This window comes from Bosea sp. BIWAKO-01, assembly GCF_001748145.1.
In the GTDB taxonomy this organism is placed as follows: Bacteria; Pseudomonadota; Alphaproteobacteria; order Rhizobiales; family Beijerinckiaceae; genus Allobosea.
Genome location: NZ_BCQA01000001.1, coordinates 3,456,315 through 3,513,985, shown reverse-complemented (window position 1 = coordinate 3,513,985; position 57,671 = coordinate 3,456,315). Strand labels below are relative to the sequence as shown.

Here is a 57,671-nt window from a genome sequence, read left to right as displayed (position 1 = left end):
GTCATGCCTCGGCGAGCCTCGCCAGCATCGTCACGGTCAACGCCGGCGGCACGCTCGGCGGCGTCGGCACGATCGGCGGGCTCACTGCCGCATCCGGCGGCACGGTCGCGCCGGGCAATTCGATCGGCACCCTGAAGGTTTCGGGCAATGTCGCGATCGGGGCGGGTTCGTTCTACCAGGTTGAGATCAATCCGACCGGCGAGAGTGACCGGGTCGCGGCGAGCGGCACGGCGGTGCTGACAGGCGGCACGGTCGTCGTCGAGAAGGCGCCGGGTTCCTATGCGCCCGGCACGCGCTACACCATCCTGACCGCGGCAGGCGGGGTGTCCGGCGCCTTCGCCGGCCTGGCCCAGAACCTGCCCTTCCTCGATCTCGGCCTGAGCTACGATCCAGGCAGCGTCTATCTCGACATCGCCCGCAACGAGGTCTCGTTCGCGTCCGTCGGCCTGACGCGCAACCAAGTCGCGACGGGCGCCGCGATCGAGACGCTGGGGCAGGGCAACACGCTCCACGACACCGTGGTCCAGCAGGCGAGCGCGGGCGCGGCGCGCCAGGCCTTCGACGCGCTCTCGGGCGAGATCCACGCCTCCGCGAGCGGGGTGATGATCGAGCGCAGCCGGGATCTCCGCCAAGCCGTGAACGACCGGCTGCGCCAGCCGGCGGCGCAGGGCGCCGGCGGGAACGCCGCGCTGGCGCCCGTCGCCGCGCAGGTGCTGAGCTATGCCGCCCTTAACCTGCCGGCAGAGAAGGGCCCATTCACCGCCGGAGCGCGGTCGGCCTTCGTCGAGCCCCCTATGCGCTCTGGGGCCAGGCCTTCGGCTCCTGGGGCCGTTTCGGCGGCAATGGCAACGCAGCCGGCATCACGAGCACGACTGGCGGCTTCCTGATCGGGGCCGACGCAAGTGTCGGCCAGATCTGGCGCCTCGGCCTGGCCGGCGGCTACGGCCGCACGACGTTCGACGGCAAGGCGCGGCTGTCGTCGGGGACGATCGACAGCTACCATGCCGCGCTCTATGGCGGCGGCCAGTTCGGTGCGCTGGCCCTGCGTTTCGGCGGTGCATACACCTGGAACGAGATCGAGACGAAGCGTGCGATCAGCATCCACGGCTTCTCCGACCAGACGATTGCGAGCGACCAGGCACGCAGCGCACAGGTCTTCGGCGAGGCCGGTTACGGCATGCGTTTCGGCGATCTGGCCCTTGAGCCGTTCGCGAACGTCGCCCTTGTCCATCTCGACAGCGACGGCTTCATCGAGCGGGGCGGGGCGGCGACCTTGCGCGGCCGCGGCGGCAGCGAGAGCGTCGCCTTCACGACACTCGGCCTGCATCTGGGCACCAGTATCGACCTCGGCGCGGGGACGGCGCTGACCCTGCGCGGCACGCTCGGCTGGCGGCACGCCTTCGGGGACGTGGCACCAGTGGCGCTGTTGGCCTTCGCCAGCGGCGGCTCGCCGTTCACCGTCACCGGCACGCCGATCGCACGCGATGCGTTCGTGGCCGATGCCGGCATCGAGCTGGCCCTGACCCGCGCGGCCAGCCTCAGCCTGAGCTATTCAGGCCAGTTCGGAAACAAGGCGCAGGAAAACGCTGTGAAAGGAAACTTCGTCTGGCGGTTTTGACGTCTGCTCCCGCGAACGGTTTCGGATGCTCGGCGAGGCATCGGCTCTTGGGCTGCCTGGCAATGTCTGGAAGCCACCGAGGCCGTGTGGAAACGTCTTTCAGGGTCGTGCTCTGACGATGCGACAGGGTCTGAGGGTCAGGCTCTCATGGCCTTCATCAACGTCGCCGCGCCGAGGATGGCGATGGCCCGCTTGAGATTGTAGGCCAGCACATGGAGGCTCATCTCGGTTCCGACATTGGGGAGGTGGCGGGTCAGGAAGTGACTTCGGCCCATCCAGTCCTTGATCGTGCCGAAGACGTGCTCGACCGTGCGCCTTCGGATCCGCATGGCGTCGGGCATGCGATCGAGCCGGCGCTGCATGGCCTCGATCACCACCTCGTGCTCCCAGCGCTTGATGCGGCGCTGCTTGCCGGTGGTGCATTGGTCTTTGACCAGGCAGGCTCCGCAGCCGTCGGCCCAGTAGGTATGGAGTGTCAGATCCTTCTCGACCGATGAGAAGCGCCATGTGAGCGTCTCGCCGGCGGGACAGCGATAGGTGTCGCTCGGAGCATCGTAGGTGAAGTCCTGCTTGCCCCAGCGCCCGTCGGCTTTGGCCCCTGATGTCAGGGGCTTGGGGACGATGGCGGAGATGCCGATCTCGTCGCAGGCCAGGACCTCCTCGCCTGAGAAGTAGCCGCGATCGGCCAGCACAGTCAGCGCACCGGCTCCTGTCGCATCCTTTGCCTGACGCCCCATGCTGGCGGAGCTGGCTGCGGTCGTGGCCGATGTTGGTGACCTCATGAGCCACGATCAGATGATGTTTGGCGTCGACCGCCGCCTGAACGTTGTAGCCGACGAGGCCAGTGCCCTTGCCGTTGGTGGCCATGGCGCGGGCGTCGGGATCGGTCAGCGAGACCTGACGGTCTGGCGCCACCGCGACGACGTGGTCCATCGCCTGGAGGTCACGCATCTGCTGACGCAGGCGATCAAGCCGGTCCTTGAGGCGGATGCTGCGCATCTGCGCGACGTCATCCTCCTGCCGGTCGGCCGTATCGAGCAGCGACAGATAGCGTGCGATGCTTGCCTCCACCTGCTCCATCCGGCGACGGATCGCGCCGGGCGTGAAGTTCTTGTCGCGCGTGTTGACGGCCTTGAACCGGCTGCCGTCCACGGCCACGGTGCCGCCTGCCAGAAGGCCGAGTTGGCGGCACAGCACGACGAACTGCGCGCAGGCAGCCCGGATCGCAGCCCCATTGTCACGGCGAAAGTCGGCGATGGTCTTGAAGTCGGGCGCAAGCTTGCCCGTCAGCCACATCACCTCGACGTTGCGGCCGGCCTCGCGCTCCAGCCGGCGGCTCGACTGAACCTGGTTGAGGTAGCCGTAGAGGTACAGCTTGAGAAGGGTAGCGGGGTGGTATCCAGGCCGCCCCGTCGAGGCCGGGCCGGCAAAGCCCATCGTTCCCAGATCGAGTTCGTCGATGAAGACATCCACCACCCGGACCGGATTATCTTCGCTGACGTAGTCCTCAAGACAGTCGGGCAGGAGCAGTCTCTGCAGCCGGGTCTCGCCTTCGATGTAGCGCGCCATGCAAGCCCTCGGATCGCTCCAGAAAGCCTACCAGATCAGCCCGTTTCCACACAGCCTCCACCCGTCTGCGACCTTCGGAACGTCTGCTCAGGGGCGAGATCCCGGCGACCTACCAGGAGCCGGTAGATGCCGGGCGAGGCGGGCACGCGTCACCGAAATTCTCGGTCGCTCCGAGGAGGCGGAAACCTTTTCGAGTCAGATACTTACCGAGGCTTGGGTGGTCTTTGCTACCTAATGCCGCACATCTGCCTCACCCAAGCCCAGTGCCGAAACTTCTTCAGACACGCCGGATATGGATCCGATTAAACGTCCGATGCTCTAATGTAGATCGCGCCGACGCCGGGCAACGGTTCGGCTTATGGGAGGGGCGTCACGTCGAACCAGCCAAGCTTTTTGCGTAGCGATAGAGACCGCCAGTCAGCCGGTAGTACCACGGTAAGGGTGAGCGGGAAGTAATACGTTATCGGCAGGTAAAACAGGCTGGCCTCGCAGCCGGCGTGACTCGCCGGCACCAGGATTCCAGCGAAGTTCTGGGTCGCTCGGTAGAGTGCCGGGAAAACGGCAGTGGAGCCGATCTGCATGGTCAGCTTAGTGTCGAGTGGCTGCCATACATTGGGACGATGATCGTAAAACAAGAGAAGGCTGACCTTGGAAGAAGGGCATGATGGACCGCCAAGCGTCAGCAGTATGCGCCGGCCGCCTGCTCGGACGTCATTTTGGACGCCAACTTCGGCGATACGGTTGGTCATGGAATCTGGTGTGCCAGCGACCATCGCGACCTCTTCGGGCGGGACGGGTACGCGTAGCTGCACCGCCCCGTCGTTCTGGATGATGCGCGTCAGGGGCACGCTTTGGCGTGGCAAAGTGAGGAGGTCCGAGAAGCCGGAAGTCAACCAGCGTTGTTGCAGCTGGGCGAGGCCGATGTAGGCGCATGCCAGCGTGCCAAATGTGACAACTACACAACAGACGAAGCGGGGCAGCACAGGCAGTAGGCGCCGCCATTCCCAGACGGCACATGGAATGGATAGAAGGCCGATCACCCAGACGAACTCTAGGTAGAAGATGTGCCGAACTGAGAACTGGATCGCTGGATAGCTGAGCAGCGCCAGCAGCAGCACGGCCAGGGCCCCTGCCTCCCGCCCGTTGCGTGCCGCCACCCGCAAGATCCACGCCAGCCCTCCCACAAACCCGATGAGCGGCATCCAAGGCTGGCCGAACAAGGCGTAGACCGGTTCCGGCCAGCGCACGAACGGTACATCGAGCCGCAGCGTAGAACCTGGGTCGGGATTGCCACGCGACACGGCGACGAGGGCCGGATAGCCTAGAATCCATCCCGCCCCCTTCAGGGCTTGCGCCATAAAGTCGGCAGCGAACTGTGGCGCCCACTCGGCCAGGTTCTCTGAGGACAGTGTGATCGATTGACTGATGCCATAGATCGGGGCTGGCTCGCCCGCATCCCAGCTAGGGCGTCGTGATCGCTCCGCCGCGGCGATCCCGCTGAGTGTCAGCTCATCCGAGTAAGCGTGGCCAAGTGCGTAGGGCGCCGGACGAAGGGCTAAGAAAGCGCGAAAAGGCTCTGTGGCTCCCTGCATGATCAGCGACCCAACATTGGAACTGTTTCCCAGAGCCAGGATCGGAGAAGCTAGTAGCAGGAAACTGGCAGCATATGTGCCGACCAGGCCGGCCCGGGCGATCATGCGCCGTTGTGGCGCGAAAGCCAGGAATCCAACCCCGAGAGGTAACAGGATCGCGACGTCGGACCTGAATCCATAGCCGATACCGGCGACAATGCCCGCCAGCACCGTCACCAGCAGAGCCCGCCTTGGCGCACCTATGCGCGCCGCCAATACGATAAGGGAGATCGTCCAAAGTAGGAATGGTCCCTTGGAAAAGTCGCGAAGCGAGAAAATCTGCCCCAGTGCTACGGGGGACACCGCGAGCGCGAGCGCGGCGAGAGCGGCCAGAACCCTTGGTAGGAACGATCGCGCCAGTATGAAGCTACCGGTAGCGTAACCCGCCCCCAGAAACGCGGCCAAAGGAGCGATTGCCACCTGTGTAGGACCCAAAAATCTCCAAAGTCCAGCCGCGATCCAGCTGAAGTAAAGTTGCAATTGAAAGAAGAAACCGGGAGGGCCTGTTGCCAGATCCGGATCAATTGTTGCGCAGTCAAAGGCAGGAACACTGCGATGGAGGAGGAAATTAGCCATTTCGGGAGAGAGAACGAGGGGATGGCGGAAACCATGCCCACAGGCCCACATCAGAGCCTCGGGCGTGAACATCTGGTAAAAAAACACCGACCCGAGCTGGTGTACCAGAACCCAGGCGATTGTTCCGCCCAGGATCGCGAAACCCGCGATTATGATGCCATCCGGCCATCGCCATGCGGTGGAGCCTAGCGGTGTCATCGCCGCTCCTCTCGGAGCTGTCCTGCTGGCTTCACTTGGGCTGATCAGATGGTGTGTCAAACCTTAACGGCCACGCAGAGGCAACTGGTGCCAAACCAGACCGATCGACCGGCGTCAAGCCGGCGGAATTCCCAGGCGAGCAGGCGATCCATGACTCGTGCAGCGAAGCCGCCCGGATCGTGTTCCGCCTCGTCACACTGGGCTTCCGTGCTTCGTCGCAGGCCAAGCAGGCTCGGCAGCGTACGCTGGAGGAAGATGGGCGGCGGCAGAGGCGCGAACATGTACGAGGCGAACTCAATGCGGAAGCCGGAACCGAGCAGTACGCGCGACAGGCTTGCAATCGTATAGCGGCGGAAATGTCCCGCCATATCGTCGGCAGTGGAGAAAAGGAACTGGTAAGCCGGGACGGTCAGGAACAGCCGGCCGCCCGGGCGCAGCAGGGCATGAACCTGCCGCAACGCGGCGACTTCATCCTCGATGTGTTCCAACACATCGAACATGCCGCCCGCGTCGATACTCATAGGCGGCAGGCCGGATTCCTCCAGCCGCGCGCAGATCACAGGGTCGATCCCGCGGGCATAGGCCGCCAGTGCACCATCGATACCAGGCTCAACCAAACCGCAGGCGACCCCGGCGTCAGTCAGGCCCTTGGCAACAAAGCCGTTACCGCCACCGATATCAAGAAATACGCCTTCGGGTGAAAAGCGGCGAACCAGGCTAACGACGCAGCGGTTGCGGTGCCGGAACCAGAATGATCGATCCTCAACCGCAAGGCAAGCCGCGTTGCCATGCGCGGGGTAAGAGACCGCACCCTGATTGCTCGCAAACCAAATGCCAGGATCGCGCAGCTCAAGACCCGGCGCCACGGTCGCAAGGTCCAGCAATGTTGTGTCCTTCGAAACAACCGGGGAAAGGATCGTCACTTACTGTCCTTATCGCGATAGAAGCTGAGCACGCAATTCGCGACTTCGGTCACCTCATGGTCCCTGAGGTCGAAATACATTGGCAGCCGTAACAGCCGGCTGCTCATGTCGTCTGTGACCTGCAGACTGGACTGTGGCAGCTCCATCTGTCGGGCGAACGGTGACGAGTGGAGCGGCACATAATGAAAAACCGCGAGGATGCCGGCCTGGCGCAGATGCCCGATCAACGCCGTGCGCTCGTCGATGTCGGCCGCGAGCAAATGGAACATGTGATAGTTGGTGGTGCAGTGCTGCGGAACACTCGGAATTTGAATCGTGCGTGCCTCGTCCAGAGGTGCCAACATCCTGGCGTATTGAGCGTAAATCTCGCCACGGCGCGCAGTGATTTTCTCCATGTTTTCGAGCTGGCCAAGCAGGAAGGCTGCCAGCATGTCTGATGGAACGTACGAGGAACCGACGTCCATCCACGTGTACTTGTCTACATCGCCGCGAAGGAACTGGCTGCGGTTCGTGCCCTTCTCGCGCAGAATTTCAGCGCGCTTCTCGAGCTGTGGGTCGTTGATCACCAGCGCTCCGCCTTCGCCGCAGCCGAAGTTCTTGGTTTCATGGAAGCTGTAGCAACCCAGATGCCCTATGGTGCCCAGATACCGGTCATTGTACTTTGCGAAAACACCCTGTGCCGCGTCCTCGACGACCAGCAGGTCGTGACGCCTGGCGATTGCCATGATCTCGTCCATCTCGCAGGCGACCCCAGCGTAGTGGACCGGAAAGATCGCCCGCGTGCGCGGGGTGATCGCTGCCTCAATCAGACGCTCGTCGATGTTCAGTGTATCGACTCGGATGTCCACGAACACGGGCTTGGCCCCCCGCAGCGCGACGGCGTTCGCCGTGGAGACAAAGGTATATGACGGCATAATGACCTCGTCCCCGGGCCCCAGATCGCACAACAGTGCTGCCATCTCCAGAGCCGACGTGCAGGAGGTGGTAAGCAGGACGCGCTTCGCATCGAACCGGTCCTCCATCAACTTCTGGGCACGCTTGGTGAACGGACCGTCGCCGCTGGCATGGCCGCCGGCAACAGCCTGGCCTACATAGATCAGTTCGGAGCCGACGATGCATGGTTTGTTGAAGGGGATATGGGCTCTCATGGCGCTAGCCTTGCATGGGATGGACAGTGGGCGGGTGCTGCGGGAAACACCCAGTACTTTTGAATAACGAACAGCATGATCGGCAGGCCCACGGTCATGCCACCCTGAACGATTTCATGGGCAATGCCTGCCTTTTCCACCAGCAACCAAAGGCCCGCAAAATTGATGATGTAGCCGAATCCGTAGCTTGCAACGTAGCGCCGTAGCGCCCCGGCGTTGTTGCCACAGTAGCGAAAGGTGATCTTGCGGTTGAGGAGGAAGCCGATCAGCACGCCGGATGAATACGTAAAGGTCATCGCAAGTCGGCTAGGCATGAATGTATGGGTGAGCAAAAGATAGACGCAGTATAATAATGCATTGAGCAACAAGCCTATTGCTGCATAGCGTATGAATTGCTTACGAATCATCGTTTATGCCGCTTGATCGGTCCGAGCGGGCACCACTGCAATGTGATGGTTGGTGCCGGAAAGCGGAAACCTAGAGAGGCGTAGAGGTTGTGTACTGCAGTGTTGTGAGAGGAAATGCTTGTATGAACCTCGTCGATTCCTTGGCCGTGGTGAAAAGCGAGCATCGCTTCCCAGACGCGCCGACCAAGCCCCTGCCCCGCCAGGCCGGGAGCAAGGCCGACCAAGGACCAGAAGCGACTCGTGGACGTCGGAGCCTCCATTACCATGAAGGCAATGATCCGACCATCCATCACGCACTTCATGACATGTTGCGACGGATTGCGGAAGGCGTTGGCAGCCCACGCGGCGTAACGGCGATTGCCAATCTCTGGACCGACCTGCGGATCAATGTGAAGCCGGCCGGCTTCGAAAATTGTGGCGGCGATCCCGCAAATTTCAGGCTCGTCTGATGCAACTGCAGGGCAGATCGCGATCTTGCCATCACTGGAAAACCCAGCCAGCCCTCTCAGGAACGGCCGATAGTTCAACTCGATGAACCGAAAACCGTTCGCTTCTAGGAAGGCGCATTCGGCCAGCTGATCCTGCGCCAGTCGGCAGCTGACCAAAAGTACCTGGTTGCGCGTGCACCAGTCGCGAAACTCGTCGAAGGCGATATCGGTGTCGACCGCTTTTCGCAAGCTCATCGAGGCGATGGCGGCGGTGTTGCCCTGGAAGATCGGTTGGTCCCAGGGCGCCAAATGAAATGTCAAATCGAGTGCGGGTCCTTGCACTCGTTTTTCGGTATAACTAAACAAGGTTGTCAGTCCGCATCAGTTGCGAAGCGAATGAGCAAACAGCGTGTTCCGTGTTCGATATGGCGACCGTCTCCCCAACAATGTAAGTGGGACGATCCATGCTGCGGAAATGCATGCGTGCGAGGTATTCGCCAAAAATACCGAGAGCAAAGAGCTGTGCTCCCGAGAAAATCGCGATCATGGAGGCCAAAAAGGCGAACCCCGCCACTTGGCTGCCTCGGAGCACGTAGTTGGTGAGCACTACTCCGAGGATCGACAAACCAAACAGAACAAAGACAAAGCCGATGATACTGGCGATCTGGAGCGGTAACGTGCTGAAGCCTGTCATCAGGTTGATCGCGTGATGGATAAGCTTGCCCACGGAATATCCCGAGGCGCCAGCGCTTCTTGGTGAGTGCCTCACCTTAATGGCGGTGAAGCGGGAGGTGGCCCACGTCAAAAGCACGTCGATCGACACGGACGGACTACGGTATGTTTGGAAGCCTTCGCGCAAATGAGTCCGAAACACCCGGAACGCACTTACGCTCCGAGCGGTGTCTGCGCCCATTGCATCGGCGAGTGCGATCTTCGTCAGTCGGGAGGCGATGTTGCGCAGGAAGCCGTGCTGCTCCGTCTGCGGGGCGCCATAGACGACGTCGTACTCCGGACGTAGTGCTGCGAGCATCGGAGCGATCTCGCTGACCGGGTGTTGAAGATCGTCGTCCATTGTTAGGATTATGTCGTAGCGGGCTGCCCGAATGCCGCAGAGCAATGCGTTGTGTTGACCGTAATTTCGGCTCATCCGAATGCCACGCACCCGGTTGTCCGTTTGCGCCAGGCTGACGATGATCGGCCATGCGCCATCGCCGCCTCCATCCTCGACGAAAATGATCTCAAAAAGGGGCGTGATTTCTGACATCGCAGCGGAAAGCTGACGATGCAAGTCAGGTAGGATCTGTTCCGACCGATACACTGGAATGATGACGGAGACTTTCGGCTCGTCGGAATCGCGGCGCCGGCACTGCTCCGGATGTACCCCCTCGCTAGGACTGGCGGGAGCAGTCGCATTTTTCATGAATCTACCTATTTAGGGGCGGCTTGCCGCTTCAGGGCGGGCTTGCTATCATTCCAGCCCTAAGTTTGCAAATCGAACCGTTTGCATAACGCGTTAACCTTAATGACGGTAGCCTCGAAGCGGGAATTTCAGTTCGGCAGTCATGTCTCGGCTCCGGCAGTATTTGGCGCTGAGCCGCTCCAATGTGGACTTGTTCGGAGTCAATCGAAAATACGCGCTCATGATGTCGCGCTCTGGCCTCACAAGTCATGGGCATATACGTTAGCCAATGGAATTATTGAGGCAATATTCATTTTTCGCTCTGGAAGCTGCTGATCTCCGTCTTTGATTTTGCCTATGCCACCTGATCCGCCACCAAAGGAAGAGCCGAGCCGGGTTGGCTGCGTCGCGCGTGGCGTGATCAGTGCATGGTTCGATATTTCAACATATTGGATATTGGGCGTTGCGTTCGCGCCGTTGGAGGCCGTACCCATACGCAGTGATACATTTCGTATGAGGCAGGTCGCATGTTGGGCGCTGAATGTCGCCAACATGACCGCCGATTCTAAAGCACACTGGAGCACTGAGACGTGGCACTGACGCCTGCAAGCACAACGCAGTCGGGCACGCCTGCTGCACCGCTATATGCAAATACGATCGCAACCATCGTTTCGATTCTCGGTACGAGTCTTGCTTGCCTCGGCTTGTTATGGCTCAGTCTCGTTGTGGTGCATCCGTCCGCTGCAGCTGCCACCCGGTTCATCGGCTATGTCCTGGTGTTCAACTTGCTTCCCGGGATCGTCGTCGCGCGGATCCTTCTGCCGCAGGTAGACTCGCCAGTTGTGCTCGTGATCAACGCGTTGGCACTTGGTATCTCCGTCAATTTGCTAGTCCTCATACCTCTCTGGGCGATGAACCAAACGGCCCTCATCTCTCTCCTGCCATTCGTCGCAGGAGCGGTGCTTGTTGTCGGATTTCGACGTCTCGGGCTCGTCCGCCTATGGGCGGAATGGCGCGTAGGTCTCAGCGAGGCGCGGTGGTTGGCAGGCACCATCTTTCTCGTTTTAACGGCGCTGTTAGGCATCGCGAATGTGCTGAGCGGCGATCCAGGAGATGCTTTTTCGTTTCACTTCGCATTCCAGGGCGTCATTGTCCGGGGGCTCGAGCGCGGCTGGCCGCCGCCCAATCTTCTGATCCCTGACGTGCCATGGTCGTACAACTATGCCGCCCATCTCTGGATACTCGGCGCCAACCACGTGGCCGGAGTGCCATTGGACGTTCTGGTGGCCCGCTACGGGCCGGTATTCCTGGGTGGCAGCGCTGCAGCGGTTATGATGGCGTTCGGCCGATGCCTTTTGGGACTTAAGTGGTGGATCGCGGCGCTCGCGGTAATATCTGTATTTTGGATCGTGGGCGTGCCGCCGATCGCGGCGGGCGTCTTCGGGACGTTTATGCCGTTCGGAGCAACACTCCTCCTATCGCCCTTCCTTGCAATTATCGTCTTCTTCCTGGTACTGAGCTTTGTGCTGGCGGGAGCGCCTTCACGAGGGATGGGCCGCAGTCTGATCCTTGTGATGCTGACATTCTTGGCTACCGGCGCTCGCGGTGCCTGCCCGCCCATTCTGATGTGTGCACTTGCACTGAGGCTATGCCTAGCTTGGCGCGCGGACCGGAGATGGCCACGATTTCAGTCGTGGGATCTAGTTGCGGTCACGGTTGGGTTTGGTGCTGGACTTTGGTTCTTCTTCACACTCGGCTCAGGTTTCAGCGGTACGGGCTTTGTCCGCATCACCGGTCAACCCTTCGATTTCCTCTCCGCCCCTGCCCAGTATCTGCTGATTGTGCCTCACTTGCTGATGGATGCTGGACTTGGGAAGCTGCTCGCCGGAGCCCTCGCATTTGCCCTTATTGCCTTCTTCCAGGCGGGTTTCCTTACACCCGCGCTGCCAGTTTGCTTTGCTGCTCTGCGGCGGCAGGCGGATAGTGCAGCTATCCTGCTGCTGGGCTCTGCAATTGCCGGCATCGCCGCCGTGTTCGCAACCGAAGCACCAGGATATAGCCACTTTTCCTTTCTCTATTTCGCCAACGTCTCCCTCGCGCTACTCGGTGCGCGAGGGCTCCAGTTGCTAATCGAGGGAAGATGTTGGCATGGAAGAAGGCGCGCGGCCGTCCTGACCTGCTTCGGAGCTGTCGCGTTGCTCGCGTGCCTTCACCTGGCGCAACTTCCATCTCTTGTTCTCACCCGGTTTGTTGCGCGCTGGGCCGCTACCTCGACTGCTCTCATGACGGGAAAGTCCGAACTTGCCCCGCCGATCGCCGATTGTCGTCGCGACGCGGACGTCGATCTGTTCAGCAAAGCCTCCCTTGGTGGGCCAGACCCGATCGTAGTAGTGCTTCCGAAAGTCAGATCGGGGCAGCTCTACTGCGAGACGTTCTGGCTTGTCGTGCAAACACCCCTCCAGGTAGTGAGCGACTATGCCTTGGCATACATCCCGGGAAGTGCGACCCAGCCGCTCGCTCGGATCCTGACAACGCGCGTGCAACACATGAATGCGGCAATCGGACTTGCGTCGGGTGGAGTTCTGTCGGTGTCCGATATCGTAGCCATAGCAGCCACAATGGACCGGCGGCGCCCCGTCTATCTGCTCGCCGACAATACCCTGTCCCCGAGTGTCGACGGCGGTTTAGAATGGGTCGCTTCGAATGACCGATTTGCGCTCTGGCGGGTCGTTCTCCCGTAAGTCCGCATATGTCCGCCTGGCCTGCCCCCTGAAAAGTGGCCCTCCCTGAAGTAGGCTTTTTGAGCCTTTGGAGGATGCCCGCGATGCCGCAGAAGAAGCACAAGCCTGAGGAGATCGTCGCGAAGCTGCGGCAGGTCGACGTGCTGTTATCGCAGGGGCGCCCGGTCGCGGAGGCGATCCGGGCCATCAGCGTGACGGCGTTCACGTATTATCGCTGGCGCAAGGAGTTTGGCGGGCTGAAGTCCGACCAGGTGAAGCGCCTGAAGGATCTGGAGAAGGAGAACGAGCGGTTGCGCAAAGCCGTCTCGGATCTGACGTTGGAGAAGCTGATCCTCAAAGAGGCCGCCTCGGGAAACTACTAAGCCCCGCCCGTCGTCGCCGCTGCATCGACCACGCCATGATGAAGTTCGGTCGGAGCGGTTGGCGTGCCGGGTTCTGGGGCAACATCGATCTACGCATCGCAAGGTTCCGAAGGGCCGCACTGACGATGCGGCGCTGACCGCCGACATTGTCGAGCTCGCCACCCAGTATGGCCGTTACGGCTACCGCCGGATCGCGGCCATGCTGGAGACAGCCGGTTGGGCGGTGAACGTCAAACGTGTCGAGCGGATCTGGCGGCGGGAGGGACTGAAGGTGCCGGCCAGTCAACCTAAGAAAGGCCGTCTCTGGCTGAATGACGGATCATGCATCCGGCTTCGGCCGGAATATCCCGACCATGTCTGGTCCTACGACTTCGTCGAGGATCGCACCCACAACGGTCGGAAGTTCCGCATGCTGAACGTCATTGATGAGTTCACCCGGGAATGCATTGCGATCCGAATCGACCGGAAGCTCAAATCCACCGACGTCATCGACGTGCTATCCGATCTCTTCATCCTACGCGGAGTGCCCGGGCATGTTCGTTCGGACAACGGTCCCGAGTTCGTCGCCAGGGCGGTGCGGGAGTGGATCGCGGCGGTCGGCGCGAAAACAGCGTTTATCGAGCCTGGCAGTCCTTGGGAGAACGGCTACTGCGAGAGCTTTAACTCCAAGCTTCGTGACGAGCTTCTGAACGGCGAGCTGTTCTACAGCCTCGCCGAGGCCCGGATCGTCATCGAGGGCTGGCGTCAGCACTACAATACCCGGCGCCCACACTCCTCGCTCGGCTATCGGCCGCCAGCGCCGACCGCCGTGGTCTGGCCGGCCGCGCAAACCCAACCCGCTTCGCCGGCCATCTCAACCGTGGCCGCCAAGCCCACCATGCATTAGATTAGAACTGGGCCACCAAATGGGGGCAAGCCACGTCGTCAGATGATTTGAGACTATCTTGGGATCTCAGGAGCGGAGGCTCTGGCTCATCAGGGTTTGAGGTTATGCGGCCTGCAGCTGATGCTGCAAGCGTCTCTGCTGGATGGTCTGGCGCTTGTGCGGCGTCGGGGAAACGCGCCAGCAGAAGCTCGGTCGAGTTGCCGGGACCGCAACCGATATCGACCGCGTTTGCCACGGCGTCCGTCGGGACCTGGGCAAGCAGATCGCGAACCGGGCGGGTCCGCTCATCCTCGAATTTCGTGTACTGCCGCGCCGACCAGGTCATAACGATCTCCATATCCTCATGAGCCGGAAGGCCCGCAATCAAAGCAGTTTCGCCAGATACTGCCCATAGCTCGACTTGCCCGTCAGCTTCGCCAGTTCGGCCAGCTGATCGCGATTGATGAACCCCTTGCGGAAGGCGATTTCCTCCGGGCAGGAGATCTTCATGCCCTGGCGCCGTTCCAGGATCTCGATGAACTGGCCGGCTTCCATCAGGCTCTCATGCGTGCCTGTGTCGAGCCAGGCGAAGCCGCGCCCCATGATCTGCACATGAAGCGCGCCACGCGCCATGTAGGCGCGGTTGATGTCGGTGATCTCGATCTCGCCGCGCGCCGACGGCTTGATGCCGGCAGCGATGTCGAGCACATCATTGTCGTAGAAATAGAGGCCGGTCACCGCGAGATTGGATTTCGGTTCGGCGGGCTTTTCTTCGATCGAGATGCCCTTGCCGGCCGCGTCGAGTTCGACCACGCCGTAACGCTGCGGGTCGGAGACGACATAGCCGAAGACGGTCGCCCCCTTTGGCCGCGCGACTGCCTCCGCCATCAACTCGGGCAAGCCGTGGCCGTAGAAAATGTTGTCGCCAAGGACCAGCGCGACGCGATCGGCCCCGACGAAATCGCGCCCGACGATGAAGGCGTCGGCAAGCCCACGCGGCTCGGCCTGCACGGCGTAGCTGAGCTTCAGGCCAAACTGGGTCCCGTCCCCCAGCAAGCGGATGAACAGCGCCTGATCATGCGGGGTGGTGATGATCAGGATCTCGCGGATGCCGGCAAGCATCAGCGTCGAGAGCGGGTAGTAGATCATCGGCTTGTCGTAGACGGGCAGCAACTGCTTCGAGACCACCGAGGTCACCGGGTGCAGCCGCGTGCCGGTGCCACCCGCGAGAATGATGCCCTTCATGATACCCTCTGCGCCATCAACGAGGCTACGACCTCGCGCATGCGTTCCTGCCACGGCTTTGCGCGATAGCCAAAGGTCGCGGCGAACCGGGTGGACTCAAGCACCGAATTGGCCGGTCGGCGCGCCGGCGTCGGGAATTCCGCAGTCGTGATCGCGTCTACGATCGGGCTCCGCCCAGTGAAGCGGGCCTGCTCTGCAATGATGGCGCTGGCGAAGCCATGCCAGGTCGTCTCGCCCTGCCCGGCAACATGGTAGGTGCCCCAGGGCTCGGCTCCGGCCATCAGCACAGCGCGGACGGCGAGGATCGCCTCGGCAAGATCGCGTGTCGCGGTCGGAGAACCGCATTGGTCGGCAACGACGCGCAGGACATCGCGTTCGGCCGCAAGGCGCAGCATGGTCTTCAGGAAGTTTGCGCCATGGACACCGTAGACCCAGGCGGTGCGCAGGATGACATGGTGCGGCTGCAGGGCCCGGATGCAGACCTCTCCTTCGCTCTTGCTCGCACCATAGGCCCCGAGCGGCCCGACGGGGTCGCTCTCGACATAAGGCCCGGGTTTGCTGCCGTCGAAGACATAATCTGTCGAAACATGGAGGAGCGGAATGCCTGCTTCGGCCGTCGCCTCGGCAAGAATGGCGGGCCCTTCCGCATTTGCGGCGAAGGCAGCGACCGTCTCGCTCTCGGCCCGGTCCACGCCCGTAAAGGCCGCAGCATTGACCACCAGGCCGGGGCAATGGGCCTTCAAGGCCCTTACCACAGCTGCACGGTCCGTGATGTCGCCGTCAGCCCGCGCCAGCCCGACGAGCGGAACGCCACGCTCATGCGCCAGCTCCGTCAACTCGCGGCCAAGCTGACCGCCGGCACCAAAAAGCAGGATCGGCGCTTCGTTCACGAGAGGCCGAGCCGCTCGCCGCGATAAAGCCCGTTCCGGATGCGGCCCCACCAGTCCGGATTGGCGAGGTACCATCGAACGGTCTTCTCCAGCCCGCTCTCAAAGCTCTCCTGCGGGCTCCAGCCGAGCTCGCGGGCGATCTTTGAAGCATCGATCGCATAGCGACGGTCATGGCCGGGCCGGTCGGCGACAAACCGGATCAGGGTGTCGCGCGGGCCGATGGCGGCATCGGGGGCGACCTCGTCGACCAGGCTGCAGATCGCGCGCACGACGTCGAGGTTCGTCCGCTCGGCTTGGCCGCCGACATTGTAGCTCTCGCCGGGGCGTCCGGTTTCCGCAATCAGGCAAAGGGCGCGTGCATGATCCTCGACATGGAGCCAGTCGCGCACCTGACCGCCATCGCCGTATACCGGCAATCCCTTGCCCTCAAGCGCGTTCAGGATGACGAGCGGGATCAGCTTCTCAGGGAAGTGATAGGGCCCGTAATTGTTCGAGCAGTTGGAGAGCAGGACAGGCAGCACATAGGTGTGGTGCCAGGCACGCACGAGATGGTCGGACGCGGCCTTCGACGCAGAATAGGGCGAGGTCGGCTGATAGGGTGTCGTCTCGCTGAACAGGCCTTCCGCGCCAAGCGAGCCGAAGACCTCGTCGGTCGAGACATGGTGGAAACGAAAGCTGGCCTTCGCGTCCTGCGGCAGGCCTCGCCAATGGTCGAGCGCCGCCTGGAGCAACACGAAGGTTCCGACGACATTGGTCTGGATGAAGGCGCCCGGCCCATCGATCGAACGGTCGACATGGCTCTCCGCCGCAAGGTGCATCACGATATCGGGCCGGAATGACGCAAAGGCCTCGCGCATCGCGGCGAGATCCCCGATATCCGCCTGCAGGAAGGCGTAACGCGGATCGGTCTCAACCGGCTTCAGATTGTCGAGGTTGCCCGCATAGGTCAGCTTGTCGACAACCAGCACCTGATGCGGCGTCTCGGCGACCAGATGCCGGACCACGGCTGAGCCGATAAAGCCGGCACCGCCAGTGACGAGAAACCGCGTCATTCAGGCGCCCTCATAAACGAAAGGGCTGGCAAAGCCGGTAAAACCGGGCAGCTTCGCGTCCCTCTCGGAAAGTGTCGCAGCCCCGGCCACCACCGGCCAGTCGATGGCAAGTGCCGGATCAGCCCAGAACAAGCCGCCTTCGCTCTGCGGCGCGTAGGGCGCGTCGAAGATCGCGCCTTTGAGCACGCGCACGAGCTTGGCCTGGGCGGCGGGCGCGGTCTGATAGTGCATACCGCGCACCGTGCCGGCCTGCACCGAAAGCGACTGGTTGTCCTGAACGAAATCCGGCGCGATCCCGGCTGCCGCGAAAGGCTCGCGGCTATAGGTTTCCATGAAGTAGCCGCGGTCATCGCCGAAGCGTCGCGAGCGGACGAGCACGGGCCCGGGAATGGCGAGAGGCGCGAAGGTAAAATTGGACATGGGGTCTCCTGCCTGGCCGCAGGTAGTCCTGCCGCCGCCCCCCTGTCAACGACGCGACTCCACCACTTCGGTGGCATCATTCGGCGAGCGCGGGGGAGCGCACTGCGCCGCCAGTTGCTCGACGAGAGCCGGCCTGTGCTGCCCGTAGCTGAGGGAGCAATTCAGATGCCCGGACGTGAGCTGTTGAATTCGATCACCAAGCTCATCACAGAGTATCTCCGCAGCCCCTCGCTGCGGCATCTGCGTGATCCATATTCGATCGCGCCCTCGCCGCCAGCATTGTCACGGAAATCGAGCGCCAAGGGCCTATTTGGCAGAAATGGGAGGGGGAGTGCGAGCGTATGCTTCGTGCATCTCGTTGTGCTGGATCCCAATAGAGGATCTGGCAGCCTCCTGAATAGCCATCCTGGGCCGCAGTTAACGATCACGGATGCTGTCCAAAACCTTCGGGCGATCCATGAGGAGAGACAGCTCTTAGTCAGTTGAATTGGCCCGCGGCACAGAACTGCCTGCAATTGTTGGCTCTCTGAAGCAATTTGTCGAAGGCGAGAGAGAGGCGTCGCGTTGGCCTGCTGCCGGTTCTCTCAGTTAAGCTAATCCCACCTTCTTTTCGAACTCGGCCGGGCTGATGTAGCCGATGGTCGAGTGCCATTTCAGCGGCAGCAGTCCGATTCTCGATTCGCGCACGACGGTTGGACGACGGCTGCAGCCTCACCTAATCCCGGTGCGGCCGGGCATCGATACAGCGCATGCCAGCGCGATTAGCGGCTTCCATACCTTCAGGAGAGTCCTCGAAGACGAGGCAATCAGCCGCGGCAATGCCGAGACGCCGCGCTGCCTCCAGGAACAAGTCGGGATCGGGCTTGGGACGCTCGACGTCATTGATCGTAACAATCGTGTCGAACAGGGGCGTCAGGCCCGTCGCCTCCAGCGTGGCGGTGACGATCTGCCTCGATCCGCCTGATGCAACAGCCATCGGCAGGCGCCCGTGGTTGTGGCGGGCGACAGCAGTAATCGCCTGCACCTCACCGACAGACGCGACATTCTGCAGAAAATGCTCGCGCATGACCTTGATCACGGCGTCGCGGTCAAGCCTCACGTCCTGCTCGGCCTCGAAAAGGTCCATGAGCGCATGTTCTGAGTGACCGGCACGACCGAAGTACCAGTCGCGCATCATGTCCCTGCCCGACGTGCGAAAACCCTGCATCCAGGCATCAGCATAAACCGGCAGCGTATTCACGAGCGTTCCATCGCAATCGAAGATGAACGCGCGGATATCGGCGGGTAGATTCTCTACATCTAGCATGCCCCCCTGTAGCAGAGGGTTACGGTTCGTCCAACCGCAGCCGAGTTCCGCGAGAAGCGAGCCTACCGTCTGATCCGGTGCGGTTATCCGGCGGAGTATCGCGTGGCGAACATGAATTAGCGAAATTATTGCTAATTCATCGAGAACAACTCGCACTTGCCGTCCCTTTCCGAGACGAAGCGGCTGCTTCGCCGTCGCTGATTGAAGCTCCATCTCCTTGTAGCCGCGCGCCCACCATGCCAGACACTCGAAGCTGAACTTGATTGGTTTCGCCCAGGGGAGCGAAATGAGTCGCTCTGCTGCTATCACCTAGGACAATCTGGAGGCCCATCCTGTGACGATCAAGGCCTCACCACAGCGGATTCTGCTGACGGGCGCAGCGGGCTTCATTGGCTTTCATGTCACGGAGGCTTTTCTGGCGCACGGCGTTCAGGTCCTCGGCATCGACAATTTCACTCCGTATTACGATCCTGCACTCAAGCAGGCGCGGCTCGACCGTTTGGCTCCGCGCAACGGCTTTTCATTCGAGCAGCTGGACATTACCGACTATGAGGGGCTTCAAAGCGCGTTTGTTCGCTTTCGCCCCGACGCCGTGATTCATCTCGCGGCGCAAGCAGGCGTGCGCTATTCACTTGAGAACCCGCGCGCCTATGTAAGCGCCAATCTCGACGGCTTCCTCTCAGTACTGGAAGCCTGCCGGCGCCATCCGATCCAGCACCTGGTCTACGCCTCATCGAGCTCGGTCTATGGCGCCAACTCCAAGGTGCCGTTCAGTGAACATGACGGCGCCAATCATCCAGTCTCGCTCTATGCGGCAACCAAACGCGCCAATGAACTGATGGCGCATTCCTATGCGCATCTCTACAGCATACCGGTCACGGGCCTACGCTTCTTTACGGTCTACGGTCCTTGGGGCCGCCCGGACATGGCCTATTTCAGCTTCACCAAGGCGATTCTCGAAGGTAGGCCGATCGACGTCTACGCCGAAAGCGAGATGAGCCGGGATTTCACCTATGTTGACGATGTCAGCGAGGCGATCGTTCGGCTGGTCGGGGAACCGCCCGCCCCTTCGCCCAATTTCAACTTCGGCTGGCCGGATCCCGCCACATCCGCCGCGCCCTACCGTGTTTATAATATCGGCAATCACACGCCAGTCCGGCTCGACCGCTTCATCGCGGTAATCGAGGCAGCCTGCGGCAAAGAGGCCATCAAGCGCCATATGCCGTTGCAGCCGGGGGACGTACCGGCGACCTATGCCGATGTGAGTGCTCTCGCAGCGCGCGTCGGTTTCAGCCCCTCCACCACGATCGAGGACGGCATTCGGCGCTTCGTCGACTGGTACCGCGCCTTTTACGGCTGACAGCCCGAAGGTCGTGCGCCCTTGCCCATCGTCTTGCCCCAGTCCAGGTGTGAGCTCTCAATTGGTTATTTATCCAGTCCCGAGCGAGGAAGCTGAGATTGCGAAGCTTCAGAGCCCTCTGAGGAACCGGATGAACAACCACAAGGATGCCCGGCTGACGTGGCTTGGTTGAGAGCGGATCGCGCGCATGCCGGCGATAGGCACAGGATCTGCCGGGATAGCCGGGGCTGCCGGCGTCAGCCTCAAGACCGTCCATAAATCGAATGCACGCTTCGCCGCCGAGGGCATGCGAAACGCCTGCCGGAGATTGCAGCATGACCCAACACATGCATCAAGCCGCATGCGCGAGGTTGATATTCGATCAGCTCCTGCGCGATTCGCGGCGACTTTTTTGCCGACATTGACCGTGCCATCAGGCTGAGCTATGCGCTCGGCCTGCTCGGGCGAGTTCGATTGCCCCGGCCTATCAGGATGCAGCACGTAGTACGCAGTATATGAAGCGCCTAGCGATCGTCACAACTGCTGCGCCGCCCTCCGCCAGCGGTCAGGCCCGGGTGCTAGGCTCCCTATTGGCGCAAGAGCGCGGCAAATTGCGTCACCTTTTTCTATCCGATCAACTTCAGGCACTTGATCCTGGCGAGGCTGGATTTGGCGTTTACGTCGCCTTGTCGTCACCGCGGTTCCAGATAATGCGGTCTTTCAGAAATGAACATGTCCAGCGCATCAACAGTTACGCCGGATTAGTGCGGGACGTTGTCGCTCGCGCGGACGAGATCGCGACCGCGGTCAAGGCGCATCGGGTGCAGGTGGTAGTAGGGTGCAGCGGCAATCCCTTCGATCTACCGGCCGCGGCCATCGCCGCCAGGCGCCTGAAGCTGCCCTTCGTCGCCTATCTGTTCGATGATCCCGTTTATCAATGGGAGGCGGGTCCCTACCGCAGGCTGGCCCGGTTCTGGGAGAAACGGTGGGCGGCGCGCGCCGCGAAAGTAATCGTCCCCAATGAGGTGCTGGCCGAGGACGTGCGCGTCCGCGTCCCCCGCGCCTCCCTCGCCATCGTCCGCAATCCCGTCGATCTCGGGCAGATTGAGCCGGGTGGGTTCGGGTCAGTCCCGGTGCCGCAGGCCGGGCCGCCGCCAACGGCGCAAGCTCCCTGGACGGTGCTATACACGGGTTCGGTTTATAACGCACAGGCTAGCGCCTTCAGGAATCTAATTGCCGCGATGGAGCGAACCGGGGGACGCTTCCAACTCCATCTCCACACCGCGCAGGGCGAGGCGCAGGTCCGAGACAACGGTCTTGTCGGCCCCTTCGTCCGCCGGCACGATCACCTGCCGCAGGCGCAGGCGCTGGCCCGCCAGCGCGAGGCCGACATTCTATTCCTACCTCTGGCTTTCGAGTCTCCGATCCCTGAAGTCGTGCGCTCATCGGCACCCGCCAAGGTCGCGGAATACTTGGCCTCCGGACGACCTGTTGTCGTTCACGCTCCGCGTGGATCGTTCGTGTCATCGTATTTCGCGGCGCGGGGGGCGGGCTTGGTGGTCGACCAACCGGATGTCGAAGCGCTCGCCCAGGCGCTGAATCGGCTGAGCGAAGATGCGGCGCTGCGGGCCAATCTGATCAAGAACGCGCGGGCTGCCGCGCAGGAATTCGGCGTCGAACAAGCTCGTGCCGCCTTCTCGGCTGCGCTCGGGGAGATTGGGTAGGATGTCCCCCCTGTCGAATGGCGAGCGTCCCCGCATCCTGTTCGTAGCGATGCATCATTCCGTGCATACGGCGCGCTGGATCGAAGCCGTGGTCAACGCGGGTTTTGACCTGCATCTGTTTCCGAACGACCCCTCGCCCCCGCACGCCTACATCCGCGGATTGACGTTGCATGTGCCGACGGTGACGCCGTCGGCCACAGCAGACGGCCCCCCCGCCCTCGCCGTGCCCTGGCTTTCGACCGGCCGGCGGGCGGCGAGCTTTGTTATGCGCGCGTTCAGGAATCCGTTTGGCGCCGCCCGTCTGCTACGGGACAAGCTCGGGCGTCGCAAGGCATCGCCGCCTGCGCTGGAGCTGGCGTCGCGCGATGGGGACTTCGTGAGAACCCGTGCGGTGCCGTTCGACGGCGATCCGCAGGCGCGGGTACGGCTCGGCCGGCCCGACGAAAGCGAGGAAACCATCATGGCGCTTCACGGCCCGCGCATGCTGGCCGAGGTCATAGCCAACGTACGGCCGAACCTCATCCACTCGCTGGAATTCCAGCACAACGCCTATCTTGTGCTGGCGGCGCGCGATCTTATGCTTGCGGAAGACCCATCATGCCGCTTCCCTCGCTGGCTGGCGACGAACTGGGGCAGTGACATCTATTACTTCGGCCGCCAGGAGCCTCACGCGCGCCAAATCCGTCGGGTATGCGAAGCGATCGACCTCTATTCGTGCGAGTGTCGGCGCGATCTCGCGCTTGGACGCAGCTTCGGCTACCGCGGCCCGGAGTTGCCGGTTCTGGCCAACTCTGGAGGCATCGATGTCGACGCCGCCCAACGCCTGCGCAGTGAAGCCCCGCCGTCGCGGCGCAAGCTCATCATGGTCAAAGGCTACGATCATTTCGCCGGCCGCGCCATGGTTTCTCTGGCCGTGCTCGAGCGTTTCGCCGACCGCCTGAAGGACTATGAGATCGTCATGTTCTCTGTCGGGGCCCGCCCGCGCGCACGCGCGCTTGAGTTGAAGGCGGCCGGGGTCCTCAACATCCGCGTCATCGATCTAGGCACCCATGACGAGATTCTCGAATACTTCGGACGCGCACGAGTGTATCTAGCCGTCAGCATTTCCGACGGAATCTCGACCTCAGTGCTCGAGGCGATGTTGATGGGGGCCTTTCCAGTTCAGACCAACACGTCATGCTGCGAGGAATGGTTCGTGCAGGGAGAGACCGGGTTCGCGGTCTCTCCAGACGATTTCGAGGAAGTTTGCTCGCGTTTCGAGCGCGCACTGACAGATGATGCCTTGGTAGACGCCGCGGCGGGGCGCAATCTCGAGATTATCCGCTCCCGCCTCGATCTGTCGGTTATGAAACCGTCGATCCGCAACTTTTATCTTCAAGCCCTCGGGATGCCGATTCTTCGCGAGGGGAGTGAATGACCCTGAAAGTTCTCCAGATCAACACAAGCGACGTCGTTGGCAGTCGTTTCAACAATTTCGACATTCGCCATCTGCTTGCAGCGGAGGGCGTCGAATCTGCGCATCTCGTGTGGAACAAGCTAAGCAACAGCCCCGACTCCCGGCGCTTCTTCGACCTTCCTGGCGCGCGCCTGGCCAACAAGGTGATCGGGCGGCTCGAATCCATGCTGTCGATCCATTCGCGCCTGCAATGGCAGGCTTACGCCCTGGCCCTGTCGAATGCCTATCGCACGGCCGACATAGTCCATTTCCATATAATTCATGACGGCTATTTCAGTTTGGACGCACTGCGTTTTCTGACGCGTGGCAAGCCGAGCGTATGGACATGGCACGATCCCTGGCCGATGACCGGGCATTGCATTTATTCCCTGGAGTGCGAGCGCTGGCAGAAGGGGTGCGGGCAGTGCCCGTCGCTGGATCTGCCCTTTGCGATGAGGAAGGACCGCACGGCTGAGCAGTTCGCGTGGAAGAAGCGCGTCGTTGCCGAGAGTCGCGCGCAGATCGTCGTAGCCTCCAGCCACATGCGCGATATGGCCGCGCGCTCTCCCATCGCTGCCGGACAGTCAATTGAGGTCATTCCCTTTGGCATCGATCTGAAGCGCTTTCATCCCGTCGATCCGCAGCCGGCGCAGGCCCGGCTGGGAGTTCTGCCAGGCCGGCTGGTGATCGGCGTGCGCGCCTTTGCCGATAGCCCGTACAAGGGGTTCGAGTATGTCGTGGAGGCGCTGCGCAGGTTGCCCAATATGGGCGTCCCACTGACGATCCTGACGACCCACGGCAAGGGCCATCTCAATGAGTTCATCGGTCGTCATCAGGTCATAGATCTCGGTTGGGTGAACGACGACGCGACGATGATGGACTCCTTCGCCGCAACAGATATTTTTCTGATGCCCTCGACGGCTGAAGCCTTCGGTATGATGGCAATCGAGGCCCTCGCCTTTGCGAAGCCGATTATCGTCTTTGAAGGCACCGCACTGCCTGAAGTCGCGGGGGCCCCGGACGTAGCGATCGCTACACCGATGCGTGATGCCGCCTCCCTTGCTGAAGCGATCGAACGTCTCGTCCGCTCTCCCGACGAGCGTCAGCGGCGGGGGGCGGCAGGCCGACGTTGGGCAGAGACGCATTACAGTGACGGCGATTTCGCGCGCAAGATGGCGGCTCTTTATCGAAAGGTGGCGCAGCGATGACGGGCCAAACTCCCCGGAAGCGCATCCTTCTCCTGACTGATATTCCACCATGCAGCAATCTGACCGCGGGGATCGTGACGGCACAGATGTGCCGGTTCGTCCCCAAGAGCGAACTTGCCGTCTTTTGCGTGACCAATCCGCATCTTCAGCCCAAGCTTTATGACGATCTCGCGGACGTCGAAATGAAGATGATCCCCAAGCCGATCGAACAGCAACGCCGAGTCCTGCGTGGCATCAGGATCGGGAGGGTTGGCGCGGCCGCCGTCGAGGCGGTCAAGCGTGTGACCCTACCTCGCGGCCTCATCCGCCAGGCAGTGGCCTATGGCCGCGCGATCGGCGCGACTGACCTATGGGCGATTTTGCAGGGACAGACTATGGTGCGGATCGCCGCGCCGGTGGCGCGTGAGCTCGGTGTGCCGTTGCGCGTTCATGTCTGGGATCCCCTGCGCTGGTGGCTCGACGCTCACGGGGTTGATCCGGTCAATCGCCGGCTTGACCTCGCCCAATTTGATCGCACGCTGCGGCAGGCTACGAGCTGCGCGGCGGCTTCGGGTCCGATGGCGCGGCACTATCAGGAGATTTACGGCGTCCCTTCGACAGCGGTGATCGCCTCGATCGATCCCACGCTCGCACAAACGCCGCCGACTGCGCTTGGCAGCACAGACAGTGTCGTCGTCGGCATGGTCGGTCAATTCTACGCGAGCGAGGAATGGAGGCAGTTGGTGACCGCCCTCAACTTCGCCAAGTGGAGGGTGGGCGAACGCAAAGTCGTTCTGATGACTTTCGGCCACGAGCCGCCGCCGAGCGACATTCCCGACGGCCATCTGAAATTTATGGGCTGGAAGGATCAGCCGGAGGTGATCCGGACAATAGCTCGGAATTGCGACGTCGCCTATTGCCCCTATCCTTTCGCAGCGAACATGGAGGAGGTTTCGCGCTTGAGCTTCCCCTCCAAGGTGCCGACCTACCTGGCGGCCGGGCGGCCGATCCTGTTCCACGGCCCGTCTTACTCGGCACCTTACATCTATCTGAAAGAGCGGGGCGCGGCTTATCTCTGCCGCGACGCTTACGCCACGTCCGTCTATAATGGTCTGGTTCATCTGGTCGAAGATGCGGTGTTGTATGAGGCGACAGCCCTTGCTGCGCAGCGCGCATTTCTTGCCGACTTTACGCTGCCCCGCATGGAGCGTGCAGTGCGTCAGTTTCTTGGTTATGACGTCAGCGAGCGGTCAACTGGACGGATGGAACACGGCGGCACTTGACGATGGGGTGTGCTACAGACCAAGGTTTGTCGCCAACATCTTGCAGAAATTGATTGGCGCGGGCGGCATGAATACTGCGGGGCATGGTCGCCCTCAATGCCACTCACATCAAAGTGCACCGGTCGACTGTAGGCGCAAAGGGGAGCTTTCACACAAGCGATAGGCACCTCGTGGCCGACCGGACCAGCACGTTCCACGGACTGTTAGATGTCGACGTCGTCCGCGGGTTCAGCTGACCTCACCGGCAACATCAACGATATGACCATGGCGAGCGCCCTTATCGGCGCCGCCGCTGGCCTCTTCGAACGGCTGATCGCCGAGCGTCGCTATGAAACGAACGCCATCCAGGCCGGCATGACCAGTCAAGGCCCCGAGGTCGTCATCCGCACCAGGACCAGCCGGCGCAATGCCTTCCCATACTTCACAAGAGCCCGTAATCTCGTCGAGCGCCTCTGGTGCAGGTTCAAATATTGGTGGAGCATCGCCCCCCGATAAGACAAGCTTGCAGCCGACGCTCTCATCGCCGCAAGCATCGTGCAATTGAGACTTGTGCCTAGACGGGAACACGCCACCACACCGCGGCGCCGTCCACGGGGTGCATCGGCGCCTCGATGCCCTGCTGCTCGCGAAAATCGTGAATCGCCCGGGCACAAGGCTCGAGAACATAATCGTCAACGATGACGAACCCGCCCGGCGACACCTTGTGATAGAGCGCGTGGAGTGCATCCATCGTGCTCTCATACATGTCCCCGTCGAGCCGCAGCACGGCCAGCCGGTCGATTGGCGCGACGGGAAGAGTGTCCTTGAACCAACCCTCAAGGAAGACCACCTGTTCGTCGAGAAGCCCGTAACGGCGAAAATTTCCGGCGACGACCTCACGCGAGACGGCGAGTTGGGCGTAGGTGTGATGCGTGTCCCCCGTGTCGGCCGGATTGCGCGATGCGTCGGGTTCGGGCAGACCACGAAAACTGTCGGCTACGAAGACCTTGCGGTCTTTCGCGCCATAGGCCTTGAAGATTCCCTTGGCGTAGATGCAGGCGCCGCCGCGCCAGACGCCAGTCTCGATGAAGTCGCCGGGAACGCCCTCTTCCAAAGCCTGCGTCGTCAGCATGCGCAAATTGCGCATACGGGCAGTGCCGATCATCGTGATCGCCTGTTCGGGCCAGTCGCGGCCAATGGCGCGCAACGACGGGTCGAACTTGCGTTCCGTCCAGGGCGCTTGCGAGCCGTCCTCGATCAGCAGGCCGGTCAGAGACGCCTCCAGCAGGTCAAGATAGAGGTCTGCGGCGCTTCCGTCGCCTCCCGGGGCAGCGCGGTCACCGCCCAATTGGCGTCCGAGGCGGGCGACAGCCTCCTCCTGACGTGCGCCCACCCCGAGGGTTTGGGCCGAGACATTATCCAGCTTCACCAGAAGATGGTTGAACTGGTCTTCGAACGCCGCTTTAGCAGCTAAGCGTTCGGTCAAAGCGCCGCGCTCCTCGCGCAACGCGTTTCGCTCGGCGACGAGCCTGGATGCTTCCTCGCGCAGCAGGCTTTCGCGCGTGTTAGCTTCGATCTGGTGTTTCTCCAGGGCCCGCAGAGCGCCGATGCGCTCGGAATCGAGCTGGGTGAGGGTGGCGTAATAGCGTCGCAAACCCGGGAGACGATTCAAGAAACGGGTCTTGGGGGACAATTGCGTCACTGGACGTTCCATCACTTTGCGCTCGACTCATCACAAAGGCCGAGCACTCATATCATTCGCTCGACGGGAAGGCGTGAGCCCCATCGCCATCCATGAAATACAGAATGTTGTCAATTCCGCGCCGCCGTCGCTTGGTCGATAAGCCGCGCGGGCATGATCGAGATCACAAACCGAGAGAACACTAGCCTAGAATGTCGCCGCGGTTCGTTCGCCCGTCCGTATACGTCGCCAGACAGGATTCGGCCCTGCGGGTTCCACCGAAGGGCCGCCAACTTTATCCTGCTAGCAGGCGCGAAGCGTCCGTAATCGGAGACGCGCATCGGCGTCAGGCATCGGTCGGTTCTTGCGGAAGGTGCGAATCGATTGCATCGATCTGAATGCGATCCATATCGATCGCCACCAGGACCCCGTTTCGGAAAGGCGAATGGACGTCGAACATCAGCGCGTCATGCATCCATTGATGCTGCACATGATTTTCCAGCGTTCCGGAGGCACAAGCTGCTGTCACCGAATAGCGTCCAGATGCGAGCGCGGGCAACCGGAATGCGAAACTCGTCTCAAGTATCTGGCCCGCCCGGGCCGTGATCGGACGGGCGAGGGTCGCCAGGAAGGTGTTGTCGCCCAGGATCGGCTGGCCGAGGCGGTCCTTGATATGGAAACCCACGATCGGCGCATCGAGATCGGCAAGGACGGCTACCTCGATGAGAAGCCGTACGTCCTCCCCACCCTCTATCCAGTGAAGCGGTGCCCCGTCGGCGTGAGTGAAATTGACGCGTTGGATGCGCGCCTTGCCACTCCCGAAATCGGCGCTATCTGCCATGTTCTCGAAGATTACCGGCCGATCCGGCTTGGGTGGGTCGGGGCGCGTCACGGGTTTGGCCTTGGCCTCGGGCGCCGCCCGCTCACCCGTCGTTGCCGACGCGTCGGCGGCGAGAGCATTTGCCTTGGCGCGTGGCCGCAGAATCGGTTGATTCGACAGTCCTTGCGTCTGGCTCATGATGGATGCCGAATAGGCTTCGCAAACATCCTTGGCTGAGCCCTGCATCACAAGATCGCCCTTGTCGATCCAAATCGCGCTGTTGCACAGGCTCATCACCGCGCCGGTGTCGTGGCCGCAGAACAATACAGTCCCACTTTCGCGGAACTGCCGCAGCCAGCGCAGGCACTTCTGCTGGAAATAGGCGTCACCTACCGCCAGCGCCTCGTCGATGATAAGCACGTCCGCATTGACATGGGCGATCACTGCGAACGCCAGACGCATCGCCATCCCCGTCGAATAGGTCTTCACCGGTCGTTCGATGAATTCGCCGATGTCGGCGAAGGCGAGGATTTCGTCGAAACGCGCCTGTGTTTCCTCGCTAGACATGCCGAGGATCGATGCGTTGAGATAAATGTTCTCGCGACCAGTAAACTCGGGATTGAAGCCCGACCCCAGCTCAAGCAGCGCGGCGACGCGCCCTTTGACGCGCGCCTCGCCATCGGTGGGAGCCAAGGTACCGCAGACGAGTTGCAGCAGCGTGGATTTGCCCGACCCGTTGCGGCCAATGATCGCCATGCTATCGCCGCGCGGCACCTCGAAGCTAATGGAATTCAGTGCCCAATGATCAACGTAATAGTTCTTTTCGGGCCAATCGACTCCTACCGCACGCAAGGCCGGCGCTGCCGCCCGTCTCAGGCGCGGCATTATGGCCTGCGCTAGCCTGTCGGACGGGCGCCGGTATATCTGGTAGGCCTTCGAGAGCTTCTTAGCCTTGATCGCGATCTCAGAGCACATCGGCGAACCCCGCGCGCAAGCGATTGAAGACCCAGATCGCCGCAGGTAGCGCGACCAACGCTCCCATCCACAAAAATGCCAAAGCCTGCCAGTTCGGAGCTTGGCCGAACAGCAACACGCTGCGCGTCTCCTCGACCACGATGGTCAGAGGATTGAGCTGCATTAACGTCCGGAAACTGGGTGGAACCGAAGAGATCGGGTAGAAGATCGGCGTCAGGAACATCGAGGCGGTGACGACAAAACTCACGATCTGTCCGATGTCGCGGAGATAAACGCCCAAGGCCGATAGCACATAGGCCGATGCCAGCAGCAGGAGCAGATAGGGAATAATGATGAGGATAAAGAGCGGCGCGGTTGCCTCGACGCGGCCGCTATATAGTGCATGGCCCAAGATGACGATCAGCAGGCCAAAGGCCGCGGTGATCAGGGCTCCCAGCACGACGACGACGGGCAGTGTGCCGAGCGGGAAGACGACCTTCTTCACATAGCTGCTGTGGGCCAGGATCAATCCCGCAGCTCGGTTCAAAGTCTCCGCGAGCATGGAGTGCAATAGGACGCCGACGAGCAGTATCAACGTGAAGTTGGCGTCGACTCCGTCCCGTCCAGTTCCCCACCGCGCCTGAAATACCGAGGAGAATACAAAGGTGAAGATCAAAGCGGTTAGGAGTGGCGTCAAAAACGCCCATCCGACGCCGAGTATGCTACCACGATAGCGCGCCTCGAAATCGCGCATAGTCAAACGCAAAGTCAGTTCCGTCGTCCGGCGCAGATGATCGCCCCAACTCGTCAACGCTTCAATCCTTGAACTCGCGCCGGACCTGATCGTCCGCCAAGGCGCCCCCTGTAACACCTCGCATCCTCGTCTCGCAAACGCGTTCTGCTGCGGCGGATCGGGCGGCTCGACAAGTGCAGGTCGGTTGAGTAAATCGTTCGCGCTTAGCGAACTTGGCCGAGGCGTCAGTGATGACGGAAAGACGCCGTTCTACCAAATTGATCGGAGATGCCGTTGATCAAAATCCTCATCCTGGGCGCCGGGGGCATGCTCGGCAACGCCGCCTATCGGCTCTTTGCCGCTTCGCCAGGCTTCGAGGTTGTGGGTACGATCCGAGGTGGCCCGCCAGCGGCGCTTTCGCAGAGCGCGACCGCTCGCCTGCTCGGCGACGTCAACGTGACCGATCGGGACCGCCTCGTCCGGGTGATCGGCGAAGCGCAGCCTGACGTGGTGATCAACTGCGTTGGTGTTGTCAAACAGCTCACCGCCGCCAAGGACCCGCTCGTATCTATCACTTTGAATTCGCTGCTGCCGCACCGGCTCGCCGAACTCTGCGGAGTGGCGGGCGCGCGCCTCGTGCACGTCTCGACCGACTGCGTTTTCGACGGCCGCAAGGGTGATTACAACGAGAAGGACCCGTCGAACGCCGAAGATCTCTATGGCAAGAGCAAGTTTCTGGGCGAGGTCGACTATTCTAATGCCGTCACGCTGCGCACCTCGATCATCGGCCATGAGCTTAACTCCGCCCACTCGCTGATCGACTGGTTCCTATGCCAGCCCGGCCCCACCGTGAGGGGATATCGCAGGGCGATCTACACAGGTCTGCCGACCGTCGAGTTGGCGCGTGTTATCCGCGACGTCGTTGTTCCGCGTCCGGAGCTGCGCGGCGTCTGGCATGTCGCTGCCGACAAGATCAACAAATTCGAGCTTTTGAAGCTGGTGGCGCTGGAGTACGGCAAGTCAATTGATATCGTCCCCGACGACGCGGTGACGATCGACCGTTCGATGGACGGCTCGCGCTTCCGCGCGGCGACGGGATATGTCGCTCCGCCTTGGCCAGAGCTAATTGCCCGCATGCGCTCCGCACGTTGAGCGCGCGCCAAAAGAAAGTAATCTATCCCATGGACATCAAGGGCAAGACCCTGCTCATCACGGGCGGAACCGGATCCTTCGGCAATGTTGTTCTCCGCCGCTTCCTGAGCGAGGGAATCGGCGAGGTCCGCGTCTTCAGCCGCGACGAGAAGAAGCAGGAGGACATGCGCCTCGAGCTAAAGAACGATCGCGTCAAATTCTACATCGGCGACGTGCGTGAGCCTAGCAGCTTGCGCGCCCCGATGCGCGGCGTCGACTTTATCTTTCACGCTGCCGCACTAAAACAAGTGCCCTCTTGCGAGTTCTACCCGATGGAGGCGGTGCGCACGAACGTCCTCGGCGCGAGCAACGTGCTTGAGGCCGCCATTGACGCTGGCGCCCGGCGCGTCGTTGTGCTCTCTACGGACAAGGCGGTCTACCCGATCAACGCCATGGGTATCAGCAAGGCGATGATGGAGAAGATCACGGTCGCACGCGCCCGCTTGCTTTCACAGAGTGACACCACATTGTGTGCCACACGCTACGGCAACGTGATGGCGTCGCGTGGCTCGGTGATTCCACTCTTCGTCTCGCAGGTGAAGGCTGGCCAGTCGATCACCATCACCGATCCAAACATGACGCGCTTTCTGATGTCGCTCGAAGAATCTGTGGATTTGGTCATCTATGCGTATCGCAACGCTGAGCAAGGCGACATTTTCGTCAAGAAGGCCCCCGCCTCGACGATCGGCCACCTTGCAGAGGCGGTGATGCAGATCTTCGAAAAGCGCGTTCCGATCAAAGTGATTGGCACCCGCCATGGCGAGAAGCGTTACGAGTCACTTGTCTCACGCGAGGAGATGGCGCGCGCAGCCGATCACGGTGGCTATTACCGTGTCCCCCAGGACAACCGCGATCTCAACTACGCCAAATATTTCGTCGAGGGCGAAAGTGCGATCTCGATGGCGGAGGACTACACTTCCGACAACACCGAGATTCTTGACGTTGAGGGGGTGAAGAAGTTGCTTCTCGGCCTCGACTACATCCAGGCCGAATTGCGGAACTAGACATGCGCAAGGTGATGTCGATTGTGGGCACTCGGCCCGAGCTGATCAAGATGTGTCGCGTCTTCGCCCAACTCGACGAGCAGACCCATCACGTCCTAGTCCACACCGGTCAGAATTACGATTATGGCCTCAATCAGGTGTTTTTTGAGGATTTGGACATCCGCAAGCCGGACCATTTTCTCGAGGCCGCCGGTGGCTCGGCAATCGACACTATCGCTGAGGTGCTCAGGCGCTCCGACGCGGTGATGGAGCTAGAGAAGCCTGATGCAGTGCTCATCTACGGTGACACCAATTCGGGCCTGGCGGTGATCTCAGCCAAGCGGCGCAAAATCCCAGTCTTCCACATGGAGGCCGGCAATCGCTGCTTCGATCAGCGTGTCCCCGAAGAACTCAACCGCAAGGTCATTGATCATCTCTCCGACGTCAACATGACTCTGACCGAGCACGCCCGGCGCTATTTGCTCGCTGAGGGCCTGCCGCCCGAGCTGACCTTCAACGTAGGCTCGCACATGCATGAGGTGCTCGAGCATTTCCGTCCCCGCTACGAGACTTCCGACGTCGTCACCCGCCTCGGCCTGACCAAACGCCAATTTTTCGTCGTCTCGAGTCATCGCGAGGAAAATGTCGACAGCGAGCGCAACCTTGCCGATCTGCTTGACTCGCTCAATGGGCTAGCCGAGGCCCACAGCTGGCCCGTGATCGTGTCAACCCATCCGCGCACCCGCAAACGGCTGGAGGCTCTCGGCGAGAAACAGCTCGATTCGCGCGTTCAGTTCCTGCCGCCGTTCGGTTTCCACGACTATATCAAGCTGCAAATGACGGCGGCCTGCGTCGTCTCCGACAGCGGCACAATCACGGAGGAAAGCTCGCTGCTGGGCTTCCCTGCTGTGACCATTCGCCAGGCACATGAGCGCCCCGAGGGCATGGACGAGGGGACGCTCGTGATGTCCGGGCTCACGCGTGCGTCGGTGCTTGACTCGGTCCGCTTCGTCATGCGCGCCCAGGCTACCGGGCTGACGCCGCGGCGAGTCAGCGACTATGTCGCCGGCCCTGTTTCGCGCAAGGTAGTCGCCATCGTTCTGAGCTACATCGACTACGTCAATCGGACGGTGTGGCGTAAGCAGTGAGGTCTTAGTGAGCGCTGCATGGCTGGGCTAAAGATCCTGCACATTGCTCCTCATCTGCGCCAGGGCGGCGCGGAGCGGCTGCTGTTCGAACTCGCGACGCGGGCCCCGGGCGGAGTCGCCCATCATGTAGCGCTAATGCAGGAGGAGGTGTTTTTCGACCGCGCGGATTTAATGGTCGAGGATCTCGGCTTTGACCTGACGCGCCGATTAGGGGGAGTTACCCATCTGCCGGCATCGCGTCGACGTCTACGCGCTCTGGTTGAGCGATTGAGACCCGACATAGTGCAGGGTTGGCTCTATTATGGCGCCTTCCTTAGCCTCGCCGTTGGTGGTCGGGTGCCTCTGGTGTGGTCGATCCACAACACTACGTTTCCGCGGTTTCTTGCTAATCCACCGTTGCATCTGATCGATCGCACGCTCGCCGCGCGCTCGCGCTCGATGCCCGACGCGATCGTCTATTGCGCGGCCTCAGCTCGGGCTTTTCATGAGGCGCGGGGCTATGCGCCACGACGCGGCCTCGTCATCGATAACGGCGTCGATCTTGCCCTCTTCCGTCCAGACGCGGAGCGGCGTGCAGTGCGCCGCGCCGCGTTCGGCCTCGCCGACGACGCCTTCGCCGTACTTTTAAGCGCTCGCAACGATCCGCAGAAGGACTTGCCCAATTGTCTCGACGCTTTCTCGCTATTCCGACGCGATACGCCGAAGGCACGACTGCTGCTTGCGGGACGCGGCATGAACGGCTCAGACGCGAGATTGCGCGGCCTGATCACTGCGCGCGGGCTAGGCGCTGCCGTCGTAATGCTCGGTGAGGTTTCCGATATGCCGGGCCTGCTTGACGCGTCCGACGCTGTTCTACTCGGTTCGCGCTATGGCGAGGCCATGCCCATGGCTTTGCTTGAGGCACTGGCTATGGACAAGCCGATTGCCGCAACCCGCGTCGGCGACGTAGAGCGACTGCCCTGTCCACGCGAAGCGCTGGCGCCTCCCGCCGAACCGCAATCGCTTGCCGCCGCCCTCACCTTCGCGCGGGCCGGCGATCCGCGGTGGGCGGCATCCTTTGCCGAAACCCGCGCGCGTCACGGGCTCGACGCGATGACGCGCGCCTATGAGTCCCTCTATCGCCGCCTTGCCGCACAGGAGCCGCTGTCATGACGCAGGACCCCTCGCTCGCCGTGGTTACGCCGGTATTCAACGGAGCCGACTATATTGTTGAGACCGCGTCCTCCGTCGCCGCACAGTTGCGTCCAGGGGACCGTTATGTCGTCGTTGACGATGGTTCGACCGACGACACGCGGGCTCGGCTCACGGCCGCCGATCTACCGATTGAGCTGATCAGGCAGGCCAACGCCGGTGAGGCAGATGCCGTCAACGCGGGCGTCGCGCGCGCAGACCGTGAGATCATCGGAATCGTCAATGCCGACGATCCGGTCCTGCCGGGCCTCCTCGATGCCGTGCGCGCGGCCTTCCGCGACGATGCCACCCTAGATGCGGTCTATCCGGATTGGCTCAAGATCGATGCGAACGGGCGGCAGTTAGCGAAGGTTGCGACGCGTGACTATGACTATGAGGTGCTGTTCTGCCAGCATTTCTGCCTCCCCGGACCGGGAGCCTTCTTTCGGGTCGGCGCTCTCGCCGGCGAGCCCGTGCGCGACGCCCGCGCCTCGCTGATCTCTGATTACGATTTCTGGCTGCGATACGGCCTACGCGGCGCAAAAGTAAAGCGGCTGCCGCAGGTGCTGGCGACTTGGCGGCTGCACGCTGGCGGTATAACCCGCCGTGGACAGGGGCCGCGTCTGGCGCGCCAGAAGATTGAGATGATCAAACGGCTACTGGCGCGCCCCGACCTTCCCGAACATATCCGCAAGCTGGGGCCTCAGGCACTAAGCGCCGCTTATTATCATGCCGCACTCGTCGGCCTTCGCGCGCCGGACACACCGGCCCTGCGCTACGCCCTGCAATCCTATGCGCTGAAACCGCGCTGGGCCGAACCGGTCGACGCCACGCAACGTCGCGCGGCTGGCCATCTCGCCTACGCCGCAGCGCAGCCACTGTCCGGTTGGCTACACGCGCTCGCGTCGCCCCTGCTGCCTGCTCGCTTCCACAGGCAGGCAGTTCTCGACCAGACCTTCCGCCTCGATCCCGCCGCTATTAAAGAGGAGCCATGACGACGGCATCAGCCCCACATGTCAGCGTCGTGATCCCGATGTTCAACCGCGCTGCCTGCATCCGGCGCGCGGTCGAAAGCGCCTTGGCGCAGAGCTTCGGAGATATTGAAGTGATAGTCGTCGATGACGCCTCCAGCGACGATTCCGCCGCAATCGTTACGGCAATCAACGATCCGCGCCTGCGGCTGCTGCGTCGCGAGCGCAACGGTGGTGCATCAGCAGCGCGCAACACCGGCGTCACGGCGTCGCGCGGATCGCTCGTTGCCTTTCTTGATTCGGACGACGAATGGTTTCCCCGCAAGCTCGAAATCCAAATTTCAGCGCTTGAACACGCGCCCGCCAACGTTGGGGTCTCTTGCACCGGGGTCGAGATGCATCTCCTCGACCACGCCGTTACGCGGCTGCAACCGCTTGAGGACAGTCCCGACTGGGCGCGTCGGCTGGCGATGGATTGCGACCTGAATCCCGGAACGACTCAGCTCACACGCCGCGCCGTTTTCGACACCGTCGGTCCGTTCGATGAGACGCTGCCTCGCTTCGAGGATTGGGACTGGCTGATCCGCTACACTCGCGGGGGATCGATCGTCGCGGTGCGCGAGCCGCTGGCACGCGTCTATAATCGCCGCGCGCGGCTCGGGGAGGTTGTGGAGCGGTCGGCCGTACTACTACTCACAAAGCACCGCGACGTCTTCGCCGCCCTCGCGCCGGCCGACCGTCGCAAAGCGACAGCTGACATCTGGTTGCAGGCGGCAGGCACCTACGCCTTCGAGGGTAAGTTCGGTTCTCTTGTCCGCCCGGCCGTGGCGGCCTTCGCGCAACGGCCCCTGCATACGCTCAGCCGCCTCGCCGCCGGCGCCGCGGCGGTGGCCCGCGGGCGGCTGACACGTGCCTCGAAAGAACCAGCCTGATGATCCTCTACTGCGCTCCCGCCTCTCCCTTCTCCCGTAAGGTGCGTATGCTGACGCGCCATCTCGGGTTTGAAGGCATCGTTGATGAGCGCTTCGTCGATACGGCGACGCCCGACGCCGCCTTCCTTGCCGCGAATCCGCTCTCCAAGATTCCGACGCTGATCACGCTGCAGGGCGACGCGTTATTCGATTCGGCTGTGATTGCCGCCTATCTCGACGCACAGAGCGGACATGCTCTGTCTCAGCGGGGCGACGCCTACTTTGTCGGACAGGCCTACGAAGCCCTGGCTGACGGCGTGATGGAGGCGATCGTTCTTATTATTTACGAACGGCGCTGGCGCCAGGAGGCAAAGCGCGAACCGCGCTGGACGGCGCACCAGGAGGCAAAGATTACGCGCGGCTTGGCACGCGCGAGCCAAATTGTCGTCCGCCCTGGCCATCGGCTGCAAATCGGCGACTTTTCCTTAGCTGCGGCGCTTGGATACCTCGATCTTCGTTTCGAGGGGGCTTGGCGTGCGACCTTTCCCGTCCTGGCGGGCTGGCTCTACGACTTCGCCGCGCAGGTTCCCGCCTTTGAAGCGACGCGCCATCGCGATTCCCCCTCAGTCGCGCGCTAGTTGTCGTTTCCAAGAAGGTTGTTCAACCTTGTCCATGGCCGCTTTCCGCCGAGGGCTGAGTGAGGTCGGCTGCAGTTGTAGTCGTTCGCCCATGGCTCGATGGCGGCGTGGCGCTCGTCTGATGAGGCATAGGGCCTGGCGTATGCGTAGGCTGGTCTGGATGGAGCGCTCGGCCTTGCCGTTGGTTCGCGGGGTGTATGGCCGAGTGCAGATCTGGCGGACGCCGGCCTTGGCGAGGGCTGCGGCGAAGCGCTTCGAACGATAGGCGGAGCCGTTGTCGTTTATCACGCGCTCGACCGTGACGCCGAGACGGTCGAACCAGGCGAGCGTGCGCTCGAGAAAGGCGGTCGCGTCACCCTGACTGAGGCTTGGCAGCACTTCGACATAGGCCAGCCGCGAGGCGTCGTCGATCGCGACATGCAGATGGTCCCAGCCGATGCCGCGATTGCGGCTTTGGCCGCTGCGCTTGCCGGTGATGCGATGACCGATCCCGTCGATCCGGCCCAGGCTCTTGATGTCGAGATGGATCAATTCGCCTAGCGCGGCACGCTCGTAGCGCACGATCTCGGGTTTCGGCTCGAGCGCCGACAGTCGGTTCAGTCCCAGACGGCGCAGAATGGCGCCCACGGTCGAGCGCAGCATGCCAAGCACAGCCGCGATCTGCGGGCCGCTCAACCGCTGACGCCGCAGCGCCGCGATCGCGGCGAGCCGCCGTGCACGCTTCGCGTGCCGACAGCGCCGAGGAGCCGAGCTGCGGTCGTGGTGCCTGCGCTCGCCGCCCTGCCGATACCGGCGCAGCCAGGTATGCGGGGTCCGTGTAGACACGCCCGCCGCCAGCGCCGCCGCCTTGACGGGCCACCCTCCCTCGACGCGTGCGGCCAACAGGGCTCGACCGGATGGCGTCAGGCGGGCATTGTTGTGCACGTCCATCCGGGGATCTGCGGTCCAGGAGTTGGAGCTTCACAACCCCAGCCTCTCAGCACCGCCCCGGATGAACAATCTTCATAGCTTCGACAGCTAGACGAGCTTGGGCATCTCCCGCGTTCTGGCCTGCTGCCGGTTTCGTGGACACCGAGATTGGGTGTTTCATGAAGCCGGAGGTGGCGTATGCAGCGAAGACGGTTTGGGCGTGAGTTCAAGATCGAGGCAGTTCGCCTGATCAGGGAACGTGGGGTGAGCGTCGCACAGGCGGTGCGGGATCTCGGCGTCCATGAGAACGTCCTGCGCAAATGGGTGAAGGAGTTTGCAGCCGATCCGGGGGCAGGCCTTTCCTGGGCACGGCCAGATGAAGCCAGAGCAGCTTGAGATCGAGCGTTTGCGGCGTGAGGTCGCCAAGCTCAAGGCGGAGCGCGACATCCTAAAAAAGGCCGCAGCCTACTTCGCGAGGGAAGCGATATGAGGTTCTCATTCATCGCGAGGCACCGTTCCATCTGGCCGGTGGCATGGCTTTGCGACGCGCTGGATGTCTCTCGTTCGGGGTTCCATGCCTGGCTGACCCGCTCGCCGAGCCAGCGCTCCCAGGACGACGAGGTGGTTGGCGCCAAGGTCTATGCGAGCTTCAAGGCCAGCGACCGCACCTATGGTGCCCGCCGTGTCTGGCGCGATGTCCTGGCAGATGGCGTCCCCTGCGAGCACGCCCCAGGCGGCGTGGCCTGCCGAAGGACGAAGGCGCGCGCCTCACATCGGTTATCGCACCCAATGTGCTCGATCGTCAGTTCACCGCGACGCGTCTAAACCAGCGCTGGGTCGCCGACTTCACCTACGTCTGGACGGCGGAAGGCTGGCTCTATGTGGCGGCCGTGATCGACCTGTTCTCGCGCCGTGTCGTCGGCTGGTCGATGAAGGCCGAGATGACGGCGGGACTCGTCATCGACGCGCTCATCATGGCGATCTGGCGCCGGGGCAAGCCGGACGCGTTGCTGCATCACTCCGATCAAGGCAGCCAATACACCAGCCAGCACTTCCAGGAGCTCTTAACTGAAAACGGCGTCACCTGTTCGATGGGCCGATCTGGCAACGTCTGGGACAACGCCGCGATGGAGAGCTTCTTCTCATCCCTGAAAACCGAGCGGATCAGGGGCAAGGTCTACCGAACCCGCGACGCCGCCAGGGCGGACGTGTTCGACTACATCGAGCGGTTCTACAACACCATCCGCAGGCACTCGACCATCGGCTAAATCAGCCCGGCCGAGTTCGAAAAGAAGGTGGGATTAGCTTAACTGAGCGTCCACAGAACCGGCAGCAGGCCAAAACGCCTCGATTGAGCCAGGAAAATCACTGGGAGATCCCTGCAAGCAGGGAATTGCTTTGTCCGGCCCAGAATGAAGCAGCGCTGTGGACTGATGGCGGCACGATTAGGCCATCTCGTCCCGACTTTCGCCTCTGCCTGTTCGACCCGCTACTAGCAGGCCCTGCCTTTGGCTCACCGCCCCTGCTTCAGGCCCATCCCGTCCGCCAGACCGCGAACTTCGCGTTGGTCTCCGCATTGGCCGGATAAAGTCCAAAAATGGTCTCGCCGGCGCGGACACGTTCTTCGACGAAATCCTCATAGGCCGTCTGCTCATAGGCCTCCTCGGCGATCTCATTGGCGAGATGCGCCGGGATCACGCAGACTCCCTCGCCGTCCCCGACGACGATGTCACCGGGGAATACCGGCACATCGCCACAGCCGATCGGGACATTAATATCGGCGGCGTGGTGGCGGATCAGATTGGTCGGGGCGCTCGGCCGGCTGTGAAAGGCCGGGAACGGCATCTGGGCAATGTCGGGCGAATCCCGGAAGCCGCCATCAGTGACAACTCCGGCGACTCCCCGCTGCATCAGCCGCGAGACAAGAATGCCGCCGGCAGACGCTGCGCGCGCATCCTTGCGGCTGTCGATCACCATGACATGGCCCGGCGGGCAAGCCTCGACCGCCTTGCGCTGGGGATGCTCGAAATCCGCGAAGACGCCGAGATGGTCGAGATCCTCACGCGCCGGGATGTAGCGCAGCGTATAGGCCTCGCCAACCATCCGAGGGGCCGCAGTTCCGAGCGGCCGCACGTCCTGGATGAAGGCATTGCGGAAGCCACGCTTGAACAGAGCAGTCGTCAGCGTAGCACTGGAGACGCGCTTCAGTTTTTCGCGATTTTCGGGGGTCAGCACGGACGTCATCGGAAGGTGATCCTCATTCGCTCAAAGGAGGCGGCATACGACGTTAATGAGCGCCGCTCCGGCACCGCTACACCGCGCAGCCCCAGAGCAACGCCCTTGTTCAGGCCACGGCAATCGCGGTTCATTCGATCTTTACATTCGCCTTCTGCGCCACCTCGGCCCAGCGCTTGGTTTCGGCGGCGATATGGGCGGTGAAATCGGCCTGGTTCGAGCCGACGGGGTCGACCCCGAGCTTCCTGAGTTGCTCGACCGTGACCGGCTCGCGCATGATCGCCTGCACCTCGGCAGAAAGTTTGTCGACGATCGGCTTTGGCGTCGCTGCAGGAGCGAAAAAGCCGTGCCAGGAGGTCGCGGCATAGCCCGGAATGAACTCGGACAGCGCCGGCAGGTCCTTGGCGACGGCCAACCGCTCTGGCGTTGCTGTGGCCAGCGCCCTGATCTTGCCGGCTTCCACATGCGGCCAGGCGATCGTGATGTTGTCGAAGGAAATCTGGATCTGGCCGGAGAGCAGATCCTGGGTCACCTGACCACTTGATCGGTAGGGGACATGGGCCATGTCGGTACCCGTCGCAACCTTGAACAGCTCGGCCGCCATATGCGTGGAGGTGCCGGCGCCAGACGAGCCGAAGGAATATTTGCCCGGGTTCTTCTTCAGCAGTTCGATGAGTTCAGGCACCGACTTTGCCGGCAAGTCGAGATTGACCATCAGGATATTCGGCACACTCGCCACCTGCGAGATCGGCGCAAAATCCTTGATGTGGTCATAGGGCATCTTGCTGTAGACGGCCGGATTGATCGCATGGGTCGAGACCGTGCCCATGGTCAGCGTATAGCCATCGGCCGGCGCCCTCGCGACAGCCGCGACACCGGTATTGCCGCCTGCGCCCGCCCGATTTTCGACGATGAACTTGCCATTGAGCCGCACGGCCAGCCGCTCAGCCAGGATTCGTCCGAGAAGATCGGTCGTGCCGCCGGCCGCGAAGGGCACCACGATGGTCACGACTTTCGAAGGATAGTCCGACTGCGCCAGGGCAGCCGGTGCGATCATCAGGCAGGCGGCGGCCATCGCCGCGCGTCGCGTCAAGCTCATCAGGGCTTCCTCCCTTGTTGCAGCGCCTGCGCAATTCGCGCCGGCTCGACCCTTATCGGGTTCGTTGCCCCACCACATAGCACAGCATTTCAGATTTGAAATCTGAAACTTCAGACTTGTTCCGACTTGATGTTTGTGGTGTTTGATGCGGCGATGCAGAGCGGAACGCCGGAGCCCGCCCGGGATTCGGCAGCCCCTCACGCACAGAATGCCGGAACCATGATGAGCGAGACCACAACGATCGAACCCGTCGCCCCTCACCTGCTGCGCTCCTTGCGCGAGCACGTGCATGAGCGTCTGCGCCGGGCGATCGTTGCCGGCAGCTTCCAGAACGGCGAGAGGCTGAACGAGCGCCAACTCGCCGAGATGCTCGGCGTCAGCACGACACCCGTGAAGGATGCGATCCGCAAGCTCGAAGGCGAGGGGCTTGTCCGCACCGAGGCGCGACGCGGTGTATTCGTACTCTTCTCCGCGCGCCAGGCTCTGGAGATGGCGCTAGGCCGCGCCGCGATCGAAAGCGTGATGGCGCATATCGCCGCCAATCGCATCAGCGACACCGAGATCCGCGACATGTCGCGGCTGATCGACGACATGGCGCACGCGACCGAGCACAGCGCACTAGAGGACCTCGTCAATCTGAACGAAGCCTATCACGGCGCGATCCACCGAATCTCAGGCTGCACCTATCTCGAGCGCCGGCTCGACGGGCAGCGCATGTATGATCACGCCCAGCGCATCGCGCTGCTCGGTGAGCAGGACGAACGCCGCCAGGGTTTTGGCGAGCATCAGGGGATCTTCGAGGCGCTGGCTGCCCGCAAGCCGCAGCTCGCCGAGCAGCGAATGAGGAGCCATATCGTGCGTTCGGCCAAGAGCCATGTGCGCCAGGTGTTCGGCTCCGATGCGGAGGGATTGGCCTATGACGAATGACCGTTTGCGGACCGCGTTGCGGGGAATTTCCGGTGTGCATGTCACAGCCTGGAAGGGCGACGGCGAAGCCGACTGGGCCCTGACCGGCCAGATCGTCCGGCGCATTGCGGAGGCCGGCATCCACAATATCGTCTCGGCCGGAAATACCGGCGAGTTCTACCCGATGACCACCGACGAGGTCGTCCGCAGCCATGCCGTCGCCGCCGAAGCTGCGGCTGGCAAGGCGCTGGTCACGGCCGGCATCGGCCGCTCCCTTCGCGAAGCGATCGCGACCGGCAAACTCGCAGCTGCGGCCGGTTGCGATGGGGTGATGGTGCATCACCCGCTCGACCCCTTTGCCGCGCCGCAATCACAAGCCGATTATATTCTCGCCATTGCCGAAACTCTGCCGATCCCGGTCGTCGCCTATATCCGCTCCGACGCGATCGGCGTGAGGGACCTCGCCCGCGTCGCGACCCACGCCAATGTCGCCGGCGTGAAGTTCGCGTCGAACAACATGATGCTGCTGGCCGAGTGCGTGCGCGCGACCGGGGGCACCAGCGCGAACTGGATCTGCGGACTGGCCGAAGGCTGGGCCGCACCGTTCCACGCGCTCGGCGCTCGTGGCTTCACCTCGGGCTTGGTGAATGTCGCGCCCGAACGCTCCCTGGCGATCTGGCGGGCACTGGAGGGCAACGACTATGAACTCGCCCGACGTCTGGTCGATGAGATCGTCGGCTTCGAGACCCTGCGCACCAAGTACGGCAATGGAGCCAATGTGACCGTGGTCAAGGAGGCGCTCGGCCTGCTGGGCACGCCAGTCGGCCCCGTCCGCCTGCCCGGCCTTCCCGAGCTGAACGAGAGCGAGCGCACCGAGCTGCGCCGTGTCGTTGCTGGCTGGGGCGCACGGCAAGCAGCCGCGGAATAGCCGCAAGCTTGATCGCAGAGCACCCCGACAAGGCATGCATCCCGCATTGCCGCTAGCGGACGGCTTCGCGACGCGCACAATGGCGGTCAGAACCACAAACAAGAAATATCCGAGGAAGCACCATGCCCCACCCCCGCAAGACGCCCGAGACGCTGCGCAGCAGGCGCTGGTTCGGCGCCAGCGACCTGCGTTCCTTCGGTCATCGCTCGCGGGCGCTGCAGATGGGCCTCAATCACGAGGAGTTCATGGGCAAGCCGGTCATCGGCATCCTCAACACCTGGTCCGAGATCAACCCCTGCCACACCCATCTGCGCGACCGGGCCGAGGCGGTGAAGCGCGCGGTCTGGGCAGCCGGCGGCTTCCCGGTCGAAATCCCCGTAATGTCGGCCTCCGAGCAGTATCAGAAGCCGACGACGATGCTCTACCGCAACTTCCTGGCGATGGAGGCAGAGGAATCGATCCGTTCCCATCCACTCGACGGCGCGGTGCTGCTCGGCGGCTGCGACAAGTCCACGCCCGCCCTGATTATGGGCGCCTGCAGTGCCGGCCTGCCCTTCATCTTCGTGCCTGCCGGCCCGATGCTGCGGGGCAACTGGGCCGGCAAGGTATTAGGCTCGGGCGCCGATGTCTGGAAATACTGGGCTGAGAAGGAGGCCGGCAACATCTCCGACGATCAGTGGCGCGAGATGGAAAGCGGCATCGCCCGTTCGCACGGCACCTGCATGGTGATGGGTACCGCCGCGACCATGATGAGCCATGCCGAGGTGCTCGGCCTCACCTTGCCGGGCGCCTCCGCCATCCCCGCCGCCGATGCGGCTCACCCCCGCATGGCGGCGGCTGCGGGAAAGCGTATCGTCGAGATGGTCTGGGAGGATTTGACGCCCGACCGCATCCTGACCCGCAAGAGCTTTGAGAACGCGCTCACCGTCCATATGGCGGTAGCGGGCTCGACCAATGCGATCATCCACCTGATCGCGATGGCGGGTCGGGCCGGCGTGCCGCTGACGCCGGAGGATTTCGACACCTTCTCGCGCACGGTGCCGGTGATCGCGAACCTGCGGCCGTCAGGCGATTTCCTGATGGAGGATTTCTTCTATGCCGGCGGTCTCCCCGCTCTGTTGAAGCAGCTGGAAAGCAAGCTCCATACCGACGCCATGACGGTGACCGGCAAGCCTCTTGCCGAAACAATCGCGCTCGCAAAGGTCTATGACGACAATGTCATCCGTCCGCTCGACAGAGCCGTCTCGACTGCCAACGGGCTTGCAGTCCTGAAGGGCAATCTCGCGCCTAACGGCTGTGTCATCAAACCCTCCGCCGCGGAGCCACGGCTGCTCAGGCATCGCGGCCCGGCCCTGGTTTTCGAGGATTATGACGCGATGATGCGCGCGGTGAACGACGAAAACCTCGATGTCACCGCCGATCACGTCATGGTCTTGAAGAACTGCGGCCCGGTCGGCGGCCCCGGCATGCCGGAATGGGGCATGCTGCCCATTCCCAAAAAGCTGCTGAAGCAGGGCGTGCGCGACATGCTGCGCATCTCGGATGCCCGAATGTCCGGCACCAGCTACGGCGCCTGCGTGCTCCATGTCGCTCCGGAAGCCTATATCAAGGGTCCTCTCGCCGCGGTTCAGACCGGCGACATCATCGTCGTCGACGTCGAGGCTCGCAGCATCTCCGTGGAACTTGGCGACGACGAAATCACGGAACGCCTCGCCATTTGGTCGCCGCCCGACCGTAATTATGCTCGCGGCTATGGCCGCATGTCCGCCGCCCATATCCAGCAAGCCGACAAGGGCTGCGATTTCGACTATCTGGAGGGCACGGCCAAGGTGGCGGAACCGGAGATCCATTGAGCCACCTCCGACCTACTGTGACCACGGAAGCGGCAGCCCTCGCGGCAGGTGAATATCCTGCCCTGGGGCCGGCCGTGGTTTCAAGACATGATCAAGGCGAGCACGGCATATGCCGGGGTGCCAGGACTGGTCGACGGGGTAGCAGATGACGATCGGATTTGACGACACGCGCCCCTTCGATCCACGCCTTGCTTACGAGATGCCGACCAATTCGCAGATCGAGCAGGAGCGCTGGGTCTTCGCCATGTGCAATGGCAGGCGGGGTGGTCGCTTTGCCGAGATCGGCGCCTTCGACGGCGTCCTCCACAGCAACAGCTACTTTCTTGAGACCGAGCATGGCTGGACAGGTGTGGTAGTCGAGCCCAATCCCGATCTTTTCGCTAAGCTCCGGCAGAATCGAACCGCCATTTGCCTGGAAAGGGCGGTCTATCGCGAATCGGGCAGGATCCTCGACTTCGTCGCCTCCCAGGAGATCGGCACGCTCGAGGAATTCGCCGATAGCGACGGCTATTCCAGGCACCGTCGCCAGGTCATCGCTGAGAAGGGCCTGATCCAGGTCGAGACCATCACCTTCAACGAGATCGCGGCGATGGGCGACTTCGCGTTGAACGGCTTCGACTATGTCTCGCTCGATACCGAGGGCTCCGAACTCGACATCCTGCGCAGCATCGATCTGGCTCGCCACCGGATCCCGCTCTTCACCATCGAGCACAATTTCGTCGAACCCCGCCGGGAGGAGATCAGGCGCCTGCTAGCCCTGGCAGGCTATGATCGGCTGAATGTCGGCTTCGACGACTGGTACTTCCACCCCCAGATTCTCTGCGAACGAAATCACGGCGCTACCGTCGATTTTGAGGGCATCAACCGGTATTTCAAGAGCCTCTACAAGGATTAGCCGGCGTTCCGACAGGCCCATGGAGCTCCTCCTCCCAGCTTGTGTTGACGCGTTTTCGCAAGTCTGGAACAAGCTCACGCACGAAACAGCCGCTCCACGAGTTCGGCGTAAAGCGCGAGTGCAATGTGAATTCTGAAGCCGCGCAGCGCTTCATCGAGCGCGCCCATGATCGCTCCTTGACCATCGGCATCATTGGCCTGGGCTATGTTGGCCTTCCACTCGTATTGACGGCGCTGCGCAAGGGCTTCAGCGTCATCGGCTTTGATATCGATCGGGCCCGTGTCGCGCTGATCAATTCCGGCCAGAGCGATATCAAGCACATCCCGTCCGAACCGATCGCGGAGGGCATCAGCAGCGGCCGGTTCGCCGCCACAACCGACTTCGATCGGCTGTCCGAGCCGGACGCTCTGCTCATAGCTGTGCCGACGCCGCTGACGCGGCACCGCGAGCCGGACATGTCCTATGTGGTCAAGACCGCAGAGGCGATCGCGCCCCGATTGCAGCGCGGCCAACTGATCGTGCTGGAATCGACGACCTATCCCGGTACCACAGACCAGGTAATGCGTCCGATCCTGGAAAGCGTATCGGGGCTGGCAAGCGGGCAGGATTTCTTCCTGGCTTACTCGCCTGAACGCGAGGATCCGGGTAACCCCAGCTTCGGCACGTCGGATATCCCGAAAGTGGTCGGGGGCGACGGACCAGATGCCCTGGCAATGGCGGACGCGCTCTACGGCGCACTTGTGGTCAGAACGGTGCCTGTTTCATCAACCGCGACCGCGGAAGCCGTCAAGCTGACAGAGAACATCTTCAGGGCAGTCAATATCGCGCTCGTCAACGAGCTGAAGCAGGTCTACAGCGCGATGGACATCGACATCTGGGAGGTCATCGAGGCGGCAAAGACCAAGCCCTTCGGCTTCATGCCCTTCTATCCCGGCCCAGGCCTCGGTGGCCATTGCATCCCGATCGACCCCTTCTACCTGACGTGGAAGGCGCGCGAGTATGACATCACAACGCGCTTCATCGAGCTAGCAGGCCAGGTCAACACCCACATGCCCTATCTGGTGGTGAACCGCCTGGCGGAACTGGTCGACACGCAGCGCCGCAAGAATTTCAGCGATGCCCGTGTCCTCGTGCTGGGTATCGCCTACAAGAAGAATATCGACGACATGCGGGAAAGCCCCGCGCTCAAGCTGATCGAGCTCATCGAAAGGCGGGGCGCCCATGTCGAGTTCCACGACCCCCATGTGCCAGTGATCCGGCCGACGCGCGAATACCCGGAGCTGACCGGGAAGCAGGGGATTCCGGTTCTCGATGCGGAAGCCCTGGCTGGCTTCGATGCGGTTCTCATCGCGACAGATCACGACATCGTCGACTACCGGCTTCTGGTCGAGCACGCCCAGCTGATCGTGGACACGCGCAACGCCTGCGCGCGACACGGAATTAGTGGCGCAAACGTATTCAAGGCGTAACAAGCTAGGCAGATCAGCGGCCGGTCGATCCCGCGCGACGAGCCCGAGCGGCTCAAATGCTTCTGCCGGATCGTGCTAGCGAAGGCCGGCTTCAGATCAGTCGGTGGCCGGCACCCGGGGCATAAAAAACCGCCGGGCCAGCTTCTGGCCCGGCGGTCGTGACCTATGTCGGGGAAGCGGGGGCAAGGGCCCTCGCTTCAGGGGCCTCAAGCCACCTTCGCCACCACCGCTGGCTTTTCCCATTCCTCGCCCCAGATCATCACGGCATGGCCAGGTGAAACCTCACGGAACTGGCGGATCGGCGGGACGTAGTCGGGTGCACGCACCGGGCTCTTGATCTCGTCGTTCGAGACCGGACGCTTCTCGAGGCGCCGCGCCGGATCCGGCACCGGCACCGCCGCAAGCAGGCGCTTGGTATAGGGGTGCTGCGGATTGCCGAAGATCGCCTCGCGGGGGCCGATCTCGACGATCTCGCCGAGATACATCACGGCCACCCGGTGGCTGACGCGCTCGACCACCGCCATGTCGTGCGAGATGAATAGATAGCCGAGCTTCATCCGCTCCTGCAGTTCGAGCATCAGGTTAATTACCTGCGCCTTGACCGAGACGTCGAGCGCCGAAACGGATTCATCCGCCACGATGAGCCGCGGCTCGACCGCGAGCGCGCGCGCAATGCAGATGCGCTGGCGCTGGCCGCCCGAGAACTCGTGCGGAAAGCGGCTCGCCATTTCGGGCTGAAGCCCGACGCGACGCAGCAATTCGGCGACCTTGTCACGGGCCTCCGAGCGCGTCGCGAGCTTGTTGATCAGCAGCGGCTCGGCAATCGCCGCGCCGACATTCATGCGCGGGTCGAGGCTGGCGAAGGGGTCCTGGAAGATCATCTGCATGCGCTTGCGCCGGTCGCGCAGCGTCCGCTGGTCGAGCTTCAGCACATCCTCGCCATCGAGGAGCACAGAGCCGGAGAGCGGCTCGATCAGCCGCATCACCGAGCGTCCCGTCGTTGACTTGCCGCAACCGGATTCACCAACCAGCGCCAGCGTCTCGCCCGCCTGCAGGCTGAATGAAACGTTCTCGACCGCATGGACCCGGCCCTTGACGCCACCGAGCAGCCCGGCGCGAATTTCGAAACGGGTGGTCAGCCCATTGACCTCGAGCACCGGGCGCTCGGCATGCGCCACGGTGTCGGAGGTCTCCGTCGGAACATCGGACAGGCCCGTCGCCCGATCGACGACAGGGAAGCGCATCGGCCGCTTGTGACCGATCATCGAGCCCAGCTTCGGCACCGCCGAAAGCAGCGAGCGGGTATAGGGGTGCGTGGCGCGGGCGAAGATATCCTCGGTGGCGCCGGTCTCCACCGCCTGGCCGTTATACATCACCACCGTGCGGTCGGCGATCTCGGCGACCACGCCCATGTCGTGGGTGATGAAGAGGACGGACATGCCCTCCTCATCCTGCAGGCTCTTGATGAGCTCGAGGATCTGCGCCTGGATCGTCACGTCGAGCGCCGTCGTCGGCTCGTCCGCGATCAGGAGCTTCGGCTTGCAGGCCAAGGCCATCGCGATCATCACGCGCTGGCGCATGCCGCCGGAGAAGCGGTGCGGATATTCGTTGAAGCGCGACTTCGCCGCCGGAATCCGGACCTTTTCCAAGAGCCGGATCGTCTCGGCTTCGGCTGCACTGCGCGACAGGCCGCGATGCAGGATCAGCGCCTCGGCGATCTGGAAGCCGATGGTCAGAACCGGATTCAGGCTCGTCATCGGCTCCTGGAAGATCATCGCGACTTCGTTGCCGCGGATATGGCGCATATCGGCATCGGGCAAGGTCAGCAGTTCCTTGCCGGCAAGCTTGATCGAGCCCTCGATCTTGCTCGAGCCGGGCGGTGTCAGCCGCATGATGGAGAGCGCCGTCACGCTCTTGCCGGAGCCGGACTCGCCGACGACCGCCACCGTTTCCTTCGGCCCAATATCGAAGGAAACGTCGCGGACCACGGAGCGCCACTGCCCCTCGACACGGAACGAGGTGGTCAGATGCGAAACGGAGAGAATGGGAGAGGTCATGCTGAGGCTTTCCAGTCTTTCCTAGATCACGCGGCGCGGGTCGAGCGCGTCGCGCAGGCCATCGCCAATGAAGTTGATCGAGAGAACGGTGAGGAAGATCGCGGCGCCGGGGAACAAGGCCCAGTGCGGGGCGACATCGAGATGATCCTTTGCGTCGAACAGGATCCGCCCCCAGGTCGGGATGTCCGGCGGGAAGCCGAGACCAAGGAAGGACAGGGTCGATTCGGCGATGATCGCCGACGACACCTCGATGGTGCCGGCAACGATGACCGGTCCCATCGCGTTGGGCAGGATGTGGCTGACGACCTGCCGCCATTTCGTCGCGCCCGACGCACGCGCCGCCTCGACGAACTCCTTCTCGCGCAACGAGAAGAACTGGGCCCGGACGAGGCGGGCGACAGGCATCCAGCGTAGCCCGCCGATGACGACGACGATCAGGACGAAGACGCCGCCCTCAAGCCCGAAAACGGCCTTGAGCTGTTCGCGGAACAGATAGATCACCAGCAGCAGCAGCGGCAGCTGCGGCAGCGACAGAAAGAGATCGGTGACCCACATCAGGAAGGAGTCGACATAGCCGCGCGACATGCCGGCGACCGCACCAACGACGACGCCCACGAACGTGGCGACCACCATGGCCGCGAGGCCGACAGCGAGCGAGATGCGCCCGCCATAGATCATCCGCGCCAGGATATCCTGGCCGAGATCATCGGTGCCGAACGGATGACTCCAGGAGGGCGTCTGCAGTTGCGCCGCAAAGTCGATATCGTTGATCGCCACAGGCCAGAGCCAAGGGCCGATGACGACGCCGAGCACAAGCAGGCCGAGCACAATCGTGCTGATCATCGCCAGGCGGTGTCGGCGGAAGCGGCGCCAGGTCTCGCGCGCTGGCGAGACCGACACGCTCCGCGCCGGCGAGCCGGAAGTCGGCTCAGCGGAAGGAGATACGAGGGTCGAGCCAGCCATAAAGGAGATCCGCAATGAGGTTGAAGAAAACGACGAGGCAGGCGAAGACGAAGGTCACCGCCATGACGACAGGGGTGTCATTGGCGAGAATCGCCGTGATCAGCAGCGAGCCGATGCCGGGCACCCGGAAGATCTGTTCCGTAACGATGGCGCCGCCGAATACCGCCGGCATCTGCAGCGCAACCAGCGTGACGACCGGGATCAGCGCGTTGCGCGCCACATGCCGGATCGTCACCTTCTTCTCGCTGAGGCCCTTTGCCCGGGCGGTGGTGACATAGTCGAGCCTGACGACGTCGAGCACGGCGGAGCGCACATAGCGCGTATAGGAGGCTGCCTGGAAGAGGCCGAGCACAAGGATCGGCATCAGCGCCTGTCGCACCATTTCCCAGTACCAGCGCCAGCCCGTCGCCGCGATATCCGAGCGATAAACGAAGGGCAGCCAGTCCAGCTTGATCGAGAACAGCAGGATGAAGAGCAGGCCAGTGAAGAACGTCGGCAGCGAGAAGCCGACGAAGGCGAGCGTGTTGGCAATCTGGTCGAAGACCGAATAGGGCCGCGTCGCGGCATAGATGCCCACCGGCAGCGCGATCGCAAGCGCCAGCAGCTGAGAGCTACCGACAACGAAAAGTGTCGTCGGCACCCGTTGCAGGATGAGATCGTCGACATTGATTCGGCTTGCGAAGGAGAAGCCCCAGTCGCCCTGCGCCATGGCCGTCAGCCAGCGCACATAGCGCACCATGACCGGATCATCGATGCCGAATTTTGCGCGCAACGCCATCCGGACTTCGGGAGGCACATTGGGATTGGTCGCGAGCTCCTCGAACGGGTCACCAGGCGCCAGTGCCAGAACCGTAAACAGGATCAGGCTGATGCCCAGAAGGCTCGGAATGGCGATGAGCAATCGCCTTATGAGGTAACTCGCCATGCACAGGTCTCTGTAAGCGTACGGATCGGGACCATAAACCGGAACCGGAGGATGCAGGGAGCGACGAAGACGCCCCTGCGATGATCCGACTCCGGCCGGTCAAGGAACGGTCGGCATTCACCGTTCGCGAGAGAGCAGTGCGCTTTCGCGAACGGATTGGCCGCTTCTACTAGCTGCGATACCAGCTTGCCAGTCGCCAGACGTCGCTGTCCCAGCCACTGTATTTCGGCATCAGGTTGTTGGCAGCCGCGGCGACACGCGTGCGCGACAGCAGCGGCAGGATGACATTGGCCTCGCAGAAGATCTCGTCGACCTTGATCAGCAGCGCAGCGCGCTTGGCTGGGTCGAGCTCCTTCTGTGCAGCCTTGTAGGCCTCATCTGCTTCCTTGCTGGCGTAGCGCGAGACGTTGCGGCCCAGCCACTTGTTCTCCTTGTTGGCGATCTCCCACGAGGTGAACTGGTTCAGGAAACGCTCTGGATCCGGCTGCGGCTGCGTCGTGGTGTACATCTCCATGTCGCAGTAGAGCTTGGTGTAGGTGTCCGGGTTGGCGACGTCCGAGGAGAAGAACACGGACGCCGTCACCGACTTCAGCTCGAGATCGATGCCGGCGCGCTGGCAGGCCTGCTTGATGATCGCCTGGGTTTTCTGGCGCGGAGCATTGATCGATGTCTGGAAGACGTATTTGAGCTTCTTGCCGTCCTTCTCGCGGATGCCGTCGGCACCCTTCTTCCAGCCGGCGTCGTCGAGGATCTTGTTCGCCTTGTCGACGCTGAACTCGTATTTCAGCTTCTTCGATTTGAACATCTTCGGCTCGTTGACGAAGCTCGCCGTCGCGGTGCCGCCGCGGCCATAGATGAACTTCTGGATCGAATCGCGGTCGATCAGCAGGTTGATCGCCTGGCGCACGGCCGGATCGCTCAGCGTCGGGTGCTTGGTCTTGACGCTGGAACGCTCGCCGTCGACCTCGGTCCACGGATCCGTGGTGTTGAGGATGATGAACTCGATATTGCCGCTGGGAACCGCCAGCACGCGCCCACGCCCGCCGGTTTCCATGCGCTTGAGGATCTCGTCCTCGACCTGCATGTTCCAGGCATAGTCAAACTCGCCGGTCTGCAGTACGGCGCGTGCCGCCGAGACCGCGTCGCCACCGCCCTTGACCTCGATCGTGTCGAAATGCGGCTGGCTCTTGACGTGATAGTCGGGGTTGCGTTCACCAGTGACGATGTCACCTGGCTTGAAGTCGGTGAACTTATAGGGGCCGGTGCCGACAGGCTTCAGGTTGGCCGGAGCCTCGCGCGACTTGGCGCCCTTGTACTCGCCGAAATGATGCTTCGGTATGATCATGCCGGCGACGCCGACGAAGGCATCGGCCCAAAACGGCGTCGCCTCGGCGAAGATGACCTTGACGGAATGGTCATCGACCTTCTCGACCTTGATGTCCTTGTAGGAGCCGGTCGTATAGGCGGCTGTCGCCGGATCGGCGGCATATTCCCAGGTGAAGACGACGTCGTCGGCCGTGAACGGCTTGCCGTCATGCCATTTGACGCCCTGCTTCAGCTTCCACGTCACCGTCTTGCCGTCGGCTGAGAGGCCGCCATTCTCCTTGGAAGGGGCTTCGACAGCGAGGCAAGGAATGAGGTTGCCCTCGGCATCCCAGCCGGCGAGTGGTTCATAGAAGACGCGCGAGGCCTCCTGGTCCTTTGTGCCGCTGGCGAAATGCGGGTTCAGCAGGGTCGGTGCCTGCCAGAGCAGGATCTTCAGCGGCCCGCCACCGCCGGCCTTGGTCGGCTTGTAGTCGTCGGCCGGCTGCGCCATCGCGACGCCGTTCCAGGCCAGCATCTGGGTCGCAATCGGTGCGCTCAGTCCCAGCGCCACCATCTTCTGCACGAAGGAGCGCCGCGACAGGCCACCTTCCTTCACATCCGCGATCAAACCTCGCAGGTCGTGTTCGTTCATACATACCCTCCGCCAATCGGCAACTGACAAAACTTTGGGGGTCTTGCGCCCCCTGCTCTTCCCTCAAGCAGCCGCCAGCAAGGCATGTGCCAAAGAGCGCGTCAACCATGCAGCGCAGCGCCTTGCAGTCCCGCTTGGAACTGACTGGACGAGACTCTCCTGGCTTGCTCAAATGCGGAAACACTTAGAAGCGAGATAAAAATGGACAATCGAAACGACCTCTGGCGCCAGGTTGACGCAAGCAAGGAGCGCTTCATTGCGCTGAGCGAACGGGTCTGGGGCATGCCCGAGGTCTGCTATACCGAGCAGCGTTCCGTGGCCGAGCATGTCGCCGAGTTGCGCCACCAGGGCTTTCGGATCACCGAGAACGTCGCCGACATCCCGACGGCCGTCATCGGCGAGGCCGGAGAAGGCGGCCCGGTCATCGCCTTCCTCGGCGAATATGACGCACTCCCCGGCCTCAGCCAGGAGGCGGGTGTTGCCACGCACCAGCCGCTCGAGGATGGCGGTCATGGTCATGGCTGCGGGCATAACCTGCTCGGCTCCGCCGCACTGCTCGCCGCGACAGCGATGAAGAACTGGTTGGCCGAGAACAAGATCCCGGGGCGCGTGCGCTATTATGGTTGCCCGGCCGAGGAAGGCGGCGCGGCCAAGGCCTTCATGGTCCGCTCGGGTGCCTTCGACGACGCCGATGTCGCGATTTCCTGGCACCCATCGAGCTTCTGGGAGGTCACCCCTCCCCTCTCGCTCGCCAATACGCGTGCCGATTTCATCTTCACCGGCCGCGCCGCCCATGCTGCGGCCTCGCCGCATCTCGGCCGCAGCGCGCTCGACGCCGTCGAGTTGATGAGTGTCGGCGTCAACTATATGCGCGAGCACATGCCAAGCGACGCGCGCGTGCATTACGCACTGCTTGATACGGGCGGCATCGCCCCCAACGTCGTGCAGGCGCATGCTCGCGTCCGCTACTCGATTCGCGCGCGCGATCTGCCCGGCATGCTCGAGCTCGTCGAACGCGTCCGCAAGATCGCCGAAGGCGCGGCATTGATGACCGAGACCAAGATGGAGATGCGCATCATCAGCGCCGTCTCGAACGTCGTCGGCAACACCCCGCTCGAGAACGCGATGCACGGCATTCTCGAGGAACTCGGCGCTCCGCATTTCGACGAGACCGACCGCGCCTTCGCCCGCGATATCCGCGCGACGCTCTCGCCTCAGGAGATCGCTTCCTCCTGGCGCTCGATCGGCCTGCCTGAAACAGAGGCTCCGCTTGCCGATTTCGTCGTCCCGCTCGACGCGCCGCGCAATCCGATGATCGGCTCGACGGATGTCGGCGATGTCAGCTGGGTCGTGCCGACGGTTCAGGCTCACGCGCCAACGGTCGCGATCGGCACACCTTTCCACACCTGGCAGGTGGTGGCGCAGGGCAAGAGCCCGGCCGCGCACAAGGCCATGGTCCAGGTTGCCAAGGCGATGGCAGCGACCGGAGCCGCCGTGCTCTCGGACCCCGCCCTGTTGGCTGCGGCAAAGGCTGACCTGAAGACCCGTGTCGGCAAGGACGGCTATGTCTCGCCACTGCCCGGGGCAGTGAAGCCGCCGCTGAACATGTCGCGCGGCTGAGGCATAAAACAATCCCCAGCCGCCATGGGCGGCTGGGGACAGCTTTCGGATTCAAGTCGCCGCGGCAGCACGCCCGCGACGAACAATGACCTCAGAGGACCGGAACGGCCTGCTGGCCCAGTTCCTCGGCTGAGGGGATACGGCCGCCCTCGAACCAGTAGGCCGCTGCGGCGCGCGACATCGCCGCGCCGTCATGGCCGATCCCGTTCACCGTGATCAACTGCCAGTTGCAGGGCAGCCCGAGCCGAGCCGCCTCGCGCTTGGCGAAATCGAGCATGAAATGGGCCCGCCCGTAGCGATGCGGCCCCTGAGCCAGCGCCTCGGCCTGCGACGGCAAGTTCGGATCGGCGGTGGCGATGTCCTGGTCTCCCGCGAAAATGATCATCGGATAGGCAAGCCAACGCGCCAGCGCCTCCTGATCCAGTCCGAGCTCACCGAGGCCTTCGGGGAAATTCCTGTCGAGGCATGGCAGTGTATACCAGCCCGGATTGGAGGCCATGGCCGCCTCGAAGGGCTCCGCGCCTTGCGTCGCCAGCATCCGATGGACGAACTGACCGCCGGCCGAATGGCCGAAGATACGGATCACCGGGTTGTCGATGACGCCGCCGGCGCGCAGCGCCTCGAGCACACGCTGCGGCACGGAATAGAGCCAGGTGTCGCGCGCTGCGATTGCGCCGCCGGCCCCGAGTACCAGCCCGTTATTATAGCCTTCGGCCTGCGGAAAATGCTCGTTGGAGAAGGTCGGGGCGACGATCAGGATGCCGTGCTTCTCGGCCGCATCGATCCAGAAATCGCGGTACTCATCGCCATTGCGCAGCATGCCGTGCTGCACGACCACCACCGGGTCGTTCGGCTTGTGATCGGCGGGGCGATAGAAATTGACCTCGAGCGGCCTGTCGGGATGGAAGCGATCGACGAAAGGCAGGGTGCTGCGGCCGATAACGGGCGTGAGCGAAACGGTGGTCATGCGGTCTCCGGGGCCTTGTGCAAATGGCAGGCGGCGCTGCGGCCGGGCGCGATCTCGGTCAGTTTTGGCCGGACCTCGCGGCAAACGGGCATCGCGAGTTCGCAGCGCGGGTGGAACGGGCAACCAGGCGGCGGTGCGAGCGGAGACGGCAACTCGCCCTTCAGCGGCTGGAAATCACGTTTGCGACCGGCCGCGGACGGGATCGCCTTGATCAAGGCCGCACTATAGGGATGCGCCGGCTCGGCGAAGATGGCGGTCGCGGATCCGATCTCGACGATCCGGCCGAGATACATGATCGCGACAAGGTCGCTGATATGGCGGACCAGCCCAAGGTCATGGCTGACGAAGAGATAGGTCAGCCCATGCCGCTCGCGGACATCCATGAACAGGTTGACGACCTGCGCCTGGATGGAGACGTCGAGCGCCGAGACCGGTTCGTCGCAGACCAGGAAATCAGGCTTCACGGCAAGCGCACGGGCAATGCCGATGCGCTGGCGCTGGCCGCCCGAGAACTGGTGCGGATAACGCTCCCGATAGGCGAGATCGAGCCCGACTTCGGTCAGCGCCTGGTCGACAGCGGCCTCGATCTCCGCCTTCGGCAGCAGCTTATGGACGCTCAGCGCCTCTCCGACGATCCGGCTGACCTTCATGCGCGGGTCGAGCGAGGCGTAGGGGTCCTGGAAGATCATCTGGACCTTGAGCAGGAACTCGAGCCGGTCCTTGCCCTTGAGCCCGGCCACCGGCTTCTGCTCGTAGATGACCTCGCCCGAGCTCGGCCTGAGGATGCCGGTGGCGACACGCGCCAGGGTCGACTTGCCGCAACCGGACTCACCGACGAGCCCGAGCACTTCACCGCGCTTGACGCTGAGATCGACGCCGTCGACGGCTCGCAGCGCCGGCGGTGCCTTGCCACGGCCGGTCGCCATCAGGATGCGTTCCGCCAGGGTGGGATTGCGGCGGAAGTGCTTGGTCACACCCTTCAGTTCGAAGACGGGCGCACTCATGCTGCCTCTCCCTGCGGCACCGGGTTATGGCAACGGAAGCTGCGTTCGGCAGTCCCGGTCGGAGTCGGATCCTGCTCCGCGCAGATCGGCTGCACCCGGTTGCAGCGGGGACGGAACGGGCAGCCGCTCGGGCGCCCATCGATCCGCGGCGCGACGCCGTCGATCTGGTTCAGGCGCTCACCCGGCTCGACCATCGCGGCCGAGGAATTCAGCAGACCAAGCGTATAGGGATGCCGCGGCTGGTCGAGCACGGAGTCGACCGGACCGATCTCGACGACCCGGCCGGCATACATCACGGCGACCCGGTCCGCGAGTTCGGCGACGACCGCGAGATCATGCGTGATCCACAGCACCGCAGTACCGGTTTCGCGGCTGAGCTTCTGGACCTCGAACAGGATCTGGCTCTGGATCGTGACGTCGAGCGCGGTGGTCGGCTCGTCGGCGATAATCAGGTCGGGAGCATTCAGCAGCGCGGTCGCGATCGCGACGCGCTGGCGCATGCCGCCCGAGAATTCATGCGGGAACTGCTTGAGGCGTGCCTCGGGCGAGGAGATGCCGACGCGTGCCAGTGCCTTGGCCGCCTCGCTCAGCGCTTCCGCGCGGCTGCACTGGCGATGCTCCAGGATCGCCTCGCTCATCTGCTCGCCGATGCTGAGCACCGGGTTCAGCGTCATCAGCGGATCCTGGAAGATCATGGCGATGCGATCGCCGCGCAGCTTGCGCAGCCGCTCTTCGGACGCCTCGCGAAGGTTCTCGCCGGCGAACGTGATCTCGCCCGCAACGATTTCGCCCGGCGGATCGATGAGCTGGACCAGCGAGAAACCGGTCACCGACTTGCCGGAACCGGATTCTCCGACCAGCCCGAGCACCTCGCCGCGCGCGACGCTGAGATCGACGCCGTCGACAGCCGGCCAGGCGCCATCGAGCGCGTGGAATACGGTCCTGAGTCCCCGGACCTC

The 57,671-nt window shown here is 62.7% G+C and carries 45 protein-coding genes and 4 pseudogenes (1 of these 49 only partly in view); 23 read left to right on the top strand and 26 right to left on the bottom strand.

Annotated elements, in window-relative coordinates; all coding sequences use genetic code 11:
* Positions 1-754 precede the first annotated feature (754 nt).
* On the top strand, positions 755-1,618 hold the full coding sequence (locus BIWAKO_RS36655; protein WP_084651467.1) for an autotransporter outer membrane beta-barrel domain-containing protein: 864 nt from the start codon (positions 755-757) through the stop codon (positions 1,616-1,618).
* Between the two features lie 137 nt (positions 1,619-1,755).
* Here BIWAKO_RS36655 and BIWAKO_RS16235 read toward each other — a convergent pair.
* The 8 genes and pseudogenes from BIWAKO_RS16235 to BIWAKO_RS35355 form a co-directional block, all read right to left on the bottom strand.
* Positions 1,756-3,187 (bottom strand): annotated as a pseudogene (locus BIWAKO_RS16235) (IS1182 family transposase).
* Positions 3,188-3,543: 356 nt separating this feature from the next.
* Positions 3,544-5,592, bottom strand: a complete 2,049-nt coding sequence (locus BIWAKO_RS16230; RefSeq protein ID WP_069879532.1) for a glycosyltransferase family 39 protein — start codon at positions 5,590-5,592, stop codon at positions 3,544-3,546.
* Between the two features lie 56 nt (positions 5,593-5,648).
* Positions 5,649-6,515 carry a class I SAM-dependent methyltransferase gene (locus BIWAKO_RS16225; RefSeq protein ID WP_069879531.1) on the bottom strand — a complete coding sequence of 289 codons (867 nt, stop codon included), beginning with the start codon at positions 6,513-6,515 and terminating at the stop codon, positions 5,649-5,651.
* On the bottom strand, positions 6,512-7,663 hold the full coding sequence (rffA, locus tag BIWAKO_RS16220) for a dTDP-4-amino-4,6-dideoxygalactose transaminase (RefSeq protein WP_069879530.1): 1,152 nt from the start codon (positions 7,661-7,663) through the stop codon (positions 6,512-6,514). The genes BIWAKO_RS16225 and rffA overlap by 4 nt, the downstream gene beginning before the upstream one ends.
* Complete coding sequence (locus BIWAKO_RS16215; RefSeq protein ID WP_069879529.1) at positions 7,660-8,070, bottom strand: GtrA family protein; 411 nt, start codon at positions 8,068-8,070, stop codon at positions 7,660-7,662. Before BIWAKO_RS16215 ends, rffA begins: the two co-directional genes overlap by 4 nt.
* The gene (locus tag BIWAKO_RS16210) at positions 8,067-8,864 is read right to left on the bottom strand and encodes a GNAT family N-acetyltransferase (protein ID WP_141740110.1); all 798 of its coding nucleotides are present in this window, start codon (positions 8,862-8,864) and stop codon (positions 8,067-8,069) included. The genes BIWAKO_RS16215 and BIWAKO_RS16210 overlap by 4 nt, the downstream gene beginning before the upstream one ends.
* Complete coding sequence (locus BIWAKO_RS16205) at positions 8,857-9,918, bottom strand: glycosyltransferase family 2 protein (protein ID WP_084651465.1); 1,062 nt, start codon at positions 9,916-9,918, stop codon at positions 8,857-8,859. The genes BIWAKO_RS16210 and BIWAKO_RS16205 overlap by 8 nt, the downstream gene beginning before the upstream one ends.
* Positions 9,919-10,157: 239 nt before the next feature.
* Complete coding sequence (locus BIWAKO_RS35355; protein WP_141740109.1) at positions 10,158-10,451, bottom strand: hypothetical protein; 294 nt, start codon at positions 10,449-10,451, stop codon at positions 10,158-10,160.
* Between the two features lie 36 nt (positions 10,452-10,487).
* Here BIWAKO_RS35355 and BIWAKO_RS16200 point away from each other — a divergent pair, with 36 nt between their 5' ends.
* Together BIWAKO_RS16200 and BIWAKO_RS16190 are read left to right on the top strand one after the other, a co-directional pair.
* Positions 10,488-12,638 (top strand): hypothetical protein, encoded by a 2,151-nt coding sequence (locus tag BIWAKO_RS16200; RefSeq protein WP_141740108.1) that lies wholly within the window; start codon positions 10,488-10,490, stop codon positions 12,636-12,638.
* Positions 12,639-12,721: 83 nt separating this feature from the next.
* Positions 12,722-13,886, top strand: a pseudogene (locus tag BIWAKO_RS16190) (IS3 family transposase).
* A gap of 363 nt (positions 13,887-14,249) precedes the next feature.
* Here the strand turns inward: BIWAKO_RS16190 and rfbA are convergent.
* The 5 genes from rfbA to BIWAKO_RS16160 all read right to left on the bottom strand — a co-directional run bounded on the left by rfbA (position 14,250) and on the right by BIWAKO_RS16160 (position 18,778).
* Positions 14,250-15,110 (bottom strand): glucose-1-phosphate thymidylyltransferase RfbA, encoded by an 861-nt coding sequence (rfbA, locus tag BIWAKO_RS16180; RefSeq protein ID WP_069877913.1) that lies wholly within the window; start codon positions 15,108-15,110, stop codon positions 14,250-14,252.
* A complete protein-coding gene (rfbD, locus tag BIWAKO_RS16175; protein WP_069877914.1) occupies positions 15,107-16,000 on the bottom strand; it encodes a dTDP-4-dehydrorhamnose reductase in 894 nt (297 codons plus the stop codon). Before rfbD ends, rfbA begins: the two co-directional genes overlap by 4 nt.
* Positions 15,997-17,052 carry a dTDP-glucose 4,6-dehydratase gene (gene rfbB, locus BIWAKO_RS16170; RefSeq protein WP_069879525.1) on the bottom strand — a complete coding sequence of 352 codons (1,056 nt, stop codon included), beginning with the start codon at positions 17,050-17,052 and terminating at the stop codon, positions 15,997-15,999. Before rfbB ends, rfbD begins: the two co-directional genes overlap by 4 nt.
* Complete coding sequence (locus tag BIWAKO_RS16165) at positions 17,053-17,472, bottom strand: dTDP-4-dehydrorhamnose 3,5-epimerase family protein (RefSeq protein ID WP_069879524.1); 420 nt, start codon at positions 17,470-17,472, stop codon at positions 17,053-17,055.
* Positions 17,473-18,187: 715 nt separating this feature from the next.
* Positions 18,188-18,778, bottom strand: a complete 591-nt coding sequence (locus tag BIWAKO_RS16160) for an HAD family hydrolase (RefSeq protein ID WP_069879523.1) — start codon at positions 18,776-18,778, stop codon at positions 18,188-18,190.
* Between the two features lie 334 nt (positions 18,779-19,112).
* On the opposite strand from BIWAKO_RS16160, the gene BIWAKO_RS16155 reads away from it, so the two are divergent.
* From BIWAKO_RS16155 to BIWAKO_RS16130, 6 genes are all read left to right on the top strand, one after another.
* On the top strand, positions 19,113-20,138 hold the full coding sequence (locus BIWAKO_RS16155; protein WP_201788628.1) for an NAD-dependent epimerase: 1,026 nt from the start codon (positions 19,113-19,115) through the stop codon (positions 20,136-20,138).
* A gap of 689 nt (positions 20,139-20,827) precedes the next feature.
* Positions 20,828-21,841 (top strand): glycosyltransferase, encoded by a 1,014-nt coding sequence (locus BIWAKO_RS16150; protein ID WP_176733333.1) that lies wholly within the window; start codon positions 20,828-20,830, stop codon positions 21,839-21,841.
* A 1-nt stretch (position 21,842) separates the two neighbouring features.
* Positions 21,843-23,258 carry a glycosyltransferase gene (locus BIWAKO_RS16145; protein ID WP_069879521.1) on the top strand — a complete coding sequence of 472 codons (1,416 nt, stop codon included), beginning with the start codon at positions 21,843-21,845 and terminating at the stop codon, positions 23,256-23,258.
* The gene (locus BIWAKO_RS16140) at positions 23,255-24,484 is read left to right on the top strand and encodes a glycosyltransferase (protein ID WP_244523462.1); all 1,230 of its coding nucleotides are present in this window, start codon (positions 23,255-23,257) and stop codon (positions 24,482-24,484) included. The genes BIWAKO_RS16145 and BIWAKO_RS16140 overlap by 4 nt, the downstream gene beginning before the upstream one ends.
* Positions 24,481-25,746: a glycosyltransferase family protein gene (locus BIWAKO_RS16135; RefSeq protein ID WP_141740107.1), complete on the top strand. Its 1,266-nt coding sequence runs from the start codon at positions 24,481-24,483 to the stop codon at positions 25,744-25,746. The genes BIWAKO_RS16140 and BIWAKO_RS16135 overlap by 4 nt, the downstream gene beginning before the upstream one ends.
* Positions 25,747-25,953: 207 nt before the next feature.
* Positions 25,954-26,241, top strand: coding sequence for a hypothetical protein (locus BIWAKO_RS16130; RefSeq protein ID WP_069879519.1), 288 nt, complete (start codon positions 25,954-25,956; stop codon positions 26,239-26,241).
* Positions 26,242-26,299: 58 nt separating this feature from the next.
* On the opposite strand, the gene BIWAKO_RS16125 is transcribed toward BIWAKO_RS16130, so the two are convergent.
* The 3 genes from BIWAKO_RS16125 to BIWAKO_RS16115 form a co-directional block, all read right to left on the bottom strand.
* The gene (locus tag BIWAKO_RS16125; RefSeq protein WP_244523461.1) at positions 26,300-27,397 is read right to left on the bottom strand and encodes a TylF/MycF family methyltransferase; all 1,098 of its coding nucleotides are present in this window, start codon (positions 27,395-27,397) and stop codon (positions 26,300-26,302) included.
* A gap of 355 nt (positions 27,398-27,752) precedes the next feature.
* Positions 27,753-29,201, bottom strand: coding sequence for an ABC transporter ATP-binding protein (locus tag BIWAKO_RS16120; RefSeq protein WP_069879518.1), 1,449 nt, complete (start codon positions 29,199-29,201; stop codon positions 27,753-27,755).
* The gene (locus BIWAKO_RS16115; RefSeq protein ID WP_141740106.1) at positions 29,191-29,991 is read right to left on the bottom strand and encodes an ABC transporter permease; all 801 of its coding nucleotides are present in this window, start codon (positions 29,989-29,991) and stop codon (positions 29,191-29,193) included. Before BIWAKO_RS16115 ends, BIWAKO_RS16120 begins: the two co-directional genes overlap by 11 nt.
* 216 nt (positions 29,992-30,207) lie before the next feature.
* Here BIWAKO_RS16115 and BIWAKO_RS16110 point away from each other — a divergent pair, with 216 nt between their 5' ends.
* From BIWAKO_RS16110 to BIWAKO_RS16080, 7 genes are read left to right on the top strand one after another with little or no spacing between them, the layout of a single operon-like run.
* Positions 30,208-31,065, top strand: a complete 858-nt coding sequence (locus tag BIWAKO_RS16110) for a dTDP-4-dehydrorhamnose reductase family protein (RefSeq protein ID WP_244523460.1) — start codon at positions 30,208-30,210, stop codon at positions 31,063-31,065.
* A gap of 29 nt (positions 31,066-31,094) precedes the next feature.
* Positions 31,095-32,108: a polysaccharide biosynthesis protein gene (locus BIWAKO_RS16105; protein ID WP_069879517.1), complete on the top strand. Its 1,014-nt coding sequence runs from the start codon at positions 31,095-31,097 to the stop codon at positions 32,106-32,108.
* A 2-nt stretch (positions 32,109-32,110) separates the two neighbouring features.
* Entirely contained in the window at positions 32,111-33,235 is a 1,125-nt protein-coding gene (gene wecB / locus BIWAKO_RS16100; RefSeq protein ID WP_069879516.1) for a non-hydrolyzing UDP-N-acetylglucosamine 2-epimerase, read from the top strand.
* Positions 33,236-33,253: 18 nt separating this feature from the next.
* Entirely contained in the window at positions 33,254-34,387 is a 1,134-nt protein-coding gene (locus BIWAKO_RS16095) for a glycosyltransferase (RefSeq protein WP_074471560.1), read from the top strand.
* Positions 34,384-35,400 (top strand): glycosyltransferase, encoded by a 1,017-nt coding sequence (locus BIWAKO_RS16090; protein ID WP_069879514.1) that lies wholly within the window; start codon positions 34,384-34,386, stop codon positions 35,398-35,400. Before BIWAKO_RS16095 ends, BIWAKO_RS16090 begins: the two co-directional genes overlap by 4 nt.
* A complete protein-coding gene (locus BIWAKO_RS16085; RefSeq protein ID WP_069879513.1) occupies positions 35,397-36,308 on the top strand; it encodes a glycosyltransferase family 2 protein in 912 nt (303 codons plus the stop codon). Before BIWAKO_RS16090 ends, BIWAKO_RS16085 begins: the two co-directional genes overlap by 4 nt.
* Positions 36,308-36,925, top strand: coding sequence for a glutathione S-transferase family protein (locus BIWAKO_RS16080; protein ID WP_084651457.1), 618 nt, complete (start codon positions 36,308-36,310; stop codon positions 36,923-36,925). The genes BIWAKO_RS16085 and BIWAKO_RS16080 overlap by 1 nt, the downstream gene beginning before the upstream one ends.
* On the opposite strand, the pseudogene BIWAKO_RS16075 reads toward BIWAKO_RS16080, so the two are convergent.
* Positions 36,922-37,855: pseudogene (locus BIWAKO_RS16075) on the bottom strand (IS481 family transposase). The gene BIWAKO_RS16080 and the pseudogene BIWAKO_RS16075 sit on opposite strands and share 4 nt — an antisense overlap.
* Before the next feature lie 177 nt (positions 37,856-38,032).
* On the opposite strand from BIWAKO_RS16075, the pseudogene BIWAKO_RS16065 reads away from it, so the two are divergent.
* A pseudogene (locus BIWAKO_RS16065) lies at positions 38,033-39,102 on the top strand (IS3 family transposase).
* Positions 39,103-39,361: 259 nt separating this feature from the next.
* Here the strand turns inward: BIWAKO_RS16065 and BIWAKO_RS16060 are convergent.
* Together BIWAKO_RS16060 and BIWAKO_RS16055 are read right to left on the bottom strand one after the other, a co-directional pair.
* Positions 39,362-40,078, bottom strand: a complete 717-nt coding sequence (locus BIWAKO_RS16060; protein ID WP_069879511.1) for a ribonuclease activity regulator RraA — start codon at positions 40,076-40,078, stop codon at positions 39,362-39,364.
* 121 nt (positions 40,079-40,199) lie between these two features.
* Positions 40,200-41,168: a Bug family tripartite tricarboxylate transporter substrate binding protein gene (locus BIWAKO_RS16055; protein ID WP_069879510.1), complete on the bottom strand. Its 969-nt coding sequence runs from the start codon at positions 41,166-41,168 to the stop codon at positions 40,200-40,202.
* A 222-nt stretch (positions 41,169-41,390) separates the two neighbouring features.
* Here BIWAKO_RS16055 and BIWAKO_RS16050 point away from each other — a divergent pair, with 222 nt between their 5' ends.
* The 5 genes from BIWAKO_RS16050 to BIWAKO_RS16030 all read left to right on the top strand — a co-directional run bounded on the left by BIWAKO_RS16050 (position 41,391) and on the right by BIWAKO_RS16030 (position 47,219).
* Entirely contained in the window at positions 41,391-42,095 is a 705-nt protein-coding gene (locus tag BIWAKO_RS16050) for a GntR family transcriptional regulator (protein ID WP_244523459.1), read from the top strand.
* A complete protein-coding gene (locus BIWAKO_RS16045) occupies positions 42,085-43,002 on the top strand; it encodes a dihydrodipicolinate synthase family protein (protein WP_069879509.1) in 918 nt (305 codons plus the stop codon). Before BIWAKO_RS16050 ends, BIWAKO_RS16045 begins: the two co-directional genes overlap by 11 nt.
* Before the next feature lie 122 nt (positions 43,003-43,124).
* Complete coding sequence (gene araD, locus BIWAKO_RS16040; RefSeq protein ID WP_069879508.1) at positions 43,125-44,855, top strand: L-arabinonate dehydratase; 1,731 nt, start codon at positions 43,125-43,127, stop codon at positions 44,853-44,855.
* Between the two features lie 145 nt (positions 44,856-45,000).
* A complete protein-coding gene (locus BIWAKO_RS16035) occupies positions 45,001-45,750 on the top strand; it encodes an FkbM family methyltransferase (protein ID WP_069879507.1) in 750 nt (249 codons plus the stop codon).
* Between the two features lie 125 nt (positions 45,751-45,875).
* Positions 45,876-47,219, top strand: a complete 1,344-nt coding sequence (locus BIWAKO_RS16030; protein WP_084651455.1) for a nucleotide sugar dehydrogenase — start codon at positions 45,876-45,878, stop codon at positions 47,217-47,219.
* 206 nt (positions 47,220-47,425) lie between these two features.
* Here the strand turns inward: BIWAKO_RS16030 and BIWAKO_RS16025 are convergent, their stop codons facing one another.
* The 4 genes from BIWAKO_RS16025 to BIWAKO_RS16010 form a co-directional block, all read right to left on the bottom strand.
* Positions 47,426-49,276: an ABC transporter ATP-binding protein gene (locus BIWAKO_RS16025; RefSeq protein ID WP_141740105.1), complete on the bottom strand. Its 1,851-nt coding sequence runs from the start codon at positions 49,274-49,276 to the stop codon at positions 47,426-47,428.
* Between the two features lie 21 nt (positions 49,277-49,297).
* Positions 49,298-50,239 (bottom strand): ABC transporter permease, encoded by a 942-nt coding sequence (locus tag BIWAKO_RS16020; protein ID WP_069879506.1) that lies wholly within the window; start codon positions 50,237-50,239, stop codon positions 49,298-49,300.
* Complete coding sequence (locus BIWAKO_RS16015; protein WP_069879505.1) at positions 50,205-51,164, bottom strand: ABC transporter permease; 960 nt, start codon at positions 51,162-51,164, stop codon at positions 50,205-50,207. The genes BIWAKO_RS16020 and BIWAKO_RS16015 overlap by 35 nt, the downstream gene beginning before the upstream one ends.
* 169 nt (positions 51,165-51,333) lie before the next feature.
* Complete coding sequence (locus BIWAKO_RS16010) at positions 51,334-53,121, bottom strand: peptide ABC transporter substrate-binding protein (protein ID WP_069879504.1); 1,788 nt, start codon at positions 53,119-53,121, stop codon at positions 51,334-51,336.
* 201 nt (positions 53,122-53,322) lie between these two features.
* Here BIWAKO_RS16010 and BIWAKO_RS16005 point away from each other — a divergent pair, with 201 nt between their 5' ends.
* A complete protein-coding gene (locus tag BIWAKO_RS16005; protein ID WP_069879503.1) occupies positions 53,323-54,741 on the top strand; it encodes a M20 family metallopeptidase in 1,419 nt (472 codons plus the stop codon).
* Between the two features lie 91 nt (positions 54,742-54,832).
* Here BIWAKO_RS16005 and BIWAKO_RS16000 read toward each other — a convergent pair whose 3' ends face one another.
* The 3 genes in view from BIWAKO_RS16000 to BIWAKO_RS15990 are tightly spaced (each overlapping or abutting the next) and all read right to left on the bottom strand, a layout consistent with a single transcriptional unit that may run on beyond the window.
* On the bottom strand, positions 54,833-55,708 hold the full coding sequence (locus BIWAKO_RS16000) for an alpha/beta hydrolase (protein ID WP_069879502.1): 876 nt from the start codon (positions 55,706-55,708) through the stop codon (positions 54,833-54,835).
* Positions 55,705-56,712, bottom strand: coding sequence for an ABC transporter ATP-binding protein (locus BIWAKO_RS15995; RefSeq protein ID WP_069879501.1), 1,008 nt, complete (start codon positions 56,710-56,712; stop codon positions 55,705-55,707). Before BIWAKO_RS15995 ends, BIWAKO_RS16000 begins: the two co-directional genes overlap by 4 nt.
* On the bottom strand, positions 56,709-57,671 hold the 3' portion of the coding sequence (locus BIWAKO_RS15990; protein WP_069879500.1) for an ABC transporter ATP-binding protein. It continues 18 nt past the right edge of the window; only the last 963 of its 981 coding nucleotides appear in the window; the start codon falls outside the window, past its right edge; it ends in the stop codon at positions 56,709-56,711. Before BIWAKO_RS15990 ends, BIWAKO_RS15995 begins: the two co-directional genes overlap by 4 nt.

Bases quoted from the DNA above. Each gene is read 5' to 3' on its own strand.
- BIWAKO_RS16045 (WP_069879509.1), top strand. From the start codon at position 42,085: ATGACGAATGACCGTTTGCGGACCGCGTTGCGGGGAATTTCCGGTGTG.
- BIWAKO_RS16060 (WP_069879511.1), bottom strand. From the start codon at position 40,078: ATGACGTCCGTGCTGACCCCCGAAAATCGCGAAAAACTGAAGCGCGTC.
- BIWAKO_RS16150 (WP_176733333.1), top strand. From the start codon at position 20,828: ATGCGGTCTTTCAGAAATGAACATGTCCAGCGCATCAACAGTTACGCC.
- BIWAKO_RS15995 (WP_069879501.1), bottom strand. From the start codon at position 56,712: ATGAGTGCGCCCGTCTTCGAACTGAAGGGTGTGACCAAGCACTTCCGC.
- BIWAKO_RS16205 (WP_084651465.1), bottom strand. From the start codon at position 9,918: ATGAAAAATGCGACTGCTCCCGCCAGTCCTAGCGAGGGGGTACATCCG.
- BIWAKO_RS16215 (WP_069879529.1), bottom strand. From the start codon at position 8,070: ATGATTCGTAAGCAATTCATACGCTATGCAGCAATAGGCTTGTTGCTC.
- BIWAKO_RS16160 (WP_069879523.1), bottom strand. From the start codon at position 18,778: ATGCTAGATGTAGAGAATCTACCCGCCGATATCCGCGCGTTCATCTTC.
- BIWAKO_RS16085 (WP_069879513.1), top strand. From the start codon at position 35,397: ATGACGACGGCATCAGCCCCACATGTCAGCGTCGTGATCCCGATGTTC.
- BIWAKO_RS16130 (WP_069879519.1), top strand. From the start codon at position 25,954: ATGTCGACGTCGTCCGCGGGTTCAGCTGACCTCACCGGCAACATCAAC.
- BIWAKO_RS16165 (WP_069879524.1), bottom strand. From the start codon at position 17,472: ATGTCCAATTTTACCTTCGCGCCTCTCGCCATTCCCGGGCCCGTGCTC.
- BIWAKO_RS16020 (WP_069879506.1), bottom strand. From the start codon at position 50,239: ATGGCTGGCTCGACCCTCGTATCTCCTTCCGCTGAGCCGACTTCCGGC.
- BIWAKO_RS16005 (WP_069879503.1), top strand. From the start codon at position 53,323: ATGGACAATCGAAACGACCTCTGGCGCCAGGTTGACGCAAGCAAGGAG.
- BIWAKO_RS16145 (WP_069879521.1), top strand. From the start codon at position 21,843: ATGTCCCCCCTGTCGAATGGCGAGCGTCCCCGCATCCTGTTCGTAGCG.
- BIWAKO_RS16050 (WP_244523459.1), top strand. From the start codon at position 41,391: ATGAGCGAGACCACAACGATCGAACCCGTCGCCCCTCACCTGCTGCGC.
- BIWAKO_RS16135 (WP_141740107.1), top strand. From the start codon at position 24,481: ATGACGGGCCAAACTCCCCGGAAGCGCATCCTTCTCCTGACTGATATT.
- rfbB (WP_069879525.1), bottom strand. From the start codon at position 17,052: ATGACGCGGTTTCTCGTCACTGGCGGTGCCGGCTTTATCGGCTCAGCC.
- BIWAKO_RS16120 (WP_069879518.1), bottom strand. From the start codon at position 29,201: ATGTGCTCTGAGATCGCGATCAAGGCTAAGAAGCTCTCGAAGGCCTAC.
- araD (WP_069879508.1), top strand. From the start codon at position 43,125: ATGCCCCACCCCCGCAAGACGCCCGAGACGCTGCGCAGCAGGCGCTGG.
- BIWAKO_RS16015 (WP_069879505.1), bottom strand. From the start codon at position 51,164: ATGGCGAGTTACCTCATAAGGCGATTGCTCATCGCCATTCCGAGCCTT.
- BIWAKO_RS16095 (WP_074471560.1), top strand. From the start codon at position 33,254: ATGGCTGGGCTAAAGATCCTGCACATTGCTCCTCATCTGCGCCAGGGC.
- BIWAKO_RS16140 (WP_244523462.1), top strand. From the start codon at position 23,255: ATGACCCTGAAAGTTCTCCAGATCAACACAAGCGACGTCGTTGGCAGT.
- BIWAKO_RS16230 (WP_069879532.1), bottom strand. From the start codon at position 5,592: ATGACACCGCTAGGCTCCACCGCATGGCGATGGCCGGATGGCATCATA.
- BIWAKO_RS16080 (WP_084651457.1), top strand. From the start codon at position 36,308: ATGATCCTCTACTGCGCTCCCGCCTCTCCCTTCTCCCGTAAGGTGCGT.
- BIWAKO_RS16090 (WP_069879514.1), top strand. From the start codon at position 34,384: ATGACGCAGGACCCCTCGCTCGCCGTGGTTACGCCGGTATTCAACGGA.
- BIWAKO_RS16035 (WP_069879507.1), top strand. From the start codon at position 45,001: ATGACGATCGGATTTGACGACACGCGCCCCTTCGATCCACGCCTTGCT.
- BIWAKO_RS16105 (WP_069879517.1), top strand. From the start codon at position 31,095: ATGGACATCAAGGGCAAGACCCTGCTCATCACGGGCGGAACCGGATCC.
- BIWAKO_RS16055 (WP_069879510.1), bottom strand. From the start codon at position 41,168: ATGAGCTTGACGCGACGCGCGGCGATGGCCGCCGCCTGCCTGATGATC.
- rffA (WP_069879530.1), bottom strand. From the start codon at position 7,663: ATGAGAGCCCATATCCCCTTCAACAAACCATGCATCGTCGGCTCCGAA.
- BIWAKO_RS16025 (WP_141740105.1), bottom strand. From the start codon at position 49,276: ATGACCTCTCCCATTCTCTCCGTTTCGCATCTGACCACCTCGTTCCGT.
- BIWAKO_RS16000 (WP_069879502.1), bottom strand. From the start codon at position 55,708: ATGACCACCGTTTCGCTCACGCCCGTTATCGGCCGCAGCACCCTGCCT.
- BIWAKO_RS16010 (WP_069879504.1), bottom strand. From the start codon at position 53,121: ATGAACGAACACGACCTGCGAGGTTTGATCGCGGATGTGAAGGAAGGT.
- wecB (WP_069879516.1), top strand. From the start codon at position 32,111: ATGCGCAAGGTGATGTCGATTGTGGGCACTCGGCCCGAGCTGATCAAG.
- BIWAKO_RS35355 (WP_141740109.1), bottom strand. From the start codon at position 10,451: ATGTTGGCGACATTCAGCGCCCAACATGCGACCTGCCTCATACGAAAT.
- rfbA (WP_069877913.1), bottom strand. From the start codon at position 15,110: ATGAAGGGCATCATTCTCGCGGGTGGCACCGGCACGCGGCTGCACCCG.